The sequence below is a fragment of the uncultured Eudoraea sp. genome (assembly GCF_947260015.1).
Lineage (GTDB): Bacteria > Bacteroidota > Bacteroidia > Flavobacteriales > Flavobacteriaceae > Eudoraea.
On record NZ_CAMYOM010000004.1, the window covers coordinates 1 to 57671 of the forward strand.

Genomic DNA, 57671 nt, shown 5'->3' on the forward strand with positions numbered 1-57671 from the left:
GTTGCTCGGTTTTTAAAATTTGCAAATTTTAAAAAACACATAGTGAAAAAGTCCCCTTTTTATATTCCTTTTTGGGGAAGCAAAAAGGAATAAGAAAGATCATAATTTTATACTGCAATTACATTGATGACCATCGGAACATTAAGTCCAGGCTTAAACATCTTTAGTATGGAAAGCCAATTCGTGGAATTCATTTATTTAGTCTTGAAGTTAAATTACAAGCGGGAATTACCTCCTTCGTCGGTTTGTCTCGCCCGAACATCTTGAAAAAAGAAAAGTAAGCCTTTTAGGCTTACTTTGTTTGTTTCTCAATCCTTCGCCTAAGCAAGCTTGGCTCCTCTATCAAAACAAAAAAAGCCAGAGCTTGGCCCTGACTTTTCTTCTCATCTGTACTCGAGGCGGGACTTGAACCCGCACGGCCTAATGGCCATTGGATTTTAAGTCCAACGTGTCTACCAATTCCACCACTCGAGCCTAACTACCTAGATAGTGGCTGCCTGAACACGGGCAGCACGTGGTGTTTAATTTGAGCGAAAAACGGGATTCGAACCCGCGACCTCCACCTTGGCAAGGTGGCGCTCTACCAACTGAGCTATTTTCGCGTTTACGGAAAATAGCCAATAACAGGTCGAGTGCTAATTACCAGGGCAATGTGGCGCTCAACTCCCGATAACTATCGGGAAGCTATTTTCGCATGTTTTAAAGAACGTCGCATCCCAAAAATGGATGCGGACGCAAATTTAATACAATTCTATAAAAAGCAAAGAACTTTTATTTAAAAAGAATAGGTTAATGATCAATTGGGATGAATTTATTTTAAACTGGAAATTGGCAGCTCAGTAATGGACCTATAAGCACGTTTAAATCAGGAAGAAGCTTTTTTATTCTTGCTGAGCATCCGTTTAATTTCGTTGAGCTTCATCAAAGCTTCTACAGGGGTTAAGGTATTGATATCTAAATGCATTAGTTCTTCCTTAATTTGCTCCAGTAAGGGATCATCAAGGTTAAAAAAACTGAGTTGCATTTCATTCTGTACCGCCTGTAAATTATCTGTGAGCTCCTCACTGCTATGTGATTTCTCCAATTTTTTTAAGATCTTTTCGGCCTTGTGGATAACCTGTTGAGGCATCCCCGCCATTTTGGCCACATAAATCCCAAAACTGTGTTCGCTACCGCCCGGAACAAGTTTCCTTAAAAACAATACTGTATCCTTTAACTCTTTTACAGCTACATTATAATTCTTAATCCGTTCAAAGGTTGCAGCCATTTCATTGAGTTCATGATAGTGGGTAGCAAATAGCGTTTTAGCTCTGGCCGGGTGTTCATGCAGGTATTCAGAAATGGCCCATGCTATAGAAATACCGTCATAAGTGCTGGTGCCCCTTCCAATTTCATCCAGCAGTATCAAACTCCTTTCAGAAAGGTTGTTGAGGATGGACGCCGTTTCATTCATTTCCACCATAAAGGTAGATTCTCCCAAAGATATATTATCACTTGCACCAACCCGTGTAAAAATCTTGTCAACATAACCTATCTGGGCTGCTTCTGCAGGTACAAAGCTACCCATTTGTGCCAACAATACGATCAGCGCGGTTTGCCTTAGTATTGCCGATTTACCACTCATATTTGGCCCGGTAATCATGATAATTTGCTGTGATTCCCTGTTTAAAACCAAATCGTTGGGAATATAGGATTCGCCTAAAGGGAGTTGCTTTTCTATTACAGGATGCCGGCCATTTTTAATAGATATTTCAGTACTGTCGTTTAAAGATGGGGCCACATAGTTATTTTCTGTCGCTAATTGTGTAAAACCACAAAGGCAATCAAGTTTAGCAATCTCACGGGCATTGTTTTGAACAGGAGAAATATATTCCTGTAGCCATACAATCAATTGGGAGAACAATTGCTGTTCAAGGCTCAAAATACGCTCCTCAGCCCCCATTATCTTAGATTCGTATTCCTTAAGTTCTTCTGTAATGTAGCGTTCAGCGTTCACCAGGGTTTGCTTGCGTATCCAATCTTCAGGCACCTTATCCTTATGGGTATTACGCACTTCAATATAATATCCAAAAACATTATTTGAAGCAATTTTCAGAGAAGTAATCCCGGTTCGTTGTGTTTCCCTTTTCAGCATCTGATCCAGATGGTCCTTTCCGGTAAAAGCTAATGCCTTAAGTTCATCCAGCTCCTCAGAATATCCTTCTGCTATAACATTACCTTTGAGAACATTAACAGGGGCATCTTCCTGTAATAGCTTTTTTATTTTTTCACGCACGGTACCACAGGTATCTAACTGATCTCCTATTTGCCCTAAGGATTTGTTTTCACTTTGAGAAATTAATTGTTTGATGGGTACAATGGCTTCCAGAGAATTTTTTAATTGTACCGTTTCTCTGGGGTTCACTTTTCCGGTAGCAATTTTGGAAATCAGACGTTCCAGATCTGCAATATGTTTAATCCCATACTGCAGTTTTTCTAGTGTACCTTCATTTTCCTTCAGATAGGAAATTACTTCATGCCTACGCCTTATTCTTTCAATATTCTTAAGGGGAAGCGCTAGCCAACGTTTTAAAAGACGTCCTCCCATTGGAGAAATAGTCTTATCGATAACGTCTATAAGTGTGACAGCATTTTCATTGTGTGAATTATACAATTCCAGGTTTTTAATGGTAAACCTGTCCATCCAGATATACTCTTCTTCGGCAACTCTTTGTATCTTACTAATATGCTTCAATTGACTGTGTCTTGTATCAGATAGATAATGCATAATCACTCCTGAGGCAATAATCCCATACTTCAGCTGAGCTACACCAAAACCTTTTAAAGTAGCAGTTTTAAAATGGTTGGTAAGCGTCTCATGAGCGTAATCTTCCTGATAGATCCAGTCTTCCACAAAGAAGGTATGGAAACTCGTTCCAAAAGCTTCTGTAAAATCTGTCTTGTGCGATTTGGAAACCAATACCTCATTTGGAGCAAAATTCTGTAATAGTTTATCGATTTGTTCCAGGCTGCCTTCAGCAACAAGGAATTCACCTGTAGAAATATCCAGAAAGGAAACACCATGTATATTTTTTCCAAAATGGACCGCACAGAGAAAATTATTGGATTTAGCACTTAGGATATCATCATTTAATGCCACTCCGGGGGTAACCAATTCAGTAACCCCACGTTTAACAATGGTCTTGGTTAATTTAGGATCTTCCAATTGATCACAAATGGCAACACGCTGGCCTGCCTTAACCAGTTTAGGGAGATAGGTGTTAAGGGAATGGTGCGGAAAACCCGCCAGTTCTGTCTTTTCACCCCCATTATTTCTATGCGTAAGCACTATCCCTAAAATTCCTGCTGCTTTTATAGCATCTTCTCCAAAAGTTTCATAAAAATCACCCACCCTGAATAGTAGAAGTGCATCAGGATATTTTGTCTTGATGGTGTTATACTGCCTCATCAGAGGCGTTTCTTTCTTTATTTTACCGGAATTGGCCAAAGTTGTTTATTCTCCTATTTTTGTCAACCAGAGAGTAAACGAAAATACTATTTTTCCCAGGGATTGTCACTCCTTGTTGATATTTTCGGATAACTTAGTATAGCTTGGTTTAATTAAAGGCTTAATCATCATTAGAAAAACTTGATAGGTTTATGCGAAAACTAAAAAACAGTGAGTTAGATCGCTTGGATATTGATGAGTTCAAGAGTGCTTCAAAAACTCCTCTGGTTCTTGTTTTGGACAATATTAGGAGTTTGAACAATATTGGCTCAGTCTTCAGAACCGCAGATTCTTTCCTGATTGAAAAGATCTATTTATGTGGGATAACGGCTACTCCGCCACATAAGGATATTCACAAAACAGCTTTGGGAGCTACGGAGAGTGTGGCCTGGGAGTATAAAAAGAGCACCGTAGATTTAATTGCGGAACTTCAAAAAGACCATTTGTGCTTAGCGGTAGAACAAACAGAAAATGCCACTCCTCTTAATTACTTTATTCCTGAAACTTCAACTAAATACGTTCTGGTTTTTGGTAATGAAGTAAAAGGGGTTTCACAGGAAGTGGTAGATAGCTGCCAGGGTGTTTTGGAAATCCCTCAGTATGGAACTAAACATTCTTTAAATATATCTGTAAGTGCCGGAATAGTTATTTGGGACCTTTGGTCCAAACTTCAGCTTGTTTCAAAACAGAACTAAATTTCTTTGAGTATTTGAGCTTGTAACTGCCTGAAAATAAAAACCCTGACACTTTTGTCAGGGTTTTGGATATATAGTTTGAGTTAGTTAGTTTCTCAAAAATTGAAGTGCAATAAAGTAATTCCATTTCAACTACGCAAGAAAATTGCCAAATATGTGTTGAAAAAATTATTCTCCTCTTCTTAAAAAGAGGTCTTAAAGAAAGGCTTTAGTCTGCAAGTGCCTGCTCCAGAATTTTATCTATTATTAATTCGTAATCTGCTTTATTTTCAACAAAATCGAGATCATCGATATTTATGATTAAACTTTTTCGATGAGGAAAACCTTTTAAAAAATCAAAATAACCCCGATTAATTTTCTCCAGGTATTCCTTAGTTATTCCTTGTTCATAATCCCGACCTCTTTTTCTAATGTTCTCCAACAATCGTTCGGTTCTCTGGTAAAGAAAGATATAGATATCCGGTTTTTTTACTTCGTTATACATAAAATTGAACATTTTACGATATAGTTTAAATTCTTCTTTTTGAAGGGTTATTTGTGCAAAAATCAGCGATTTATAGATATCATAATCACTTACCATAAAATTCTTAAAAAGATCAAATTGGGTGGTATCATCTGTAAACTGCTGGTATCTGTCTGCCAAAAAAGACATTTCCAACGGAAAGGCATACCTGCTTTGATCGTTATAGAATTTAGGTAAAAACGGATTATCCGCGAATCGTTCCAATACTAGCTTTGCATTATGATCGCTAGCTATTTTCCTGGCAAGGGTCGTCTTACCTGCACCTATATTACCTTCAATTGCCACCAGATGCAGTTGTGAAAAGAGTAATTCCCTGCTGGCATATAATTTATGGGTAGTCTGCTTTAAGTTAGTCTTGTCCTTGCATTCTTGTAGCAAATTTCTGGTATCCTTATCAAATACGGGATGATAGAATTGAGGAGCTATATCTGCCAGGGGTCTCAGGACAAATCGCCTTAAATGCATTTGGGGGTGCGGCACAATAAGCTCATCTGTTTCAATTATTTCGGAACCATAATACAACAGATCTATATCAATATTTCTTGATTGATATCCCTCGCCCGAAACACGTTTCCTGCCCAATTCCCGTTCAACTTTCAGAATAACACGCAATACTTCCTTAGCTATTTTTTGAGTTTCAATTGACAAACATGCATTCAGGAAGTCTTCTCCCTCAAATCCCCAAGAAGGACTCTTATATACCCCGGATATTTCAAGAATAATTCCCAGCTCTTTTTGTAAAAGGAGAACGGCCCGCTGCAAATTGAAAAATTTGTTTCCAAGGTTGCTTCCCAGCGAAAGATATATAGTTTTAGCTTCCTTCATATTATGTAAACAAAGGTAAGCCAGATGATAACTAAATTACAATAAAGACATTCTATTTATAATTGCTTAGTCCTTCTTTCACTTAGATTAAATTATGTTTTGGTAAATAATAAGTAGATTGCATCATCCTAAGTTTGGTTATCTTTGGGGTGTAATAATTAAAATATTGTATGAAATTTTTAAGAAACCTTTTGGCCGCAATCATTGGCACTTTGATAGCATTCGGTATCATGTTCTTTATGTTTGTCTTTTTTGTGAGTCTTGTAAACACAGAAGAAAGTGTAACTGTTAAGAAAAATTCCGTTTTGGAATTACAAATGAAATATCCAATTAATGACTTCACTGGGAATAATGAAGGGGAACCTTTTGATATTCTTTTTGAAAAGGCACAGGGTTTAGATCAAATACTCCATGCAATAAAGGTGGCAAAAGAGGATGATAATATTAAGGGCATTAGTATTAATAACAATTATATTTCTGCTGGAATCTCCACTACTCAGGCAATAAGGAAAGCCTTGTCGGATTTTAAGGAAAGTGGAAAATTCATATATGCATTCGGGGATTATTATTTTCAAAAGGATTATTATATGGCCAGTGTTGCAGATAGTATATTTCTAAACCCTGTAGGAGCACTAGATTTCAAAGGACTTTCCGCGGAAGTTCTTTATTTTAAGGATTTTCAGGATAAGACCGGGGTAAAAATGGAAGTAATAAGACATGGTAAATACAAGAGTGCAGTAGAGCCTTTTTTATCTAATGAAATGAGTGAAGACAACAGAACTCAAATCAAGGAACTTATGAGTTCAATTTGGAATTCAATTGTTTCTGAAATTTCAGCAGATAGATCAATTAGCGAGCAGGACATAAATATAATAGCAGATACGCTGGGTGGCAGAAAACCTGAATATGCTAAAGCTTCAGGATTACTTGATGACATTGTTTACTTCGATGAATATGAAAACCGTTTAAAACAGGCTGTAGGCATTAGCAGGGAAGATAAACTCAATTCTATTTCACTTGAGGATTATATGAAGATGTCCCGCAAAAAGAAATTGCATAGCGGTAAAGATAAAATTGCAGTCATTTTTGCACAGGGGAATATACTCTATGGTGAAGGAGGTCCGGATATGATAGGGCAGGGTATTATGAATAAGGCCATTATTAAAGCCAGAGATGATAAGACCGTTAAAGCAATAGTATTAAGAGTTAATTCTCCGGGCGGCAGTGCGCTTACTTCTGACATTATTTGGCGTGAACTTGAAATTGCAAAAGGGAAAAAACCACTTGTCGTCTCCATGGGTGATATTGCTGCTTCCGGAGGCTATTATATTTCGGCTGGTGCAGATAAAATTTATGCCGAACCTACAACTATTACTGGATCTATTGGAGTCTTTGGAACTATTCCAAATATTAATGAGCTGGCGACTAATATAGGAATCAATGCGGAGCAGGTGGGGACCAATAAGAATTCAGTTGATTATTCTTTCTTTGAACCCATGAGTGAAGAATTTAGAGGGTTTGTAAAAGAAGGGATAGAAACAACATACCAGACTTTTCTAATTAAAGTAGCTGATGGCCGGAATATTTCAATTTCCCAGGCGGATAGCGTTGCCCAGGGGCGCGTTTGGAGTGGAACCGAAGCTAAAGAATTGGGACTGGTAGATGAATTGGGAGGTCTTGATGACGCAATAGAAGCCGCCGCCTTATTGGCCGATGTGGATTCTTATTCCGTCAAGAAATATCCGAAATATAAATCGAGTTTTGAACGATTGATGGAAGATTTTGGTGGGGCAAGTATTTTTAGTAGAGAACAACTGATCCGGGAAGAAATTGGTGCTGAAGTTTACGGTGTTTATAAGGAAGTCAAGTCTGCAATGGATCAAAAAGGAATTCAGGCGCGCTTGCCGTTTACCTTAACCATTAAATAACTTAATGACTCCCGAAAGTAGGAAGCAAGCATATCGCATATATATATACCTGGGGGCACTTTTTATTACTTCCCTTGTGGTTTCCAATTTAATTTTCCAAAAATTCTTTTTTTGGTATCCTTTTGGAGATGTAACTGTTTTTGGAGCACCTTTATTTGAAATTTCCGTTGGGGTATTGCCATATCCTATTACCTTTTTAATAACGGACCTTATATCAGAAATATTTGGAAGGAAAAAAGCGAATCAGGTCGTTACGACCGGAATTTTTGCTTCCTTTTTTTCCATGGGAATCATATTGATTTCCAATTGGGCCCCGGCAATTCCTTCCTCACCTGTGGATGATGAAGTTTTTAGTAATGTTTTCGCTCTGTCACCCTTAGCTGTGTTGGCTTCAATGCTGGCCTACCTCTGCGCACAATATGTAGATATTGCTATCTATCATTTTTGGAAACGTTTAACAAAAGGCAAATATTTATGGCTTCGTAACAATTTTTCTACTTTCTTATCACAGATTATTGACACCACAACAGTGGTGGGACTACTGTGCATTTTTGGGGTAATTCCCTGGGAGATGTTCCAGGGTTTGGTTATTAGTGGTGTTATTTTTAAGATTTTCATCGCATTTCTCGACACCCCTTTCCTTTATTTGTTCGTTCATATCTTCAGAAGGCGATTTAAACTTGCCGTGGGTGAAGAAATAGAGCTGGATGCTTAGGCCCAATTTGCAGCGCTTTCTATAGGGATAATAACATCAATTGAATTCCTTTTTTATTTTTAAAGTTTTCGATAAAAGGTATACTAATACCCATTTTTTTAAGTTCTAATCGGACTGAGCACCAAATATTATGAAAAAGAAAATATTAAAAATTACCGGCCTGCTTCTATTACTCGTTCTGGGTGTCCTTATTGCTGTACCTTTTTTCCTGGAGGCTAAGATTGGCGACCTTATTAAAAACAATGTTAATAAGAACATTAACGCGACTTTGGATTTCTCCGAAGTTAATCTAAGTCTGTTGCGGAGCTTCCCCATGGCCGAACTTCGAATTCAGGATTTGTATTTGTTAACTAAAGGTCCGTTTGAAGGTGATACTCTGTTTAAGTCCAAATCTATCTCTTTAGAAATGGGGATTAAAGAACTATTAAAAGGGACAGAGGAACCAATAACCATAAATAGCCTGATCTTTGACAAAGCAATTTTGAAGCTCAAAACAGATAAGCAGCAAAATGCAAATTACGAGATAGCCAAAGAGGAGGGAACAAACTCCAAAACTGAAACTGTATCCAGTGGTTTTACTTTTGGTCTGGAATCTTTTCAGTTAATGAATTCTGAAGTAATCTACGAAGACCTAAATTCCGGAGTACTCCTTAAAGTGAAAGATATTGAACACAACGGCAATGGAGACCTTTCTTTGGAAATAAGTGAATTAGATACGAAAACCAGCGCAATGGTGTCATTTGAATTAGACAGCACCCGCTATCTGGATAATACAATTGTTAAGCTGGAAGCATTAATAGGGGTTGATCTTAAAACTAATACATATTCCTTTTTAAAGAATGAGGGCTTTATAAACAAGCTTCCTTTGGTGTTTGAGGGATTTGTAAGGATTTTTGAAGAAAAACAGGAAGTGGCCATTAAATTTAAAACTCCTTCATCCGAGTTTGCTAATTTTTTAGCAGTCATTCCCCAAGTATATGCAAAAAATATAGAGGAAGTCCAAACTACGGGAAATTTCAATATAGCAGGCGAGATTGCTGGTATTATAGATGATGAATATATCCCGGAATTTAATATTCAGATTAATGCAAGGGATGCTTCAGTCAAGTATCCGGATTTGCCGAAGGCCATAAAGAACATCAATATGGACCTGAGTATTAAAAATACTTCAGGTCTGGCAGAGGACACTTATATTGATATAGACAAGGCGTCCTTTGCGATAGAAAATGACATCTTTGAATTAAGCTCAAAGCTTACAGAATTATTGGGCAATACCAAAGTACGTTCGCATATAGTATGCAACATGGATCTCAGTAATATTTCCGAGGCTTACCCTATGCCCGAGGCGATAGATTTGAAAGGTCTGCTCGATGCCGATATAAATACCTCTTTTGATATGGAATCCATTGAAAAAAAGCGGTATGAAAATACAGCCTTAAATGGTCATTTGAAGGTAAATGAACTAAGATACAATTCTGATAATTTATCTGCCCCTCTCACAATTCATGATGCAAGTATGGAATTTTTCCCTGCAAAGGTGCTACTCAACAATATGAATGGTCAGCTTGGAAAAACGGACTTCAAAATTGACGGAACCATTAAAAACCTATTAGGATTTTTGTTCAATGATGAAAAAGTGACGGGTAATTTTAAAATGAATTCCGTCAATTTTGATCTGGGTGATTTTATGTCAAAGGAAAATATTGCGGAACAGGGAAAAGATAAAACTGTATTAAACCAGAAAAGTAAGGAACTTAAAACAGAAAAAATACAAATCCCTGCGTTTCTTGATTGTATCATAGACGCCCAGGCAAATACCGTGGTTTATGACAACCTGATTTTAAAAAATGTAAAAGGGCAATTAAAAATTGTTGATCAAGAGGCAATCCTTTCCAATTTCCAGTCATCATTATATAATGGTAAGCTTAATTTAAATGGGTATACAAGTACAAAAGGAGAAATACCTAGTTTCTCAATGCAACTGGACATGAGTAGTTTAAATTTAGAAGATACTTTTAGAAACGTAGAGCTTTTTAGAGTATTGGCGCCAATGGCTGCGGCACTTAAAGGATATCTAAACTCGGCAATAAAGATTTCAGGTAACCTTAATGATGATTTTACTCCGGATCTGAAAACAATCTCGGGGAATGTATTAGCAGAAGTATCATCGATGGAGTTAAATCCTGAAAAGGCTAAAATTTTAAACACCCTGAATTCACGTTTAAATTTTATTGAGGCGGAAAAATTTAATTTAAAGACTATAAAAACAATTCTTTCATTCCAAGATGGGGTAGTAAATGTTAAGCCATTTACAGTAAAATATGAGGACATCGGCATTACTGTAGATGGTAGTCATTCATTTGATAAAAAGTTAAATTATAATTTAAATATTGAGGTCCCCAGAAAGTATTTAGGCAATAAGCTTAATTCACTTATCGCACAGATTGATGAGAAGGAACTGGATAATTTAACGCTCCCGGTAAAAGCAAATATTGGTGGTTTTTACGATGCGCCGGAAATTAATACTGACCTAACAGCAGGTATAAAGGATTTAACTTCAAGATTAGTTGCCGTTCAGAAACAAAAAATGATCAATAAAGGTTCTGAGAAGGCCGGAGAATTACTTGGAGACATTTTATCGGCAAAAAACAATGAAAAAGACTCATTGAACGGGGAGAGCACAAAAAATGTACAATTAAATGATGTACTGGGTGGTGTGCTTACAGACCAGACAACCAAGAAAGATACAACCACCTTATCTAAGGACTCGTTGGTAAAAGAAGATCCCCTGACAAAAACGGCAAAAGGAATTCTTGGCGGAATTTTGGGAGGTAAGAAAAAAAGTTCAGGTAATTCAGAGAAAGAGAAAGATACAATTAATTAACCCTGAGCGAAACATACAAACCTTCATTACCCCTAATATTGAAGACCGTATTATCTTCAAAAATTAAATACTGGCCCTTTATTCCTTTTAACACACCATTAAACTCTCTTGTTTTTTGGAGATTAAGGCTTTTCACTTTAACCGGATATTGTAAAACCGGAAACTCCATATGGCTTTCCTGATTATTTTCGATATAATAGTTAGCCGCTTCTTCGGGTATGTATTTGCTTAACTTATTTCGCCATTCAACCAAATCTACATCTTCAATCGTATTTGTAAGCATTTTACGCCAATTGGTCTTATCGCTGACATGTTCCTTTAAGGCAAGTTCTGTTATACCGGCCAAATAACGGTTGGGAACCTCAACAATTTCGATGGCCTCATGTGCTCCCTGATCGATCCATCTTGTGGGGATTTGTGTTTTCCGTGTAACACCCACCTTTACATTACTGGAATTTGCCAGGTATACAATATGAGGTTGTAATTGCACTTTTTTTTCATATTCTAAATCTCGGTCTTCTTTATTTAAATGTGCCAAACTAAGTTCTGGCCTCATTATCCAGTCACCTGCGGCAGGAGTTTCAAAAAAACAATTTTGACAATAACCTTGCCTGAAAATAGGCCTGTCCTCATTACAATTCAGGCACTGATATTTTATAAAATTAAACTGTAATCTTTTGTCCAACACCTGATTGACGTTTAAAAAGTCATCATTAAATATCAAATAATACTGAATAGGTTGGCCTATTTCAGATTGCATCTTGCGCAATACGCCTTCATAACGCATGAATGGTAATTTTTGTTAAAAATTCATTTGAAAATACTAACTTTAGCAGTTAGATTTAGATCGCTAAAGATACCCAAAAATGCCTATACCTTTATTTAATTCTATAGCTTCATGGCTTTTAAAAAAACGCTATCACCAGATAGAACTTTTTCTTAAGTACCCTGGCGAAGTACAGGAGGAAGTATTGTTTCAATTATTGGGAATTGCTGAAGATACAAAGATTGGCAGGAAGCATGAATTTGGTTCAATTGCAAGCTATAAGACTTTTGCTGAACGTATACCTATTGTTTCCTATGAGGAAATAGAACCTTTAATAGAGCGCACCAGAAGAGGAGAACAAAACATCTTTTGGCCAACTAACATTAAGTGGTTTGCAAAAAGTAGCGGGACAACTAATGCAAAAAGTAAATTTATTCCCGTAAGTGCTGAGGCATTGGAAGATTGTCATTATAAATCAGGAAAGGACTTATTATGCCTTTATTTAAACAATAATGAGAATTCTCAGTTATTTACAGGTAAAAGCCTTCGCTTAGGAGGTAGCAAGGAGTTATACGAAGATAACGGTACATTTTTTGGCGATCTTTCGGCTATTTTAATAGATAATATGCCATTTTGGGCAGAATTGAGTAGTACCCCAAGTAGTAGAGTTTCTCTGATGGGCGAATGGGAATCTAAAATGAATGCTATTATACAGGAAAGCATCCATGAAAATGTTACCAGTTTGGTTGGTGTTCCATCCTGGATGTTAGTTCTGTTAAATAAAGTATTGGAAGAAACGGGTAAGAAGGACTTGTTGGAGATATGGCAAAACCTGGAAGTATATTTCCATGGCGGAGTGAGTTTTAATCCATATCTGGAACAATACAATAATCTACTCCCAAAGAAAAGTTTTAACTATTATGAAATTTACAATGCGTCTGAAGGGTTTTTTGCCATTCAGGACAGGAATAATGCAGATGATTTATTATTAATGCTTGATTATGGGATTTTTTACGAGTTCATTCCGATGGAGGCCTATGGTCTTCCAGATCAAAAAGTGATTCCATTATGGGAGGTGAAGGAGAATAAGAATTATGCCATTATAATTACTACCAATTCCGGACTTTGGCGTTATAAAATAGGGGATACAGTTCGTTTTACATCTACCAATCCTTACAGGATAAAGATTACGGGCAGAACCAAACACTATATAAATGCTTTCGGGGAGGAACTAATTATTGAAAATGCTGAAGAGGCACTTAAAAATAGTTGTCAAAAAACCGGTGCCGAAATTATGGATTATACTGCAGCTCCCGTTTTTATGTCTCAGAAAGAAAAAGGGGCGCACGAATGGATAATAGAATTCCGAAAGGCTCCGGAAGAAATTCAATACTTCACAGAGGTACTGGACAATGCGCTAAAATCACTAAACTCTGATTATGAGGCCAAGAGATACAATAGTATGACCTTAAAAATGCCTAAAGTTCATATGGCCAGAAAAAACCTTTTCTATGACTGGTTAAAGTCTAAAGGAAAATTGGGCGGCCAACATAAGATTCCCCGATTGTCCAATGAGAGGATCTATGTAGATGAATTATTAGATATGAACAGATAGAAAACACAGATCAATCTACTGCCTCTTAATTCAGACTATTATTGATTACGCTAGTATATCGATGAAATGCACCAACTGAACAAAAAAATTGTTGAATTAGGCAATAAATGATCATTTTGCAACTCGAAACTTAACCCGTTTATTAATAAACATTACTTTTATGGCAGAGCGATTAGTTGTTTTATCCGACATGTGGGGTGCGAAAAAAGGACTTTGGATTACTTCGTATCTAGGCTATTTACAACAATATTTTGATATTGTTTTTTATGATAGCCTCCAACTTTCCGATATAAATCTTAAAAGTTATACAGCTGAAAATGTAAAAGAAGCATTTTGCAATGGAGGTATGAATACAGCATTGGCTCAACTTTTAATAAAAGAAAGAGAAGAAAGCCATTACCTTACTTTTTGTGCAGGTGGTACTATTGCCTGGAATGCTGCTTTATGTGGGTTACCAATAAAGTCACTAACGGCAATTTCTCCCATGAATCTCCATTTACAAACAGAAAAACCTAATTGTAATATTAATTTACTTTATGGTGAATATCAGGAAGATAAACCCAGCCCAGAATGGGCGTCCGATATGGATGTGAATATGGAAATTATCCCAAAATTCGGCAGGGAATTATATAGTGATGACAAAATAATCCAAAAGGTAAGTCTGAATTTACTACAAGCCTTATTAAAAAATACGCTTAGTACTATGAAACGGCCTTTAGTTTCTTAATAGTTTCATAGGACAATTTATTCTCTGCATAAGGTTTAGTTACCTTAAATTCGGTTTCATCGCTACTTGGAAGTTCAAACATTGCATCTGTAAAAACAGCTTCGCATAATGATCTTAAACCTCTGGCTCCTAGCTTATACTCAACCGCCTTTTCAACGATATATTCCAATGCTTGTTCAGTAATCTTAAAACTAATGCCATCCATGGCAAATAATTTTTCGTACTGTTTTATAATAGCATTTTTGGGTTCAGTTAATATAGCTCTTAAGGTTTTTTCATCCAGAGGATTCATATGTGTAAGCACAGGTAGCCTTCCAATTATTTCAGGAATAAGCCCAAATTCTTTTAGATCTTTTGGTATTATATATTGAAGTACATTGGTATTATCCAAACTTTCTTCAATTTTTGCAGCACTATAACCAATTGCTTGCATATTCAAACGTTTGGTTATAATCCGCTCTATTCCGTCAAAAGCACCACCTGCGATAAACAGGATATTTTCTGTATTAACTTCTATAAATTTTTGATCGGGATGTTTTCTTCCGCCTTTAGGTGGCACATTTACCATAGTTCCCTCCAATAATTTAAGTAACCCTTGTTGAACACCTTCCCCGGAAACGTCACGAGTAATAGAAGGATTATCACTTTTACGGGCTATTTTGTCAAGCTCGTCAATGAAAACAATTCCTCTCTCCGCTTTTTCCAGATTGTAATCTGCAGCCTGTAAAAGCCGGGTTAGGATACTTTCCACATCTTCACCTACATATCCTGCCTCAGTTAATACTGTGGCGTCCACTATAGCTAGTGGCACGTTAAGCATTCTGGCAATGGTTTTGGCCATTAATGTTTTACCGGTACCCGTTTGGCCTACCATCACAATATTACTTTTTTGTATCTCTACATCGTCATCTTTGGAATGAGGCTGTAAAAGCCTTTTATAGTGATTATAAACTGCCACGGATAATACCTTCTTTGTGCGTTCCTGACCAATGACGTAGGTGTCCAGGAAGCTTTTTATTTCCTTAGGTTTTTTTAAGATAAGATCTGTAGACAGGTCGTCATTCTTTGATTGCTTAGATTCTTCGGCAACAATACCGTGCGCCTGTTCTATACATCTATCACAAATATGTGCATCCAAACCTGCAATCAATAGATTGGTCTCAGGTTTTTTTCTTCCACAAAAAGAACATTCCAGGTTTTCCTTAGCCATAACTTTAACTAGATTTCTAAACAATAACGAAGCAAAAGCAATTTTGGTTCATTAAAATAAGCCCATAACACCATAAATATGGGTATTTCGTCGAAATTAATCCTTATCCCTTTCTAAAATTTCGTCAATCATACCATAATCTTTAGCTTCTTGAGCTTTCATCCAATAATCCCGATCGCTATCTTCATATACCTTATCAAATTTTTGTCCAGAGTGTTTAGATATAATATGGTATAATTCATCCTTAATTTTTACTACTTCAATGGCAGCAATCTCTATATCACTTGCTTGTCCCTGGGCTCCGGACATCGGTTGGTGTATCATTACCCGTGAATGTGTCAAACCGCTGCGTTTACCTTTTTCTCCTGCGCAAAGAAGAACGGCAGCCATAGACGCAGCCATTCCAGTACATATAGTTGCCACATCCGGTTTAATAAATTGCATGGTATCATAGATCCCAAGCCCGGCATAGACACTACCTCCCGGAGAGTTTATATAAATCTGAATATCTTTTGATGAATCTGCACTGGCCAGAAAAAGTAGTTGCGCCTGCACAATATTGGCTACCTGGTCATTAATTCCTGTCCCTAAAAAAATGATACGGTCCATCATGAGCCTCGAGAAAACGTCCATTGCTATTGCATTCAATTGCCTTTCCTCAATAATATTTGGTGTCATGTTAACCGGATACATACTGCTTATTATACGCTCGTAGTACATGCTGTTTATACCTTGGTCCTTGATGGCATAATTTTGAAATTCTTTTCCGAAATCCATATTTAATTTGATATTTTTAAATAAAAAAAAGGTGCCGAAATTACTGCTTTCGGCACCGTAAAGATACTTAATTTATTTTTTAAAATTAACCGTAAACCTCTTTCACGAAATTATCATAGGTAACTTCTTTTTTCTTCAAATTGGCCTTCTCTTTATAAAGTGAAATTAGTTTTTGGCTCATTAGCTGCTCAGATAGTCTTTTTACTTCATCCTGATTACTCAAAACTCTGGTAGCGATATTGTCTAATTCATCTTCCTGCGGATTTAACTGGCCGTATTGCGCCATTTGAGATTTAATAAAGCCTTTAGCAAACTCTTTTAATTCGTCAAATTGGATTTCAATGCCGTTATCTTTAATGATTTTCCCTTCAATTAATTGATAACGTAGTCCTTTTTCAGACTTCTCATATTCATCATTGGCCTCTTCCTCGGATAGTGATTTTTCCCCCGTGGTCTGGATCCATTTTTTAAGGAATCCGGATGGAAGATCAAATTTTATGGTATCAATAAGCCGCTCTGTAACATCATTCAATAGTTTCTGATCTGCCTGTTGTTCAAATTGTTTCTCCGAATCTTCTTTTATTCTTTCTCTGAGCGCTTTTTCTGAAGTAATGGTATCTTTTCCAAAAAGTTTATCAAACAATTCCTGATCTAAATTCGCAGACTCCCTTTCATTGATTTCCTCTATAGTAAAACTTACTTCTATATTCAATTTGTCTACCTTTTCCTTTGGAATTCCCAAAGCTCCTGATAATAAATAGTCTTCTTTAAAAAGGCCTTTGGTTTTCAAAATAACAGTATCACCAACTTTTTTCCCGCGAAGACCATCTATGGCCTTTTTGCTTTTCACTTTAGACATTTCAAGGTTAGACTTGTGTTCTATTTCCTCTTCTTCATTTTTAAAAGTACCAGTAATTTCATCGTTCTTGCCAACTTCAGATTTACTAATCAGTTTTCCGTATTGTTTTCTTATACGATCAACCTGCTCATCAATCATTTTCTTGTCAGCTACAATTTTATAATGAGTAATCGGTTTTTTTGTCTTTAGTGCTACTTCAAAATTGGGAGCGAGGCCCAATTCAAATTCAAAAGAAAAATCTTCTGCCTCCCAATTAAAATTATCCTGTTGTTTTGGAAGTGGATTTCCAAGGACATCTAGTTTTTCTTCCGTGAGATATTTATTAAGATTATCCTGTAAAAGTTTATTTACTTCGTCAACCAATACGGCTTTACCATATTGTTTCTTGATTAATCCCATAGGAACCTGACCTTTCCTGAACCCCGGAATATTCGCCTGTTTTTTATAATCCTTTAGGATTTTATCTACCTTGTCACTATAGTCATCTTTGGTTATTGCTACTTTTACAATGGCGTTTAACTCGTCTATCTGCTCTTTCTGAATATTCATCGATATCTCTGATTTGCTTTCTAAAATGGGATGCAAAAATAGGATATTTTATAAACAGGAACAAGTTTTTAAATAGCTGATTATCAAATCCTGAATCAGGGAATTTTATCCTCTTTTAAAAATGAGAAAAAAATAGATTCAAGGAAGGTTAATAGAAGGCTGAACAATAACGCCCACCAGATAGAATCTACGGTAAACCCGGTGACAAACTTATCTGCCAGCAATATAATCAGGGCGTTAATAATAAGTAAGAATAAGCCTAATGTTAGTATGGTTATGGGCAAGGTAAGTATTACCATAATAGGTTTAACAATAAAATTTAAAAGGCCTAATACAACGGCCACTATGATCGCCGTAGTATAGGAGTCTACTCCAACACCAGGCAGGATATTTGCCAGTATAACTACAGCAAGGGCACTCAACAAAATTCGTATAATAAGTTTCATATGTTTAGGTCTCTAGGATTAGTAAAAAGGGCACCATATTTATTGACACCTTTAAAAGTAGTAATATTTTTTATTATTTAATGTAGAGACCAGTTTAATCTAAGGGATCAATGCCAGGCCGGTGAGGCCCTTGTATTTTACAAATTCAGAAAGACCATAGATTTTTCAATAAATTGTTGCGGGTTTTCGGCATGTAACCAATGCCCTGCATCATCGATGGTTTCGAGCTGGGCTTTCGGAAAATATTGCTTAATTTCAGACAGGTCTTCAGTGGAAATGTACTCTGATCTGCTGCCTCTTAAAAATAGGGTAGGGCCCGTAAAGGATTCTGTATGGCCAAGGGATTCCCCAATTTCTTCCATTTTTTGCGACAGGACATCGAGGTTAAAACGAAAGGCTAATTTTCCTTTTTCTATCCAATGAAGGTTTTTTAATAAAAACTGCCTTATTCCCCAATCATGAAGATGTTCCGCAAGAAGAAAATCGGCCTGACTTCGAGAGGAAATTTCTTCCATTCGCAAGGTTTTTAAGGCATCAATAATATATTGATGATGAGGGGGATAAAATTTTGGAGAAATATCGGCAATTATTAATTTATCAACTAAATCTTGATGCTGACAAGCAAAGGTCATTGCCGTTTTACCACCCATAGAATGACCCAGGATACAAGCACTTGAAAACTTGTAATAGTTAAAATAGTGATTTAAATCTTCAGCGAGAATTGTATAATTAAACTCCTCTGACCAGAAGCTCTTTCCATGATTTCGTTGATCTATAAGATGAACTTCATAACCACGTTGTGCATATTGGGTACCCAGCGTTTTCCAATTATCGGACATACCTAAAAAGCCGTGCAATATCACCAGGGGTTTGCCTTTGCCTATAATATTTGAATGAAGTAAAGTCATTATTTCAATCGGTGTAAATACATATTAATTACATTTTCTAGCCCCAGATAAAGCGATTCACAAATTAGCGCATGCCCAATAGAGACCTCAAGAAGATGAGGAATTTTTTCCCTGAAATATTTTATATTATTCAGGCTTAAATCATGTCCGGCATTAATACCCAGGCCTAATTTATGAGCAGCATTTGCGGCATCAACGAAAGGTTGAATCCCAAGCTTTTTACCCGTTTCATAGCTCTTCGCATATTGTTCGGTATAGAGCTCAATTCTGTCGGCACCAGTATTGGCAGCACCGGTAACCATACTTATTACGGGATCTACAAATATGGAGGTTCGAATATTTTTTTCTTTAAAAATTCCAATGACTTCTTTTAAAAAGTCTTTGTGAGTAATTGGATTCCCCTCAATATTCAATTCAGTAGTTACTACTTCCCTGAGTTTAAGAGCGTCCTCGTATTTAATATGTCTTTCATCCGGTCGGGGATGAATAGTGATTCCCTGAGCACCAAAATCTTCTATATCGGCAACTACTTTTAAGAGATTTGGGACATTTCCACCTCGTGAATTTCTTAAAGTAGCTATTTTGTTAACATTAACACTAAGTTTTGTCATTTTACGATATTTATATTTTCCAGGACTCAAAAATACAAATTAGGCATACCTTTTGATATTTAAAATTAGTATTTTGCGTAAGATTTTAAGGACATGCAGATTCAATCCCATATTATTACTACAATTCCAGTTTTTAATCTGGAAGGATCACTTAATGAGGTTATTCATTTTTTTAAGCATACCACCTATTCACATGTGGCAATAGTTGAGAATAAAAACTTTTTGGGAGTTCTCTCGGAAAATGATCTTGAAACCTTTGAGAGTGACAAAAAAATAGAAGACTACAAATATAATCTTGAGTCGTTTTTTGTATTAAAAAGTACTTCATGGCTCGATGCTCTTGAAAAATTTGCCAGGAATGAATGCAATTTGTTACCGGTTTTGGATGATGAAAATCAGGTAATTGGTTATTATGACCTTAATGATATTGTTGGTGTTTTCATAGATACGCCATTCTTTACAGAACCGGGAGGAATACTGGTATTGGCAAAAGGCGTAAAAGATTATTCTTTTAGTGAAATATCTCAGATAGTTGAAAGTAATAATGCCAAGTTACTCGGGGCATTTATTACTGATATTCGAAATGATGTTATTAATATTACTATAAAAATCAGCACTGGTAATTTTAGTGAAGTGGTCCAAACTTTCCGGCGATACAATTACAATATACTCTTTGGTAACAAGGACGATCAGTTTATTGAGAATTTAAAAGAAAGATCGGATTATCTTGATAAATATCTTAATGTTTAAATTCTATGTGGGGAAGTGCTCTGAAAAAGTTGATTTTGCCCTTATTGTCCTACCCAATTAAAGGCTAATTACGTAAACCATTCTAATATGAAAATTGCAATATATGCTCAGATCTACGAGGGTGAGGCCTTAGATTATGTTGTGGAGTTACTGGATGAATGTAAAAATGTTGGGGCAGAAGTATATATTGAGTCGGACTTTTACGCTGAATTGTCTGCATCAAGACAAATAACAAGTTACAACACTTTCGATCGTGAAGTAGGTTTGGATCCGTCTTTTGAAATGTTTGTTAGCTTTGGAGGGGATGGAACTATTTTAAGAGCTATTACATATATTCGTGATTTGGGAATTCCCATAGTTGGAGTAAATACGGGAAGACTTGGTTTTCTATCCACTTTAAAAAAGGAAGAAGTCAGAAGAGTTGTTACCGAATTTGTATCGGGGGCGTATTCGATAGTCGAACGTAGTTTGGTAGAGGTGCATGCCGATTTTGATATCCCAGAATTCAGGGATATGAATTATGCATTGAATGAAGTATCTGTAAGCAGGAAGGATACTACTTCAATGGTAACTGTGGAAACACATCTTAATAATGCATATTTAACTTCTTATTGGGCAGATGGGCTTATAGTAGCAACGCCAACAGGATCTACAGGCTATTCTTTGAGTTGTGGAGGCCCCGTAATAATGCCGGGAGTACAATCACTGGTAATTACCCCAATTGCCCCCCATAATTTAAATGCAAGACCCCTGGTTATCTCAGACGACACTATCATCAGATTAAAAGTTTCGGGACGCGAAGAAAATCATCTTGTTTCATTAGATTCTCGAATCGCCACTATAGAAAATGGTAGAGAAATTACCGTTAAAAAAGCCGCATTTACAATAAAAATGATTACCTACACTTCTGAGAGCTTTTTGGAAACCATTAGAAACAAATTGCTATGGGGTCAGGATAAGCGGAATTAGATACTTCCTTAAAACAATAAAAAACTGCAAATACTGTTTATCAAAGGTAAATAGGGGTATTTAAGATATTAGTTGTAAAATACTATATTAATTATATTTGCAAACTTTTGAATTTAATGAGAGCGTTTATTGTTGTTTTTCTTTTACTTGGATTTGGCTTGATAAATGCCCAAACTTATGAAATTGGCGTTTATGCGGGGGGTACCAATAATATTGGAGATGTTGGCAGAACAAACTATATAGCACCTTCGGGTCCGGCATTTGGCGGTATTTTTAAGTGGAATAAAAGTAAACGTTATGCTTGGAGAGCTAGCGTAATTTATGGAGAGTTTACAGCCGATGATTCAAAATCAAGTATTTCTTCCAGACGCCAAAGGGCCTATAAGATGGATAATTCTGTATTAGAGGCTTCTGCAGGACTAGAATTTAATTTTGTTGAATATAATTTACATAAATTGGGACCTGCATTTACCCCATATTTGTATACCGGTATTACGTATTTCCGATATGGGTATAAATATTTTGATGCGGGGCAGGTGCAGGATTTAGATCAAAAAGATGGTGCTTTTGCTATTCCAATGACTGTTGGTATGAAGGCAAGGTTGTCGCAGTTTTTGATTATAGGTGCAGAAATTGGCGCACGATTGACTTTTACTGACAATTTAGATGGCAGTAATCCGGAAGGATCTAATTTTGAACAGTTTGCATTTGGAAATATTTTTAGTGATGATTGGTACGTTTTCTCAGGAATTACATTAACTTATACCTTTGGTAGAAAACCATGTTCCGATTGTTTTGAGTAACACTTATGATGAATACTAATGATGATTTAAAAAACGGGAAACTTCCAAAACATCTGGCTATTATAATGGATGGTAATGGCAGATGGGCAAAACAAAAAGGGCGATTACGTGTTTTTGGTCATGAGCATGGTGTTAAAGCAGTTCGTGATGTAGCTGTAAACTGTTCTAAGATTGGAATTAAGTACCTTACTCTATATGCCTTTTCTACAGAAAACTGGAAACGACCTAAAATAGAAGTTGATACCTTAATGAAATTATTGGTATCATCCTTAAAAAAAGAACTTCCTACTCTTAATGAGAATGATATTAAACTAAATGCCATTGGCAATATTGAATCTCTTCCCTCCAGGGCGCTCGCAGAACTTAATGAAGTAATGGCCAAGACAAGTCAGAATTCAACAATGACTCTGACTCTTGCTCTAAGTTATGGTTCGAGAGAAGAGATTAAAAATGCTATTCAAAGCATTAGTGTCAAAGTTAAAAATAATATAATTTCTCCCGAAAATATTGATGAAACCATTATTAATAACCATCTTTACACGCGAAATTTACCAGATGTAGACTTGCTAATCCGGACCAGTGGTGAACACAGGATTAGCAATTTTTTACTTTGGCAGATTGCGTATGCTGAATTATATTTTATTGATGTATTTTGGCCCGATTTTAAAGAGCATCATTTGTTAGAGGCTATAAAAAATTACCAGCACAGAGAACGAAGATTTGGAAAAACTAGCGAACAACTCAACTAGCGATATGAATAAGTTCATATCACTTGAACTTCTGATTTTATTTTTACTACTCATTTTTACTACTTTCAGTTCTGCTCAGGAAACTACCTATGGAAATGGTAAAAAGTATATACTTGGGGGACTTGAAGTTAAAGGATTGCAAAGTTATAATGAGCAGACGGTCAAAACATTTACCGGACTTAGGGAGGGCCAGCCGATTACGGTTCCTGGTGATCAAATTAGTGCGGTAATTAAAAAGCTATGGGATCTTGAATTGTTTAGTGATATTAAATTCTATATCTCAAATATTGACGGAGATAAGGTTTTCCTGGAACTTGATATAGTGGAAAGGCCAACTTTATCTAAGGTTACGGTTTATGGGATTAAGAAGAAAAAAATTGATGAGATAATTAAAGAAACAGACCTTAAAAAAGGAAAAAAGGTAACGGAGAGTTTTATTTCCAATACCAGAAACTATATTGAGAATAAATATAAAAAAGATGGCTATCTAAATGCCAAGGTTACAATTGCTACGGCTGTAGATACATCAGACACCAATGCCGAAAGCATGGTGGTTAATATCAAAATAGGGGATAAGGTTAAGATTAAAAATATTACTATTGAGGGTAATAAAATGCTCTCTGACAAACAGCTTCGCAAAGCACTGAAGAATACTAAGAAAGCTCAATTTGGCAGGGTTTGGAAAAAATCAAAATTTATTGAAGCTGACTATAAGGAAGATCTCGCAGCAATGGTCGATAAATTTGCTGAGAAAGGTTACAGGGATGCAAGAGTGATTGAAGATTCAATTTCCATAGTCAATGCCAAGAAAATAAATATAGATATTAAAGTTGAGGAGGGGAATAAATACTATTTTGGGAAAATAGATTTTGTAGGAAATTCAGTTTATACTGATCGTCAGCTAAATAGGGTTCTGGGTATTAAAAAAGGAGAAACATACAATGGCGTACTTCTGAGAGAACGCATTGCGGATGAAAGTAAACCTGATGCTGAAGATATCACCAACCTCTATCAGAATAATGGCTATTTGTTCTCACAAATAAATCCGGTTGAAGTATCCGCACAGAACGATACTATTAATTTTGAGATCAGGATTATTGAAGGGAAGGAGACTTTTTTAAATCATGTCTATATTGAAGGGAATGACAAAACCAATGATCATGTCATTTATAGAGAATTAAGAACTCGTCCCGGACAGAAATACAGTAAAGACAACATTGTTCGAAGTGTTAGGGAATTGGGGCAACTCGGCTTTTTTGATGCCGAGCAAATAAAACCCGATATTTTAAACCCGGATCCCAATGCGGGGACGGTTGATTTGAAGTATAGCCTTGTGGAATCCGGATCGAGCCAGATAGAGTTACAAGGAGGTTATGGCGGCGGCGGATTTATTGGCACCCTTGGCTTGTCTTTTAATAACTTTTCTATAAAAAACATATTTAATCCGAAAGCCTATAAACCGGTTCCTATGGGTGATGGGCAAACATTTGCTTTGCGTTTGCAAGCCAGTAGGACATTCAGAGTATATAGTCTTAACTTTTCAGAACCCTGGCTTGGAGGTAAAAAACCAGTGAGGTTTAATATGTCGTTTTCCAGGACTCAGCAGTTCTTAGCATCTTTTGACAGCTCTGGAAGGGTTCAGGTAAATAAAGATCAGCAATTTTCCATTACGGGCATTTCCGTTGGACTTGCGAAGAGATTGCAATGGCCAGATGATTTTTTTACAATATCTCATTCATTGGGATATCAATTATATGATTTTCAAAACTACAATTCCGGCCTCTTTCAGTTTGGTAATGGGAAATCTAATTCCCTTGCCTATACTTTAGGTATATCCAGAAGTTCGGCGGGACCTGGACGAATATTTCCGTTATCAGGGTCTATTTTTGAAGTGACCGCCAAGTTAACACCACCTTATTCTCTTTTTAGCAATAAAGACTTTAGAGCATTGCAGGACCGAAGTATTGAGTTGAGTGTGTTAGGTCAGGAACGCCCTTTAACTCAGGAAGAAATTAATGAACAGGAGACAATAGAGCAGCAGAGATTTAAGTGGTTAGAGTATTTTAAGATTAAATTTAAAGGAGATTGGTATACGCGAATAGTTGGTAAGTTAGTATTGCGTACAAATATTGAGTTTGGTTTTCTGGGAAGTTATAACAGTGCTGTGGGAGAAGTACCTTTTGAACGATTCTTTATGGGAGGAGATGGTCTTGGAGGTAATTTTACTTTAGATGGCAGAGAGACTATTCAATTAAGAGGATACGAGAATAATTCCATAACACCAGTTGATCCTGTCACAGGGCAACAGGATGGTGGAATTGTATTTAATAAGTATTCCCTGGAACTTCGATATCCATTAACTTTAAAGCCTTCTGCATCTATATATGCCTTAACTTTTTTAGAAGCAGGAAATAATTTCAACAATTTTCAGGAATATAATCCGTTTCTTTTAAAACGATCGGCCGGAGTGGGTGTCCGCATATTTATGCCGGCCTTTGGTCTATTGGGAATTGACTTTGGTTATGGTTTTGATGAAGATGACCGTATACAGTCCGTAGGCACTGGTCCAAGCGGATGGCAAACACACTTTATTATAGGGCAACAGTTCTAACCTCGAAATATTTTCCAATAAAACTTTAGTGTAATCCACTCATTTTAAAATAATTAGTATTTTTGGCACGATATTTTCTATGTAATAAAACGAATTAAATGATGAAGACAAAAGTTCTTTTAGTAGCTGTAGGTTTATTGCTTTGGTCTAACACATTTTCGCAACGGGGTGTAAGAATAGGTTATGTAGACATGGAGTATATTCTTGAAAATGTAGAAGAATACAGAGATGCAAGCGAGCAGTTGGAAAATAAAGTCCAACGATGGAAAATAGAAATTGAGCAGAAGCAAAGCGAAGTTGATCAAATGAAGAAGGATTTGATGGCGGAAAAAGTGTTGTTGACAAATGAACTTATCCTTGAACGAGAGGAAGAAATTCAAATTCTGGAAAAGGAAATGCTTGAATACCAGCAAAATCGATTTGGACCTAATGGCGATTTGGTCCTGCAAAAGAAAAGGTTAATTCAGCCTATACAGGATCAGGTTTTTAATGAAGTACAAAAAATTGGAACCAATAAAAAGTACGATTTTATTTTTGATAAATCGGCGGATGTTGTAATGTTGTACTCCCAAAAAAGACATGACATAAGTGAATTGGTGCTGAGGGGAATAGCGCGGACCAGGAAGGTTAGTGCACCAAAAGCAAAGGCGAAGACGAAAAGCCAGTTAGAAACCTTTGAAGGCGATCCTGAAGAAGAGGAAATAAGTGATGCCCTTCTCGAGAGACAGACAATGGCAAAGCAGGCGGAAGAAACAAGAATTAAAACTGCCGACGAGCGGAGGGAAGAACAACTTAGAATAAGAGAAGAGCGTAAAAAAGCTTATGAAGAAAGAAGAAATAAATTATTAGAAGAACGGGAAGCTAAGAGGAAAGAAAAAGAAGAAGAAAGAAAACAAGTAATTAAAAAGAACGAAGACACTAAAAACTAAACTCGAAATTAATTAAATTAACATTCAAATAGTAAATTCAGAAATCATGAAACAGTTTAAAAAAGTAGCAATAGCCATAGTTTTATTAGTAGCCGCTACTAGTTTTGTAAATGCACAAAACAAAATCGCTCATATCAATGTAACAGAATTATTGGGTGAGATGCCAGAAATGAAGGCCGCGCAGGCAGAGCTACAAAAACTACAGGAAACATACAGGGCAGATATTGAAAGTTCTATGACAGAGTTAAAGAATAAATATACTCAGTACTCCAATGAAGCTACTACAAAATCTGAAGAAGAGAATCAAAAAAGAGCTCAGGAACTTCAGGGTTTTGAAAAAAATATTGGGGACGCGCAACAAGCGGCACAACAGGAATTAGCTAAAAAGCAAGCAGAATTATTTGAGCCCATTTCTATAAAGGCAAAAGCAGCCATAGAAAAAGTAGCTGCTGCTCAAGGATATGATTATGTGATAGATGCTACCCAGGGTGGTGGTTTAATTGTTGCAAAAGGAAAGGATCTTTTAGCCGAAGTAAAACAGGAATTAGGATTTTAATTTTTACTTTGTATAACTTAACATTAAAACTGTCCTTTTAAGGGCAGTTTTTTTGTTTAATTTTTTTTAAAGAGAAGTAAACTTCAAATCTTTTATGATCAACAGGCAATCTAGTACTAATAGAGTAACTGGGAGAAGGTTGTTTTATAATATCTTATTAGGTACTGAATGCTTGTTTTAGGAATGTATAACTTTGTTAGCGAAAATTATTTATAGTAAACCGCATTTTACATGAATGCAAAACCCATAGGTATTTTTGATTCTGGAGTAGGAGGTACTTCCATATGGAAGGAAATACATGCTCTATTGCCTTATGAGAATACTATTTATCTCGCAGATAGTAAGAATGCACCTTATGGTCAAAAAACCAGAGAAGAAATAATTGCTTTAAGCGTTAAGAACACTGAACTTTTGCTAGCAAGGGGTTGTAAACTCATTGTTGTTGCCTGCAATACAGCTACCACTAATGCAATATCACATTTACGAGAAAATTACAAGGTCCCTTTTATAGGTATTGAGCCAGCTATTAAACCGGCGGCTCTTAATTCCGGAACAGGAACGGTGGGAGTATTGGCAACAAAAGGAACTCTAAGCAGCAGTCTCTTTTTAAAAACCTCAAAGGATCATGCTGGCGAAATAACCATTGTTGAGAAAGAAGGTATTGGCCTTGTTCCATTAATTGAAGCTGGAAAAATAAATACTACTGAGACCAAAGAATTATTGATTAGCTACATTAAGCCTATGCTCGAAGCAAATATCGATCATATTGTTTTGGGGTGTACACATTATCCCTATTTAATTCCAGTTTTAAGGGAATTATTACCACCTCATGTGAACATAATTGATTGTGGCGCCGCTGTGGCAAAGCAAACTATGGCGGTACTAAATAAAGAAAATCTCCAAAATCCTAAAAAAACCCCTGGCAATATTCAGTTTTATACCAATAAGGATACAGAGATCTTAACTTCTTTTCTGAAAGATGTTGATGAAATTAAGCAAATTACATATCTAAATTTTTGAAGCTACTGTCGGCAAAATAAACTTTATCCCTGGCAATTAATATGGTTTATACGAAGGTTGAAATTGGAAATTTTAAATTTTCCCTATAGTATCCGTCTTCGGTATGTTAGATACGTAAAGTTGTAATTATGTCTTTCATCACTTGGGTGAAATTCCTCCCTGGTTCGTTTCCATATTTTTTCATCTATTTCCGGAAAATAGGTATCAGCTTCAAAAGTTTCATGGACTCTGGTGATTTCCAGGATATCGGCATGAGGCATCCCCAAATCATAGATTTCTCCACCACCTATAATATATGATATGTTATCATTATGAACCAGTTTCAAAGCTTCATCCATAGAATGAACCACAATACATGAGGGCAAATCCAGACTGTAATTGCTGTCTCGTGTAATAATTATATGCGTCCGATTTGGAAGTGGTTTTGGAAAACTTTCAAATGTCTTCCTGCCCATAATAATTTTATGACCAGTTGTTAATTGCTTAAAACGTTTAAAATCGTTTGGAAGGTGCCAGAGAAGATCATTATCCTTTCCCAAAGCATTATTCATCCCAATGGCGGCTATCATAACAATTTTACCCACTAATCTTTTTTTTTATAATTAGTCATTGGAAAATCGGTTTCAATTTCGTTTTGAAGTTCCTTAATACGCTGCCTTTGTTTTGCGATTAATTTTTCACGCTGTTCACGTTCCCAGTCAATCCCCATAAATTTTTCGGTGACATAGACATTTACTATATGGACAACAAACAAGAAAGCCCAAAAAGTAATAGCCCATATAAACCAGTTATATTCCTCACCGTATTTTAATATTTTGTTGATTAAAATAAGAAATACACTCCCTATAAGAAATAGTACAAAATGAACGTATAGATTTTTTTTTTGCTTAATTCGTTTATGCGCATACTCTAGCTGTTCATGCTGTTCTCTATCTATAGTGGCCTCACTTTTATTTTTGGAAAACATTCTAATAGCTATCTTTAGACACAAAGATACAGTAAATCAAAAATTACAATAACTATCAATGATTCTAAATAATAGAAAATCGTATCCTGTCCTTAACCATTGTATTTACGTAAATACTGCCGCATATGGTCTTTTGAGCGACGAGCTTTTGGAGTGGCGTCAAAATCACGATTTGGATTATCTAATTGGTGGTAGTTCTTTGAAAATTGAGAGTTTAGGCTTAATAAGCGAAGCAAGAGAAATGGTTGGAAAGTTTTTTAACTGTAAGAGGGATCTGGTGGCCTTGGTTCCAAATTTTTCCTTAGGGCTGAATATACTTCTGGAAGGCTTAGATAGTGGAGAACATATATTGCTACTTAAAAATGACTACCCTTCTGTTAATTGGCCTTTTGAAAGTCGGGGTTTTGAAATTTCTTATGCTAAAATAGATGAAAAGTTAGAAAATAATATTTTAGAAAAAGTCAGGACTAATGCCATAACGGTATTGGCTCTTAGCTTAGTTCAATGGATAAACGGCATACGTGTGGACCTGGGTTTCCTAAAATCATTAAAAAAAGAGTTCCCACAGCTTCTTATCATTGCAGACGGCACTCAATTTTGCGGTGCTTTTGCAATGGACTTTGAAAATTCGGGGATCGATATATTAGGGGCGAGTGGGTATAAATGGCTGTTGGCAGGAACGGGTAATGGATTTATGTTATTTAAAGATTCAGCCAAAAGAAGATTCACAATTAAAACCACTGGATTTAATTCCGCTAATGCCGTTCTCACCGCTAAGAGTGCTATACCCTTTAATAAACACTTTGAGCCAGGACATCTGGATAGTCTAAATTTTGGAAGCCTGAAATGTGCATTGGGAATACTGAACGATATGGGGATGAAAGAAATTACAGCTCATAACGAGAACTTAAGTAAAAAGGCTAGTAAGGGTTTTGACGAATTAGGTCTATTAAATAAAGATGTTAGCCATAGAAATCAGCATAGTACCATTTTTAACATTAAAGGCAGTAATGTCTTATTCAACCATTTAATCAAAGAAAATGTAGTCTGCTCCAGACGTGGAGAAGGCATCCGACTTAGTTTTCATTACTATAATACAGATAAAGACATAGATTCCATTTTAGAGATCATTAGAAAAATGTAGTAGTAATTACCTACTTGAAAAAAGAACCACTCCATTTTTACTAAAATGAACTAAAATGCTATAATATTATAAGAAATTAATAAATATGATATTAATCATTGGCAATGAGGGATTTAATGTATTATTTTTGCAGCGTAATAACAAAAATTAAAAAATTATGTCAATCGCAAAACAATATTTAAAAACAAAGCCGATATGCAAAGTTACTTTTACAGTACCTGCTGAGGATGCAAAAAAAGTTGCTGTAGTTGGAGATTTCAATAATTGGAATCCTAAAGGAAGCATGTTGAAAAAACTTAAAAACGGAACTTTTAAAGGAACTTTTGATTTTCCGAAGGAAAATACTTACGAGTTTAGATACCTCGTAGATGGAAATTATGTTAATGAAACAGAAGCAGACCGTTACCAGTGGAATGAATTCGCTGGTTCAGAAAATGCTGTATTAGATCTGTAATTAACAATTAGCATTAAAGAAACCGGGATGTTCTATTAACATCCCGGTTTTTTTATTCAACAATTTCTACGCCTTTCCAAAAAGCTACTGACCCCTTTATTTGTTTTGCCAGTTCACTGATCTCAGGGTAATACCAAGCCGCATCTTTGTTTTCCGCTCCATTAACTTCCAGGGTATAATATGATGCTACACCTTTCCACGGGCATGTGCTATTTGTTGTACTCGGTTTAAAAAATTCTTTTTTAATGCTTTCAGCCGGAAAGTAATGATTATTCTCAACCACAATTGTATCGTTACTTTCAGCAATAATTGTATTATTCCATATGGCTTTCATAATTATTTTTTTAAAATATAGTTTTTATAAAATTTATTCTCATCACTAAAAATTCTGCTTATCTGCATTCCAGCTTTATCAGCTAACCATGCGACTATATTGTCGTCATATTTTTGCGAAATTTCTGCATGTATAGTTTCCCATGCATTAAAAGTTACAGTAAGATCAAGCCCGTTAATATGAATTGTCTGATTTTCCTTGGATACCAAATAACTTTTAGCAGTCCCTGTTTCCGGATCATATACTTCCCAATGTTTGAACTTATCGAGATCAAAGTTGGCACCCAACTCACTGTTTATTCTGGCCAGCAAATTTTTATTAAATCTTTCGGTAACCCCTGCATTATCATTATATGCATTTAAGATGGTCTGCGGATCTTTTTTTTGATCAAAGCCAATAAATAAAAGATCATCGTCATTCATTAATTTTTGAATACTCGTCAAAAATTCCACCGCCTGCGGATGAAGTAAATTACCAATATTTGAACCCAGAAACATAATAACCTTCCTCTTGTGTTCCATGGAACAGAGCTGTTCAAGGGTTTCAAAATAGGTTCCCTGTAAAGACTTTACATTTACCGATGGAAGTTCATTGCTTATGGATTCCTCAAGTTGATTCAGAGCATTCTCGCTAATATCTATGGGGACATACTGAAAGGGAACCCCCTCAGCCGCAAGTTGTCTCAACAGAATTTTGGTTTTCTTTCCATCTCCCGCGCCCAGTTCAATAAGGTCGAATTCCTTTGAATCTTTAAAAAATGCCCGGCATATTTCATCTTTAAACTTATCAAGAATTTGATACTCGCTATTTGTCAGATAGTATTCTGGCATGTCCATAATTTCCTGAAACAACTTATCTCCTTTTGCATCATAGAAATATTTTGATGATAAATGTTTAGGAAAATCAGTAAGTCCTTTATAGACATCTTTATGGAATTCAGATGTTGAAATCAATGTGGTTTTTTGTTGCATGATGCTTTTGTCGTAATTATTTGGCCAACCTTAACCCGGTATACTGCCATCTTAGATGGGGGTGAAAAAAATTACGGTACGTAGGGCGCGTATGATTAGACGGCGTGGCGAAAGATCCTCCACGAAGGACTTTCTGACTTACCATGAATTTACCATTATACTCACCCAATGCTCCCTCTTCTTTCTGATAACCAGGGTAAGGCAGGTATGTGCTTTCTGTCCATTCCCATCGGTCGCCCCATGGGAAATATTTTTGCGCTACTTCCCATTCAAATTCAGTTGGCAAGCGGTAACCCTTCCATTGTGCAAAGGCAAAGGCCTCATAATACGAAAGATGAGAAACTGGAGTATTTGGACTAATTTTTCGCAGTCCTTCAAGGGTATAGTTATGCCATTCTCTGTTAATATTATGCCAGTATAGGGGGGAAATAATCTGATTTTTGCAAACCCAATCCCATCCTTCGGCATGCCACAATTCAAAAGAATTATACCCGCCATCATTAATAAATTCCAAATATTCCTTATTGGTTATAAGTTTATTTGAAATTTCGTAAGCATGCAAATACACCTTATGTCTTCCTAATTCATTGTCAAAGCAAAAATTATCCAGGTCGTGGCCAATTTCATATATGCCGGCATCAATTGAAACCCAATCCTGTTGGTGACTTTCTTCCCTGTGTTCATTAATTGTATCTGTATAAGCTGGTAAAAGTGGATTATTACCGAGAATGTATTTTATATCCGTTAATAACAGTTCCTGATGCTGCTTTTCGTGGTGTATACCAATTTCTAAAAGTTGAAGAAGTTTCTCGTCTGGTTCAGTATCCAAAAGTGTTTTGATAGCATTAGTCACATAATTTCTATAATTATATACCTTTTGGACTGATGGTCTTGAAAGATTGCCACGGTCTGCGCGGATGACTCTTTTTCCCACAGTTTCATAATAGCTGTTGAATACAAATGAAAAGTCTTCATCGTAAACCTTATAATCCTTTAAATAAGGTTTTAACAGAAACTCTTCGAAGAACCAGGTCGAATGTCCAAGATGCCATTTAGGTGGGGAAACATCTTCTACGGGCTGAACCACATAGTCCTCAATTTCCAAAGGGGCACATATGGTTTCACTTTCTTTTCTGGTGATTAGGAATGTGTCCAGGAGTGTCTCGGTAACGAGCATAGCGCAATTTTTCTTTTAAATATAGGGATTTATGCGCGGAGATAAAATTATTTAATAATTACACAGCTACTGCTCCTTTGATATGCGGATACGGATCGTAATATAACAGCTTAAAATCTTCAAATTTAAAATCAAAGATATTTTCGACTTCAGGATTGAGGACCATTTTTGGCAATGGTCTGGGTTCTCTGCTAAGTTGCAGTTCTATTTGCTCTAAGTGATTGTTGTATATATGTGCATCGCCAAAAGTATGGATAAATTCACCAGGGGCATAACCACAAACCTGAGCCATCATAAGAGTAAAGAGGGCATAGGAAGCGATATTAAAAGGAACCCCTAAAAAAATGTCGGCACTTCTTTGGTATAACTGACAGGATAATTTTCCATCAGAAACATAAAACTGAAAAAAAGCGTGACAGGGGGGAAGTGCCGCTTTTCCGTTAGCAACATTTTCAGAAAAAGATTTTGAAGTATCTGGTAATACACTTGGGTTCCAAGCGGTGACAAGCATCCTGCGGCTATCAGGATTTTCTTTTAAGGTTTTAATGACCTCTGTAATCTGGTCTATATTCTCTCCATTCCAATCACGCCACTGATGACCATATACAGGTCCTAATTCCCCATTTTCATCTGCCCATTCGTTCCAGATCCGGACGCCATTTTCCTGCAGGTAATTAATATTGGTATCCCCTTTTAAAAACCATAGCAATTCATAAATGATCGATTTCAAATGCAGTTTTTTGGTGGTAACCATTGGAAAACCTTCACTGAGGTCAAAACGCATTTGGTAGCCAAAGACACTATAAGTGCCGGTTCCGGTCCTGTCAGATTTTTGAGCACCCGTTTTAAGAACGTGCTTTAGTAGATCGTGGTATTGTTTCATAAAAAGTAAACTTTCAAAGACGAATTTAATAAAAGATAAATTGGATTGGTTTTTGAGTTTTAAAAACTTATTAACCAGGCCGGATTTCCTACTGATTTTTAAAAAGGATCTAACCCAATATCATCCCTGCGATTGTAGCGGACAAGAGCGAAGCAAGAGTTCCCCCCAAAACTGCTCGCATACCAAATTCAGAGAGTGTTTTTCTCTGACCGGGCGCTAAGGAACCTATTCCACCTATTTGAATTCCAATTGAAGCGAAATTGGCAAAACCGCATAACATATAAGTGCCCATAATTATAGATTTATTATAAGCAAAATGTGCAGGGTTAAGGACATTTTTTAATTCTGCCAATTGTATATAACCTACAAATTCACTGGCTGCCAGTTTTATCCCCAATAATTGCCCCATTAGCATAATATCCTCAGTATTTACCCCAATAAGCCACATCAATGGTGCGAAGACTGCCCCCAAAATGGCTTCAAGTGAAAAGGAATCGTATACAGTGTTAGAAGAAATCCATTCATTAAGCGTAGTAAAGTCTCCTATCCAGCCCAAAATACCATTAATCATAGCAATAAAGGCTATAAAAACCAATAGCATTGCCCCAACATTTACAGCCAGCTTTAGCCCTTCGGTTGTTCCGTTAGCAATTGCATCAAGAAAATTGGAACCTATTTTTTCATTGGATACTTTGATCTCTTTGTTTACAGCTTCTGTTTGCGGATAAAGTATTTTAGATATAACTATGGCTCCCGGAGCGGCCATAACAGAAGCTGCCAATAAATGCCTTGCGAATTCTAATCGAAGTATTTCATCTGACCCTCCCAAAAAGCCAATATATGCGGCCAATACCCCTCCAGCAACAGTAGCCATTCCTCCAATCATGACCAATAGAATTTCTGACCGGTTCATTTTCTCTAAATATGCTTTAATAAGTAAAGGTGATTCCGTTTGTCCTAAAAATATATTACCGGCTACTGATAGGCTTTCAGCACCGGAGATACCCAACGTTTTTGTGAGTAACCAGGCTAAAGCTTTGACAACCTTTTGTATAATTCCTAAATAAAATAGCACAGAGGTAAGCGCAGAAAAGAAAATGATGGTGGGTAGAATCTGGAACGCAAAGACATATCCAATGTTTGGATTATCTACATTCAACAAGTTACCCAGCAGAAATTCGCTGCCGACAAGCGTATAATCAAGAATATTTACAAAAAATTGCCCGGCGACCCTAAAAATGTCCTGAATGAAGGGTACCTGCAAAATACCTATGGCTAGCAGGAGTTGAGCCACAACGCCTATACTTGTAGTTTTCCAATTAATTGCTTTTCGGTTTGCACTGAAGATATAGGATATTAAAATGAGCATAAACATCCCTAAAACACCTCTCCAAAGCGAGTTAATGGAGAATCCCTGATTAGGCGTTATAATGTCTATTGTCTGGGTGGAAATGTCATTTAAGGTAGTAGTATCAATTGTAATTGACAGAGAATCCGGAATAGTAGCTACCTGAGCTATTACAGGTAATGAAAAAATGAATAAAAATAAAAGAATCCAAAACCTGAGGTTCATAGAAGAGATACTAAATTATCAATTGCGTTTGGAAATTTCATCTCTCAATTTTGCAGCTTTTTCGTAATCTTCGCTTTTAACAGCCTTGTCTAATTCCTTGTTGAGTTCTTCGAGGCTTAATTCCTTATATGGAGTAGTTGTACCCGGATCTATTTCTACAGTTTCGCCTTCCTGCAGAATCTCATCAACCACAATACTGTCATCACCCTCTTCCTTGTCTTTCTCCTTTGAAGAAAACTTAAGGAAAATACCGGCTTTGTCCAAAATGGTTTTATAAGTAAAAATTGGTGCATTAAAGCGAAGAGCAAGAGCAATAGCATCACTCGTCCTGGCATCTATTATTTCTTCAATTTTATCACGCTCACAGATAATGCTGGAATAAAAAACACCATCCACCAGTTTATGGATGATTACCTGCTTTACGACTATATCAAACCGGTCAGAAAAATTTTTGAAAAGATCATGAGTAAGGGGTCTGGGCGGTTTAATCTCTTTTTCCAAGGCAATAGCAATTGATTGCGCCTCGAAAGCCCCAATAACAATGGGCAGTTTTCTGTCGCCATCCACTTCATTTAGAATAAGGGCATAAGCCCCGTTTTGTGTTTGGCTATAGGAAATTCCTTTTATTTTTAACCTTACTAAGCTCATATTTGTATGTAAACCTCCAATGGTTGTTTAAATAAAGGGTGTCCATATATTTTAACAGCCTTTTGGGGGCACAAATTAACAAAAATTAAGCGTTTTGGGCCTTAAATTCTTTTAATTTTTCAATGAGTATGGGTACTACTTCGAAGGCATCACCCACTACACCATAATCTGCAGCCTTAAAAAATGGTGCTTCCGGATCAGTATTAATTACAACTTTTACCTTAGAAGCATTGACTCCGGCCAGGTGTTGGATTGCTCCTGAGATTCCTATAGCAATATAAAGATTACTGGCCACAGGTTTCCCTGTTTGTCCAACATGTTCGCTATGTGATCGCCATCCCATATCCGAAACTGGTTTAGAGCAGGCAGTGGCAGCTCCAAGAACATCAGCTAATTCTTCAATCATGCCCCAATTTTCCGGACCTTTCAATCCTCTTCCTCCGGACACGACTATATCTGCATCGGCTATAGTCGCTTTACCGACTACTTTGTCAATATTCACTGATTGAACAGAGAAATCGGAATCATTTAAATCAGGTTCAAAGTTCTCGACCTTAGGGCTTACTTTATTTTCAAATATTCCATAGGCATTACTAGATACTCCAATAATATTTATATCGGTTTTAAACTGTGTATGGGCAAAACCTTTGTTGCTAAAAGCCGTTCTTTTTACAACCAGGGGATTAGTACTTAGTGGCGGAGCAACCACATTAGTGCAGTATCCCGCTTTTAGTGCCCCTGCGAGGATGGAAGCCATATATTTGGTATCGGTACTGGAACTAACAACAATAGTACTAGCTCCTTCATTTTCCACTGCCTGAGAAATAGCTGTTGCAAATGCCTTTGCGTTAAAAATGGAAAGTTTATCATTAGTAACTTTCAATATTTTTGAAACTCCATAATTTCCAATTACCTCAGAATCTGGGGCATTAATAGTTATTGCGGTAACTGAAGTGCCTAATTGTTCCGCTAACTTGTGCGCATATGAGGCAGCCTCGAATGCATTTTTTTTGAATTTACCGTTATCGGATTCCGTATAAACAAGTACTGACATAATTTTCTTTTATAGATTAATTTCAAAATTTCCGTGAACTTTGAAAGCTGATTTAATATTTATATGACCTTTGCTTCATTGTGCAACAGATCAATTAATTGGGAAATATTATCTGCTTCCACAAGTTTCACTGCACCTTTGGCTGCAGGTTTTTCGAATTTAATATCTTCTGTTCCATGGTTAGCTTCAACTGGTTCCAGGACATTTAGCTTTTTTTGACGAGCCGTCATAATCCCCCTCATATTTGGAATACGAAGGTCACTTTCTTCTACCAGACCTTTTTGTCCACCAATAATCAGGGGAAGCGTAGTAGAGATTTTTTCCTTACCTCCATCAATTTCCCGAATAGCTGTGGCAGTATTTCCTTCAATTTCTAGCCCTATACAGGTATTTATAAAATTAAAATTTAAAATGGCTGACATCATACCGGGAACCATACCCCCATTGTAGTCTATAGATTCTCTGCCCGCTATGATAAGATCATAAGCACCTGTTTTAATAACTTCACTGAGCTGCTGTGCAACAAACAAGCCATCAGTTGGTTCTGCATTTATACGAACAGCCTCATCTGCCCCAATTGCCAGAGCTTTTCTAATTGTTGGCTCAACTTCAGGACCTCCAACGGTTGCTACATGAATAGTTGCCCCCTGTTTTTCTTTAAACCACATGGCACGTGTTAAACCAAATTCATCATTTGGATTAATTACAAATTGTACGCCATTGGTATCAAATTTAGTATCTCCTTCAGTAAAATTGATTTTGGAAGTAGTGTCCGGCACGTTACTTATACAAACTAATATTTTCATGCTTATTTTGCGTTTTGTACATTAAAAAATGTGGCTGCTAAGATAGCTATTAATTTTCAAATTTACTATGCACGCATAGTAAATTTTACATCTTTTTTTAATACTCTGGCAGGGTTAATTGGTAGATATTTTCCTATTTTTGTTGGCATTTGAAAATGAATTTTTTAAAAGGGGGATCACAATAAGATGAAGACCATACAATTTAGGCAGGCAATCGCTGAAGCAATGACAGAAGAAATGCGAAGAGATGAATCCATTTATTTAATGGGTGAAGAGGTCGCAGAATATAATGGCGCCTATAAGGCATCAAAAGGAATGTTAGACGAATTTGGGCCTGATCGTGTTCTTGATACTCCAATTTCTGAATTAGGATTTGCAGGAATAGGTGTTGGATCTGCAATGAACGGTAACAGGCCTATTATTGAATTTATGACCTTTAATTTTGCTCTGGTGGGTATAGATCAGATAATAAATAACGCTGCAAAAATCAGACAGATGTCCGGCGGTCAGTTTAATTGCCCAATTGTTTTTCGTGGACCTACAGGCTCTGCAGGCCAATTGGGTGCGACACACTCACAGTCATTTGAAAGCTGGTTTGCCAATTGTCCGGGTTTAAAAGTGGTTATACCCTCTAATCCAAATGATGCTAAAGGTCTTTTGAAAATGGCAATTCGCGATGATGACCCGGTTATCTTTATGGAGTCTGAACAAATGTATGGAGATAAAGGTGAAGTTCCTGAGGGAGAATATACTATTCCTTTGGGAGTAGCAGAAATAAAAAGAGAAGGTAATGATGTTACCATTGTTTCTTTCGGAAAAATCATTAAAGAAGCTTATAAAGCAGCGGACGAATTGGAGAAGGAAGGTATTAGTTGTGAGATAATTGACCTGCGTACTGTAAAGCCAATGGATAGGGAAGCGATATTAAAATCTGTAAAGAAAACAAACAGATTAATTGTTCTGGAAGAGGCGTGGCCATTTGGAAACGTTGCAACGGAGATAACTTATTTGGTACAATCGGAAGCTTTTGATTATCTGGACGCACCTGTCATAAAAATAAATACAGCGGATACTCCTGCACCATACTCCCCTGTATTGTTGGAAGAATGGATCCCCAACTATAAAGATGTGATAAAGGCTGTTAAGAAAGTGTTATATAAATAAATTAAGTGATTTTGTAAAGGTATCTTAGCTTCGTCGACCAAGGTTGGACGAAGCTTTTTCATGAAAGGAATTCTATTCGAAGTCAATTTACCCTAAACCATAATTGCAAATTTTGCATTTTCGATTACTTTGGATCGAGAATTGCAATATTCTAAACTAATGAAAAGATTCCAGCTATTCTTTCTTTTTTTAGCGCCTTTATTTATCTGGTCTCAGACAAAAGCTGGTGGTATTGTAGTTGATGAGGAAGGTGTCCCTGTCGCATTTGCCAATGTTGTATTTAAAGGCTCTACCGAGGGGGCCATAACTAACGAAGATGGCTTATTCTATTTAGAATCCTCAAAAAAATACAATTCACTGATCATATCATTTATTGGCTATAAAACAGAGGAATTAGAATTGCCAAAACGTGTAAACTATAATCTCAAAGTTGTAATGTTTCATGGTGAACAATTAGATGAGGTTGTGGTCTATATGGGGAAACAATCTAAGAAGAATAATCCCGCAATAGATATACTAAAGAAAATATGGGCTAAAAAAAAGATCAATGGTCTTCGAATGTTTAATCAATATCAATATGATAAATATGAAAAGGTAGAATTTGACCTTAATTCTATTGATAGCGCTATGATGACGAGTAAACTTTTCAAAGGAATGGAATTTATATTTCAGGATCTGGATACTTCAAGAATTACCGGGAAAACCTATTTACCAATTTTTTTAAATGAAACCTCAAGTAAAGTATATGGTGATAATATTCTTACCCAGACCAAAGAGGATGTTTTAGGAAATAAAAATTCGGGATTTAGTAATAATCAGGCCATAATAGGATTTGTAAAGGATCTTTATTCGGAATATGATATTTATGATAAGTATTTAAAGTTTTTTGACAAGAGTTTCCCCAGTCCCGTTTCCGAAGCCGGAATTGATACCTATAATTACGTGCTTTCAGATAGTGCTTACATAGAAAATAAATGGTGCTATCATATTATTTATTACCCCAGGCGTAAAAATGAACTCACATTTAAAGGTGATTTTTGGGTAAATGATTCAACTTTCGCCATAAAGAAAATCAACCTGGAGGTTACAAAAAGTGCCAATATAAATTGGGTGAAAGAAATTTATATTGAGCAGGAATTCGAGGTAGTTAATGATTCGGTATTCTTGCTAAAAAGAGATTATATGCTTAGTGATTTTAGCTTCTTTAAAAAAGAAAAGTCAAAGGGGGTCTATGGAAAAAGAACTACAGTTTATGGGAATTATAAATTTAATGTTGAAAGGCCTAAACAGTTTTATAAAAATAAGACGGATCCTTTTAACCCAATAACTTTTGAAAGGGATAGCGTATTTTGGGAAAATAATCGATTGGAATCCCTTAATAAAGACGAACAGGGGATTTATTCTCTCTTAGATACCTTAAAGACTGTACCGCGTTTTAATACAGCTTATGACATTGTAAGTGTTTTGGCATCTGGTTATGTAGAAATTGATAAATGGAATATTGATCTTGGGAGTATTTATAGTGGTTTTGGGTATAACGAGGCCGAAGGAATTAGATTGAGAGGCGGGGCCAGAACCTATTTTGGACAAAATGACCCATGGCGTATAGAAGGGTATATGGCATATGGATTTAAGGATGAAAAATTTAAGTATGGTATTTCGGGCAAGTGGCTGCTGGATAAAAAGACCAGACTAATACTTTCCGGAGGTAACCGCCGGGACATAGAGCAATTGGGAATTAATCTTACCCAAACAACAGATGTGCTTGGCAGAAGTGTGGCCTCTTCCGCAATATTTACCGTTGGCGCCAATGACAGGCTTACCAATATTAACCTTACTACTTTCAATACAGATATTGAGCCTCTAACTAATTTGCGGATTCGCTTCGGGAGTTCTTATCGAACATTGAGCTCTGCCCTGCCGGATTCATTTAGTCTGGATTATATAGATCCCACATCTCCTACAGGAATATCTTCAGAGATAAAACAGTTTGAATTAAGTACAATACTATTATACACGCCGGGTAAAAGAACTATTGGCAGTGGAGTAGAGCGCAGAAATGTAAATGATAATTATAGCACACTTTTATTAAATTACACAAAAGGGTTAAAAGGTTTCTTTCAAAGTGATTTTGAATTTGAAAAAATTCAGTTTTCTTATACACAACCATGGCAGATTGGAGGTTTTGGAAGATTGTCAAGTACTGTTGAGGTTGGTAAGACGTTCGGATCTGTACCGCTTGGCCTATTGAGCGTAATACCTGGAAACCAAACATTATGGACGATTTATAATACATTTCCAAACTTGAATTTTTACGAGTTTGTAACAGATACCTATGCCACTATTCATTTGGAACATAATTTTAATGGCCGGATTTTTTCAAGGATACCTATTATTCGGAATTGGAATTTAAGAGAAATAGTAGGTTTAAGAGGAGCATGGGGTACTTTAACGGATGAAAATATTGCACTGAGCAGTCCGACAAATATTCCATTAATAGCCCCTTCCGATAAGATTTACTGGGAATACTCCTTTGGCATTGGTAATATCTTTAAGGTTTTTAGAATCGACTTCAATTTCAGAGGCAATTACCTGGAGAATCCGGATGCTCGTCCTTTTAGTATTAAGGGAACCTTTGGTTTTAGTTTTTAAATCTTAAGGGTAAACGATTTAAGCTTTTTTATTCTAATCCATTTTACTACTTTTGCACCCGTTTTAAATAGCAAATAACTAACTAATATGGAATTAATAGTAAACCTTTTACCAGCTTTTGGTGTTTTAGCACTGCTTTTTGTATTTATAAAAAATATTTGGGTTTCCAAACAAGAAGTAGGCAATGAAAAAATGGCAAGGATAGCCAAACATATTGCTGATGGAGCAATGTCCTTCTTAAAGGCAGAATACAAAATCTTATCAATCTTTGTTGTGGCTGTGGCCATTTTATTGTACTTCAAGGGGAATTATGAGGAAGGTTCAAATGGAATGGTGGCAGTTTCTTTTATTGTTGGTGCCATCTGCTCTGCCTTGGCCGGTTTTATAGGAATGCGCGTTGCTACTAAAGCAAACGTTAGAACAACACAAGCCGCAAGACAATCCTTAGGTAAGGCTTTGGAAGTAGCTTTTGCAGGTGGTTCTGTAATGGGATTAGGTGTTGTAGGTCTGGGTGTTCTTGGATTGAGTGGGTTGTTTATGATTTACCAGATAATTTGGCCCGGAGCTGAAAATATTCCGATGGTACTAAATGTACTTTCCGGATTTTCATTAGGAGCATCATCTATTGCATTATTTGCTCGTGTTGGCGGTGGTATTTATACCAAGGCAGCGGATGTTGGAGCGGATTTGGTTGGTAAAGTTGAAGCCGGTATTCCGGAAGATCATCCTTTAAACCCGGCAACCATTGCAGATAACGTTGGTGATAATGTTGGGGATGTTGCAGGTATGGGAGCCGATTTATTTGAATCGTTCGTTGGTTCTATAATTGGTACTATGGTTCTGGGAGCTTTTATTTTCACTCCTGAATTTGGAGGATTAGGAGCAGTGTATTTGCCATTGGTATTGGCTGCAGTTGGTATTGTAATGTCTATTATAGGTACGTTTTTTGTTAAGGTAAAAGATGGTGGAAGCCCGCATAAAGCATTAAACTTAGGCGAATTCGGGTCTGGAGGATTAATGATAATCGCTTCCTATTTTATAATAACAGGTATGTTGCCTGAAAGTATTGAAGGATTGCCCTCTGGAGCATTAGGTGTTTTCTTTGCAACCCTTGCCGGTTTAATTGCAGGTTTTGGTGTTGGTAAAATAACAGAGTATTATACAGGTACAGGAACAAAACCGGTTAAATCTATAGTAAGGCAATCCGATACAGGAGCCGCTACTAACATTATTGCGGGCCTGGGTGTTGGCATGATGTCTACAGCAGTCCCAATCTTGTTAATAGCTGCGGCTATTTTAATTTCACATCATTTTGCAGGTTTATATGGAATTGCAATTGCAGCGGTTGGAATGCTCGCAAACACGGGTATTCAACTGGCAGTTGATGCTTATGGTCCTATTTCTGATAATGCTGGCGGGATTGCCGAAATGGCCGAATTGCCTAAGGAAGTTCGGGAGCGTACAGATAAATTAGATGCAGTAGGGAATACGACAGCAGCTATAGGGAAGGGTTTTGCAATTGCCTCTGCAGCATTAACTGCATTGGCCTTGTTTGCAGCTTTTATGAAAGTAGCCAATGTTACTGCCATAGACGTTTCCAGACCTGATATTATGGCTGGTTTGTTAGTGGGGGGGATGCTTCCTTTTGTGTTCTCCGCTTTATCAATGAATGCAGTAGGTAGGGCCGCAATGGCAATGATAGAAGAAGTTCGCAGACAATTTAGAGATATACCACAATTACATGCTGCATTGAAAGTAATGCGAAAGTATGATTCAGATATGTCTAAGGCAACCGCTGAGGATAGAAAAATATTTGATGCTGCAGATGGGTATGCCGAATACGATAAGTGTGTAGATATATCAACAAAAGCTTCTATTAAGGAAATGGTATTTCCGGGAATATTGGCTATAGCAGTACCTGTGGCAGTTGGGTTTATCGGCGGCGCAGAAATGCTTGGAGGCCTTTTAGCAGGAGTAACTACTTGTGGTGTGCTTATGGCGATATTTCAATCTAATGCCGGCGGTGCATGGGATAATGCCAAAAAAATGATTGAGGCAGATGGCGGTAAGGGCACAGATGCTCATAAAGCGGCGGTAGTAGGAGATACCGTTGGAGATCCTTTCAAGGATACTTCAGGACCTTCATTGAACATCCTTTTAAAACTAATGTCAGTTGTTGCTTTGGTAATCGCACCGAGTATTGCGATATCTTCAGATACCTTAACCGCGTATACTGAACAAAAAGCTATTGTCGAGGTCAAAAAGGAAGTGCATGTTGAGATGAAAAAAAACGATGACGATCTTGTAAAGGCAGTTGTCACTATAACTACTATGGAAGACGGAACGGAAAATATTCGTGAGCTTATTTTTGAAGGTAGTGAGGAAGAAGTTAGTGCGCAGATAGAGTCACTTAATGAAACCGATAATAATGCGAAAATCCGCATAGAAAAGGTTGTAAAAAAAGTGACAGAAGAATAGGGAGCTATTTAATGTGTCATAAAAAAAATCCCTAAGCTCAGCTTGGGAATTTTTTTTAGTTATTAGGTCTAAAAAAGTCCGTGAATTTCGGCGTCTATCTTATTAATCACCTCGCCCAGATGTTCAGGATTATCAACAAAATTTAATTGATCCACATCAATTACTAATAAATTACCTTTTTCATAACCATGGGCCCATGCTTCATATCGCTCGTTTAACCGACTTAGATAATCAATAGATATGGAATTTTCGTAATCCCTGCCTCGTTGGTGAATCTGGTTCACCAAATTGGGAATTGAACTTCTTAGGTAAATTAGAAGATCAGGAGGCTCTACAAGGGTCTCCATAAGTTCGAAAAGGCTTGAGTAGTTACCAAAATCCCTGTTAGTCATTAAGCCCATAGCATGTAAATTAGGTGCAAAAATGTGGGCATCTTCGTAAATGGTTCTGTCCTGGATTATATTTTTCCCCGATTCCCGGATCTTTAGAATTTGTCTGTATCTGCTATTTAAGAAATAAATCTGCAGGTTAAAACTCCAGCGTTCCATCTGATTGTAAAAATCATCCAAATACGGATTGTCAACTACGTCTTCAAAATGTGCCTCCCATCTGTAATGTTTTGCTAAAAGCCTGGTGAGGGTAGTTTTTCCGGCTCCTATATTTCCAGCAACGGCAATATGCATATAGTGTTTGAATTTATGGTTGGTGTCTTAAATTTAAGAGAAACACAATATACAAAGTATCTTCTGGAAGAGAAAAAATAGTTGTTGAAATACAAGAGATAATTATATTTTATCAAAATTTTTATTTCAATGGCATTTATGTACTTTTGTCACCATTATATAAGAGGAGGGATTTGACTGATTGCAACCTCTTATGCAGACTCCAATTTTTGAATAGTTTAAATTACTATTTTAACCATCATTCAGGTTCTGCAAAAAAAAAATGCTAAAGCAGTTTCTACAGATCAATCTGAGTTGTAAACTTCTTTTCAAGCATCCGTCAAATCGATTTTAATTTTTAAAAAGTAACTATTTATGGCCTATTTGTTTACATCAGAATCTGTTAGCGAAGGACATCCGGATAAGATTGCAGATCAGATTAGTGATGCTTTATTAGATAACTTTTTAGCCTTTGACCCTGAAAGTAAGGTCGCTTGTGAAACCCTGGTAACTACAGGTCAGGTTATATTGGCCGGAGAAGTTAATAGTCACACCTATGTAGATCTGCAGCAAATAGCGCGTGATGTTATTAATAAGATTGGTTATACCAAAGGGGAGTATCAGTTTAGTGGTGATTCATGTGGAGTCATTTCATTGATACATGAACAGTCTGAAGAAATAAATCGGGGTGTTGATCGGGGAAAGAAGGAAGAACAGGGTGCAGGTGACCAGGGTATGATGTTCGGTTATGCGACCAACGAAAGTGAAAATTTTATGCCCATGGCATTGGATATTTCACATCGAATACTTAAGGAGCTATCACTTTTAAGAAAAGAAAATAAGGAGATTATTTATTTGAGGCCGGATGCAAAAGCACAGGTTACCATAGCATATACGGATGATAATACACCTGATAGGATTGATACTATCGTCATATCTACACAGCATGATGAGTTTGATAAAGATGATGCTAAAATGTTGTCAAAAATCAAAGAAGATCTTATCACTATTTTAATGCCCAGAGTGATTGCAAAGTTACCGCAGAACACCCAGGCCTTGTTTAATGATAAAATTACGTATCATATAAACCCTACCGGTAAATTTGTCATCGGAGGACCCCATGGTGATACCGGATTAACAGGAAGAAAAATTATTGTAGATACTTATGGAGGTAAAGGTGCACACGGAGGAGGTGCTTTCAGCGGGAAGGATCCTAGTAAGGTAGATCGCAGCGCCGCGTATGCCGCCAGACATGCTGCAAAAAACCTTGTTGCGGCCGGAGTTTCTGAAGAAATATTGGTGCAAGTAAGTTATGCCATTGGTGTTGTTGAGCCCACTTCTATTTATGTAGATACTTATGGAACTTCAAAAGTAGCTTTAAGTGATGGAGAAATAGCGCAGAAAGTAGCCGAACTCTTTGATATGAGGCCATTTGCGATAGAAGACCGACTTAAGCTGAGAAATCCGATTTATTTTGAAACAGCGGCTTATGGCCATATGGGGAAAGAGCCCAAAATGGTGTCTAAAGTATTTGAATCCCCATATAATGGTAGGGTTGAAAAAGAGGTAGAGTTATTCACCTGGGAGAAATTGGATATGATAGATAAGGTGAAATTGGCGTTCAATTTGTAATTTTTTGTACAAATAATAGGAATATCAGTTTTTCCATACCTATATTTGCTTTTACTAAGTTCAATCACTTGTTGAAAAGTTATCAAGAAAGGTGGAGGGAATAGACCCTTTGAAGCCTTAGCAACCCTTCGTGTCCAATGCGAAGAAGGTGCTAAATTCTATCACATGAAAATTGTGACAGATAACATAAAAGAATTACCTGAGGTAATTTGTCTTTCTTAATAACATTTTAATATTTCCCAACTGCTCAGTGTAGCAATTAGGTTTGGATTGTACTGAATTTTATATTTAATGACGATATAAAGATCGTTATGAAAACAATTATTATTAAGAACCGGTATTCATAGCGAATACACAGAAACAAACATCATGAGTGAACACAAATTTTCTACCAATGCATTGCACGCAGGACATGACACAACTATAAATGGGGGTACGCGGGCAGTCCCTATCTATCAAAGTACAGCCTATGTATTTAATGATTCTGAACATGCAGCTAATTTATTTTCTTTAGCGGAGTTCGGTAATATATACACCAGAATAAACAATCCTACGAATGATATTTTAGAACAACGGCTTGCTGCACTGGAAGGTGGTATTGCTTCAGTCGTTACTTCTTCGGGAACAGGAGCTATTAATACGGCCCTTTTAGTTCTCTTGAAATCAGGAGATCATATTGTGGCTTCCAATAGCCTATATGGGGGGACTTATAATTTATTGAGTGTTACCCTACCCCGGTTTGGAATTACTACAACATTTGTTGACCCTTCAGACACGTCAAATTTCGGGAAGGCTGTAAAGGAGAATACACGTGCAATTTTTGTAGAGTCACTGGGAAATCCAAAGCTGGATGTTCTTGATTTAAAAGCGATATCAGCAGAAGCAAAGGCTGCTAAAATTCCTTTCATTGTTGATAATACAGTGGCAACACCAGCCTTGTTAAACCCGATTGAGCATGGAGCCAATATTGTAATTCATTCTCTTACTAAATATATCAATGGTAATGGTACAGCACTTGGGGGTGCAGTAATAGATGCCGGAACCTTTGATTGGGCAAACGGAAAATTTCCTGAATTTACAGAACCTTCGGCAGGATATCACGGTTTAGTATATCATGATGCACTGGGGCCGGCTGCATTTATTGCTAAGGTTAGAATCGAAGGCTTAAGGGATCATGGTGCTTGTCTGAGCCCATTTAATGCCTTTCAAATAATCCAAGGTCTGGAAACTCTCGAAATACGCATGAAAAAGCATAGTGATAGTGCGCTAGAATTGGCTGAATGGCTCCAAGGACGCGATGAAGTTACCTGGGTCAATTATCCCGGCCTAAAAAGCAGTAAGTATTTCGCTGAGGCAGAAGCATATTTACCAAAAGGACAAAGTGGGCTAATAACATTTGGTGTTAAAGGGGGATATGATTCCGCAAAGAAAATAGCTGACGGAACACAAATTTTTTCCTTGTTGGCCAATATTGGCGATACTAAATCTTTAATAATTCATCCGGCTAGTACTACACATCAACAATTAGATGATGCAGCACAGGAATCAACAGGAGTGACTAAAGATTTAATACGTTTATCTGTTGGATTGGAAAATCTGGATGATCTTAAAGCCGATCTGAAACAGGCTTTTGCAACAATTGATAAATCTGTTCTGGCATAGTAGTTATCAAAACAATACTGACATAGGCTGAGTGGAGTGTATAACTCTTAATAGAAGCACATCTACTCAGCTTTAATTGACATCACTTGCATGAAAGACCTGAATACAACACTTAAAACAATAGAAATACCTAAGTATAAAACTTATGGTGGCATTGTGCAAGATATGGAGTTATCCTATCAATTGTTTGGTAAAGAATTGCACTCCGCACCTATTATAGTCGTAAATCATGCTCTTACAGGAAATTCAAATGTTGCAGGGCATGATGGTTGGTGGGCTTCATTGATTGGAGAAGGTAAATGTATTGACACAAAGAAATATACTGTGTTAGCCTTCAACATCCCCGGTAACGGGTATGACGGATTTGTGGTTGACAATTATAAAGATTTTGTGGCAGGTGATATTGCCAGAATATTTCTTCAAGGATTGAAAGAGCTCAATATAGATCGTATTTATGCTCTTATTGGGGGTTCATTAGGAGGCGGAATTGCCTGGGAAATGGCAGCGTTAAATCCATTATTAACAGAACACTTGATCCCTGTGGCTGCTGATTGGAAGTCAACAGATTGGCTTATTGCCAATTGTCAGATTCAGGAACAATTTCTTGTAAATTCCAAGCAACCAGTCCACGACGCCAGGATGCATGCTATGTTGTGTTACAGAACTCCCCAGTCTTTTAAAGCAAGGTTTCAAAGAAGCACCAATGAAGAACTACAGGTTTTTAATGTGGAAAGCTGGCTAACCCATCATGGAAAAAAATTAAATGAAAGGTTTCAGCTTTCGGCTTACAAATTAGCCAACCAATTATTAAAAACGATAGATATCACAAGAGATGGAGAAGATGCATTTATCAATCTTCAAAACAGTAAAACCAATATTCATATTATAGGGGTAGATTCTGATCTTTTTTTTACAGCAAATGAGAATAAGGATACTTTTAAACAGTTGGCTCAGGCTAAAAGCAATGTAACTTATGGTGAAATTCAATCGTTGCACGGTCATGATGCATTTCTCATTGAATTTGAACAGATGCAACAATTGCTCAAGGGAGTTTTTGATACCAATGGAAAATCTGAGAGAATAAAAATTTTAAAGTTTGGAGGGAAGTCACTTTCCAACGGAGAAGGCCTGGGAAGGGTATTGGATATAATAACCCATAAAGTCAAAAATGGAGAAAATATTGCAGTGGTTTTATCAGCTCGTGAAAAAGCAACAGATCAATTGGAAGCCATATTAAATAAAGCCGCAAAGGGATTAGATTATTGGGAAGATTTTGAAAATTTTGAAAGCTATCAGAAACATACTTTTAAAAATATAAATCTTTCAGAGGAATTCCTGGAATTGGTGAAATTATTTGAAGGAGTTACTTTACTTGGTGATTATAGTGCTAAAATAAAAGACCAGGTTCTGGCATATGGAGAGCTAATATCAGGTAAGTTGATCACAAAATTGCTTATTGGAGAAGGAATCAATGCAAAATTACTTGACAGCCGCCGACTGATAAAAACAGATGATTCTTATGGAGATGCCAAATTGCTGGAAGATGTATCCAGGGAAAATGTAATTCATGAATTTTCGAAATTAAAGCCAGATGAGGTGCCATTGATCACAGGTTTTATTGCTTCTACCGAGACAGATGAAACAACAACATTAGGTCGTAATGGCAGTAATTATACTGCTTCTCTTGTTGCAAACTTTTTGGACGCAGAAGAATTGCAAAATTATACTCATGTTGATGGTATTTTCACAGCAAACCCCGAATTTGTTTCTGAAGCACAAAGAATTGAGCAATTGTCATATAGTGAGGCGAATGAACTTGCAAATTTTGGAGCAACCATTTTACACGCGAAGACTATTATTCCCTTAATCGAAAAGAATATCCCATTGAGGATACTCAATACTTTTAATAATGATAATGAGGGTACGCTGATCAGTGCCAAATCTAGCAAAGAAGGAATAAAATCTTTATCCGCCATTGAAAATGAAGCTTTAATTAATCTCGAGGGAAGAGGTTTGTTAGGGAAAGTAGGAATTGATGCGCGAATTTTCAGAACTCTTAGCCAAAATAATATAAGTGTAAGTATCATCTCCCAGGGTTCTTCAGAGAGAGGAATTGGATTGGTAGTTAATTCGGAGAAGGCACACTTGGCAAAAAGGGTATTGGAAATGGAGTTTGAGAGCGATTTTCAATCGCGTGATATTAATACAATAACTATTGTTAGCGAAGTTTCAGTCATCTCTATTGTGGGTCAGGATCTAAGCACTTTTCACAAACCATATAATGCCTTAATCAAGAATCAAATAGTTCCCTTATTATTTAACAACACAATTTCAGGGAAGAATGTAAGCCTGGTAGTTAAGAAATCAGACCTTTACAAGGCACTTAATGTTATGCATGGTCAAATTTTCGGGATTAGTAAAAAGGTAAATCTGGCGATTTTTGGACATGGAAATGTAGGGGGTACTTTAGTTGATCAGATCTTAGATTCGGAAAAGGGAATTGAGGAAAGAAAAGGCATTAATCTAAATGTATTTGCCCTGGCAAATTCGAGAAAATTACTTTTGAACAAAGATGGTATTTCTAAAAAATGGGAGGAGGAAATTAATGAAAATGGCATTCCTTATACTATAAATCATATTTTTGATTATGCCAAAATACATCATCTGGAAAATTTAATTGCCATTGATAATACAGCAAGCGAGGATTTTGTGGCCAATTATTTTGATTTTATTGAAAGTGGATTTGATCTTGTGTCCTCAAATAAAATTGCTAATACTTTGGGATTTGACTACTACAGATTGATAAGGGATGAGTTGTCAAAAAAACAGAAACAATACCTATATGAAACTAATGTGGGTGCCGGCTTACCATTAATTGATACAATAAAACTTTTACATTTATCCGGTGAAAATATTACGCGAATTAAAGGTGTTTTTTCGGGGTCTTTAAGTTATATTTTTAATACTTTTTCTGAAGAGGACACTTCCTTTTCCACGATTTTGAAAAACGCCATTTCAAGTGGATTTACCGAGCCCGATCCAAGAGAGGATTTATCCGGTAACGATGTGGGTAGAAAGTTGCTGATACTAGCTCGTGAATTGGAACTCGAAAATGAATTTGATGATATTTCAATTCAAAATCTTATACCAATATCTCTCCGTAATGGAAGTGTGCAGGAATTCTTGAATGGATTTGAAGTCCTGGATGATTTTTTTAGTAAAATCAAGGACAACCAGGAGCCGAATCATGTACTCCGCTATGTTGGGGATTTGTATGGTGATTTACAGAAAGAGAAAGGAAATCTGGAAGTAAAACTGGTATCAGTCCCTAAGGAGAGTGCCCTGGGTCAGGTTAAAGGTTCTGATTCTATTATTGAGATATATACCGAGTCATATGGCGAACATCCATTGGTAATTCAGGGTGCAGGAGCCGGTGCTGCCGTAACTGCTCGAGGGGTTTTTGGGGATATTTTGCGTATTGCAGCAAAAATATGATTGTTTTTTGAATAATCCTGCAAATAGAAAAAGATGAAAAAGAAAAAATTTGAAACTGAGGCGATACGTACACAAATAGAACGTTCAAAGTTTTTGGAACATTCAAGTCCGATGTACCTTACATCCAGTTTTATTTTTGAGGATAGTGAAGATATGAGGGCTTCCTTTGCGGAAGAAAAAGAGCGAAATATATACTCGAGATATTCCAATCCTAATTCATCAGAGTTTATAGAAAAAGTATGTAAAATGGAAGGCGCAGAGGATGGATTTGCATTCTCCTCGGGGATGTCGGCTGTTTTTTCAACCTTTGCCGCTTTGTTAAACAGTGGCGATCATATTATATCGGCACGAAGTATTTTTGGTTCAACTCATAGCCTTTTCACTCAGGTTTTTCCAAAATGGAATATTAGCCACAGCTATTTTAAAATTGGGGAATTAGAAAATTTAGAAAAACTAATTACACCAAAAACCAAAATACTCTTTGCAGAATCCCCAACAAATCCAGGTGTTGATATTCTCGACCTTGAAGCACTTGGCAGGTTTTCAAAAAAGCACAAACTTATAATGATTGTCGATAATTGCTTTGCTTCTCCTTATTTGCAGCAGCCCATAGAATTTGGAGCGGATCTGATAATTCATTCCGGTACTAAACTCATGGATGGACAGGGTAGGGTATTGGCTGGTATTACAGTTGGTAAAAAAGAATTAATAGATCAAATTTACCGGTATTCAAGAATAACAGGCCCTGCATTATCTCCATTTAATGCATGGGTTCTATCCAAAAGTCTTGAAACTTTGGCGGTAAGAGTAGACAGACATTGTGCAAATGCACTAAAAGTGGCCGAATTTTTAGAAGGCAATAAAAGTGTTAATTGGGTAAAGTATCCATTTTTAAAAAGCCACCCTCAATTCAAACTTGCCAGAAGGCAGATGAAGGCCGGTGGATGCGTGGTCGCATTCGAGTTAAAAGGCGGGCAAGATGCAGGGAAGAGATTTTTTGATTCCATTGGCTTATTATCTTTATCTGCCAATTTGGGAGATACTCGAAGTATAGTTACGCATCCCGCATCTACTACACATAGCAAGTTGTCTGTAGAAGAAAGAATGGAATGTGGTATAACTGATGGCATGGTGCGAGTCTCTGTTGGCCTGGAGCACGTTGATGATATTATTGGTGATATAAAACAGGCGTTGGATAAGATATGAGACATAGGAATATTCCTATTTTAACTATCTTCGCATAATGCTTTCTAAAAAGACAAAATACGGATTAAAGGCCCTGACTTATTTGGCGTCTCAAAGTAAAAGAGAGCCAGTTCAGATTTCGCAAATTGCAAGGCATGAGAATATTTCTCAAAAATTTTTAGAAACTATTTTACTCACTTTACGTAAAACAGGATTTTTAGGATCAAAGAAGGGCAAAGGAGGAGGTTATTACCTAATAAAGGAACCAAGCGAAATTCTGATGACAACCGTTATTCGTGTATTGGAAGGGCCTATTGCCATGGTTCCTTGTGTAAGTCTTAATTTTTATGAAAAGTGCGACGATTGCCCGGATGAAAATAAATGTGCTGTCCACAAATTAATGCTTCAGGTACGTGACAGCGTTCTGGAAGTCTATAGAAATAATACCCTTGCTGATCTTATTTCGGAATAAAAAATTATCAAAATTTTTGGTATACCTATGAATCATTCGCAATAATAATATAGTTTTTTAAATAATCTACTAAAACTATAGGATTAAAGTAATATTTGAAAATAAATAACGTCTTACTTTGAAATATTATTCTATTTTTGAACACTCTATTAAATCGATAGGAATAAAATAATACAAATGATTGCAGACCAATTTATAATTAATAAGGAAGCAACGAGTAGCAGTTATAAAACAGATAGCACTTCGGATCAACCAAGACGAAGCATTGCCAAGTCTATTAGCTGGCGTGCTATCGGAACACTAGATACGATAATAATATCATGGATTATTACGGGTACTCTTTCTCTGGCATTTTCTATTGGATTGGTAGAATTGGTAACAAAGATGGTCTTGTATTTTTTACATGAACGATTGTGGAATACTATTAAGTGGGGGAGGTAATTTTAACATTAAAAAATAAGATATGAGTTTGTCAACGCAGGATATAGAACATTTAAATAATCACTTTAGGGGAATACCTCCCGCAGAGATAATTTCATGGGCAATTCTTTATGGTTCCAAATCTGTAGTTACTACCAATTTCAGGCCATATGAAGTAGCCATATTAAATGCCGTTGCTGAGGTTAAATCGGATATTCCTGTTATCTGGTGCGATACCGGATATAATACACCCAATACCTACAAACATGCGGAGGAATTGATCTCTGGATTGAATTTAAATATTAAATTGTTTGTTCCCAGACAGACCACCGCACATAGAGATGCGGTAATGGGAATTCCCGATATTGATGACCCCAGGCATAAAAAATTTACAGAACAGGTGAAACTGGAACCTTTCCGACGAGCGATGGCCGAGCACAAACCAGACGTATGGTTTACAAACCTTAGAAAAGGCCAGACTGCTTTAAGAGATACATTAAACATTTTAAGCTTAAGTGAAGAAGGAGTCCTTAAGGTAAGTCCGTTTTACCATTGGAATGATACGCGTCTGGATGCCTATTTGAATACAAGAGGGCTACCCAATGAACACAACTATTTTGACCCTACCAAGGTTTTAGAAAACCGGGAGTGTGGTTTACACACTTAAACACAATAACGAAAAAGCTTACTACTGGTCTACAGAATAATTCCAACATTTTATTAGCGATCATTTATTTTAATATAACCTATTAAATATATAGGAATAATAGGAAAAAATATTATGCAAAGTTTTAGAACCGAAATAGAAAATCCCATTGTAGAAAAGGACATCATTGAGCTTGAGAAAAAAATCAGGGAGTTCAAAGGAGGTTCTATTGACGAGGAAAAATTCCGAAGTCTGCGCCTGGCCCGAGGGGTATACGGACAAAGACAACCCGGAGTACAAATGATACGTATTAAATTACCCTATGGTAAAGTAAGCTCTAGGCAATTACGCGGGATTTCAGATGTTGCAGATGAGTATTCTACAGGAAGACTACACATTACAACCCGGCAGGACATTCAGATTCATTATGTAGATCTTGAACGCACCCCTGAACTTTGGACACAACTGGAGAAGGATTCAGTAACGCTTAGAGAAGCTTGTGGAAATACTGTAAGGAATGTCACGGCAAGTGAAACAGCCGGAATAGACAGAGATGAACCATTTGATGTTTCACCCTATGCTCAGGCTATTTTCGAATATTTTTTAAGAAATCCCATAGGTCAGGAAATGGGCCGTAAGTTTAAGGTTTCCTTTTCTTCCAGTGATACAGATACCGGACTTTCGTATATGCACGACCTTGGTTTTATTGCCAAAATACGGGATGGTGTCAAGGGTTTTAAAGTAATGTTAGGAGGGGGGCTGGGTTCGCAACCTCGTCATGCAGATGAGCTGTTTACATTTCTTGCTGCCAATGAAATAATTCCTATGATGGAAACTGTTGTTCGAGTTTTTGACAGATATGGAGAAAGAAAGAGCAGGGCCAAAGCAAGATTAAAGTTTCTTTTAAAAGATTTGGGCCTTAAAGCCTTTAAAGAATTATTAATTACGGAAAAGAAGGCGGTCCCTTTTAAAAAGTACCCTATTGATATTAGTACTTATCCCAAGGTGGTTATTTCAAATGAGGAGGCTCAGGATGTAATTATAGAAGATATTGAAGCTTTTGAACAATGGAAAACAACCAATCTGGTTTTGCAAAAACAATACGGATATGTAGCTGTTGGGATAAAGGTAATGTTAGGAGATTTTTATACAGAAAAAGCCAGATTACTTGCCAATTTAATTGAAAAGTATGCGGCCGGTGAAATTCGCTTAACATTAAGACAGAATATATTAATTCCCTATGTAAGGGAATCCCTGATTCCATTTTTCTATACCGAACTTAAGAAAATGGGATTTGCAGACCCCGGCTATAATAAGGCATTAGACATTACTGCTTGTCCGGGTACCGATACCTGTAACCTAGGAATTGCAAGCAGTACGGGAATTGCTTCGGAATTGGAACGCGTTATCAAGGAAGAATACCCACATTATGTGAATAATGCAGATGTGGTCATAAAAATTAGTGGCTGTATGAATGCATGTGGTCAGCATTCCATGGCTAATATTGGCTTTCAGGGGATGTCTATCCGTACTAATGAGAAACTCGTGGCGCCAGCTTTGCAAGTGTTACTTGGAGGAGGGAATATGGGAGAAGGCCGGGGTTTATTTGCGGATAAGGTTATTAAGATTCCGAGTAAACGAGGGCCTGAGGCTCTCAGACAAATACTCAATGATTTTGAGGCCAATGGCAAAGGTGCCTCTTATGAATCTTATTATGCGGAAAAGGGGGAGTATTATTTTTATGAACTTCTTAAGCCACTTGCAGATATAGAAAATTTATCTCCGGACGACTATCTGGACTGGGGAAGCAATAAACGGTATCAAAAAGCGATAGGAATAGGAGAGTGTGCAGGGGTGGTGATAGATTTGATCGCCACATTATTGTTTGAAAGTGATGAAAAGATAAAAAATGCGAAAGAAGCCATTAACGAACAAAAATGGGCTGCAAGTATTTATTATTCTTATTCTTCTATGGTAAATACGGCCAAAGCACTTTTAACTGCGGAAAAAACCAAAACAAATACGCATAACAGTATAATAAAAGACTTTAACGCCTATTTTATTGCAAACGGTAGAATAACTCTGAACTCCTCGTTCGAAGATTTGGTATTGCAATTAAATAAAAATGAACCTAATGAGACCTTCTCTAAAAGTTACCTGGCTGATGCCGAGGAATTTTTGAATAAAGTAGAATCCTTCAGAAAACGTGAACTTACTAATGCATAAAAAAGCAAAATTAACGGTCGTAGGTGCAGGTCCGGGAGATTTGGAACTCATAACCATAAAAGCAATTAAAGCATTGCAGAATGCTAATGTGGTTCTTTATGATGCTCTTGTGGATAAAGCCTTATTAGAATATGCCTCTAAAGCAGAGCATATTTTTGTAGGCAAGCGAAAAGGTTGTTATGCCTTTCAGCAAGATCAGATAAATGAATTAATAGTGCAAAGAGCACAAAGCCGTGGACATGTGGTGCGATTAAAAGGAGGAGATCCTTTTGTTTTTGGCCGTGGGTCAGAGGAATTGGCCTATGCGGCTGAATATGGTCTGGAAGTGGCGATGGTTCCTGGAATATCTTCGTGCATTGCAGTTCCCGCATCTCAAAATATTCCGGTTACGAAACGAGGCTCGGCAGAGAGTTTTTGGGTGATTACAGGAACTACCAAAGAACATAAACTCTCGGGAGATATACACCTCGCTGCTAAATCAAATGCAACAGTGGTCATTTTAATGGGCATGTCAAAACTCTCGGCTATAGTAGAATTATTTACCAAAGAGAACAAATCAGATACTCCGGTTGCAATTATTCAGAATGGCACTAAAGAAGAAGAACAAGTTGGCATTGGAACAATTAATACTATAGAAAGCATAGTCCAAAAACAAAAATTAACCAACCCGGCAATTATAGTCATTGGCGAAGTGGTAAAAAATCGAAACCAAATAATTCAAATAAGCCAACAACATCAACTTCAAATCACAGCATAATGGAAAGGAATAATTTATATCCTATTTTTCTGAAGACGAGATCTCTCCATATTTTAATTGTAGGAGGGGGTAATGTAGCAGAAGAAAAATTGTCCTTTTTAACTAAGTCCAGTCCTGATGCCAAAATCACTATGGTATCCCCTATGTTTCGAGAAAATACCTTAAAGTTAGCGGCAAATTATGACGTGAAACTTATTAGATCCACTTACAATACTGAATTTCTCTCTGGAAAACATTTCGTAATTGCTACCACAGATAATCCTGATATAAACTTACAGGTTTATGATGACTGCAGAA

General features: G+C 36.8%; 49 protein-coding genes, 2 tRNA genes and 1 riboswitch (1 of these 52 running past the window's edge). Of the genes, 29 read left to right on the top strand and 22 right to left on the bottom strand.

The genetic code is table 11. The annotated features are described in order from the left end of the window. Window positions 1–390 precede the first annotated feature (390 nt). The 3 genes from Q0X66_RS03280 to mutS all read right to left on the bottom strand — a co-directional run bounded on the left by Q0X66_RS03280 (window position 391) and on the right by mutS (window position 3448). Window positions 391–474 (bottom strand) — tRNA-Leu (locus Q0X66_RS03280). 55 nt (window positions 475–529) lie between these two features. Further along, window positions 530–602: transfer RNA gene (locus tag Q0X66_RS03285), tRNA-Gly, on the bottom strand. A gap of 263 nt (window positions 603–865) precedes the next feature. Beyond that, entirely contained in the window at window positions 866–3448 is a 2583-nt protein-coding gene (gene mutS / locus Q0X66_RS03290) for a DNA mismatch repair protein MutS (protein ID WP_297703142.1), read from the bottom strand. Between the two features lie 191 nt (window positions 3449–3639). Here mutS and Q0X66_RS03295 point away from each other — a divergent pair, with 191 nt between their 5' ends. Next, a complete protein-coding gene (locus Q0X66_RS03295; RefSeq protein WP_297703144.1) occupies window positions 3640–4182 on the top strand; it encodes an RNA methyltransferase in 543 nt (180 codons plus the stop codon). Window positions 4183–4390: 208 nt separating this feature from the next. On the opposite strand, the gene folK is transcribed toward Q0X66_RS03295, so the two are convergent. Continuing rightward, window positions 4391–5530 carry a 2-amino-4-hydroxy-6-hydroxymethyldihydropteridine diphosphokinase gene (gene folK, locus Q0X66_RS03300; RefSeq protein ID WP_297703146.1) on the bottom strand — a complete coding sequence of 380 codons (1140 nt, stop codon included), beginning with the start codon at window positions 5528–5530 and terminating at the stop codon, window positions 4391–4393. Window positions 5531–5700: 170 nt separating this feature from the next. Here folK and sppA point away from each other — a divergent pair, with 170 nt between their 5' ends. The 3 genes from sppA (at window position 5701) to Q0X66_RS03315 (ending at window position 11057) form a co-directional block, all read left to right on the top strand. Further along, on the top strand, window positions 5701–7458 hold the full coding sequence (gene sppA / locus Q0X66_RS03305) for a signal peptide peptidase SppA (protein WP_297703148.1): 1758 nt from the start codon (window positions 5701–5703) through the stop codon (window positions 7456–7458). Window positions 7459–7462: 4 nt separating this feature from the next. Beyond that, on the top strand, window positions 7463–8173 hold the full coding sequence (locus tag Q0X66_RS03310) for a queuosine precursor transporter (RefSeq protein ID WP_297703150.1): 711 nt from the start codon (window positions 7463–7465) through the stop codon (window positions 8171–8173). A gap of 130 nt (window positions 8174–8303) precedes the next feature. Beyond that, window positions 8304–11057: an AsmA-like C-terminal region-containing protein gene (locus tag Q0X66_RS03315; protein ID WP_297703152.1), complete on the top strand. Its 2754-nt coding sequence runs from the start codon at window positions 8304–8306 to the stop codon at window positions 11055–11057. Here the strand turns inward: Q0X66_RS03315 and Q0X66_RS03320 are convergent. Continuing rightward, a complete protein-coding gene (locus tag Q0X66_RS03320) occupies window positions 11050–11844 on the bottom strand; it encodes a DUF2797 domain-containing protein (protein WP_297703154.1) in 795 nt (264 codons plus the stop codon). The two genes, Q0X66_RS03315 and Q0X66_RS03320, sit on opposite strands and share 8 nt — an antisense overlap. Window positions 11845–11923: 79 nt before the next feature. Here Q0X66_RS03320 and Q0X66_RS03325 point away from each other — a divergent pair, with 79 nt between their 5' ends. Next, window positions 11924–13438: a GH3 auxin-responsive promoter family protein gene (locus Q0X66_RS03325; protein ID WP_297703156.1), complete on the top strand. Its 1515-nt coding sequence runs from the start codon at window positions 11924–11926 to the stop codon at window positions 13436–13438. A 160-nt stretch (window positions 13439–13598) separates the two neighbouring features. After that, on the top strand, window positions 13599–14165 hold the full coding sequence (locus Q0X66_RS03330; RefSeq protein WP_297703157.1) for a hypothetical protein: 567 nt from the start codon (window positions 13599–13601) through the stop codon (window positions 14163–14165). Here Q0X66_RS03330 and clpX read toward each other — a convergent pair. The 6 genes from clpX to Q0X66_RS03360 form a co-directional block, all read right to left on the bottom strand. Then, complete coding sequence (gene clpX / locus Q0X66_RS03335; protein ID WP_297703159.1) at window positions 14140–15375, bottom strand: ATP-dependent Clp protease ATP-binding subunit ClpX; 1236 nt, start codon at window positions 15373–15375, stop codon at window positions 14140–14142. The genes Q0X66_RS03330 and clpX overlap by 26 nt on opposite strands. 96 nt (window positions 15376–15471) lie before the next feature. Continuing rightward, window positions 15472–16152: an ATP-dependent Clp endopeptidase proteolytic subunit ClpP gene (clpP, locus tag Q0X66_RS03340; RefSeq protein ID WP_297703161.1), complete on the bottom strand. Its 681-nt coding sequence runs from the start codon at window positions 16150–16152 to the stop codon at window positions 15472–15474. Between the two features lie 85 nt (window positions 16153–16237). Next, window positions 16238–17560: a trigger factor gene (gene tig / locus Q0X66_RS03345; protein WP_297703163.1), complete on the bottom strand. Its 1323-nt coding sequence runs from the start codon at window positions 17558–17560 to the stop codon at window positions 16238–16240. A 95-nt stretch (window positions 17561–17655) separates the two neighbouring features. Beyond that, window positions 17656–18006: a phage holin family protein gene (locus tag Q0X66_RS03350; RefSeq protein WP_297703165.1), complete on the bottom strand. Its 351-nt coding sequence runs from the start codon at window positions 18004–18006 to the stop codon at window positions 17656–17658. Window positions 18007–18143: 137 nt separating this feature from the next. Continuing rightward, window positions 18144–18914 (bottom strand): alpha/beta fold hydrolase, encoded by a 771-nt coding sequence (locus Q0X66_RS03355; protein ID WP_297703167.1) that lies wholly within the window; start codon window positions 18912–18914, stop codon window positions 18144–18146. Further along, on the bottom strand, window positions 18914–19525 hold the full coding sequence (locus Q0X66_RS03360; RefSeq protein ID WP_297703169.1) for a pyridoxine 5'-phosphate synthase: 612 nt from the start codon (window positions 19523–19525) through the stop codon (window positions 18914–18916). The genes Q0X66_RS03355 and Q0X66_RS03360 overlap by 1 nt, the downstream gene beginning before the upstream one ends. Before the next feature lie 93 nt (window positions 19526–19618). Between Q0X66_RS03360 and Q0X66_RS03365 the strand changes: the two genes are divergently transcribed. The 8 genes from Q0X66_RS03365 to murI all read left to right on the top strand — a co-directional run bounded on the left by Q0X66_RS03365 (window position 19619) and on the right by murI (window position 27912). Continuing rightward, complete coding sequence (locus Q0X66_RS03365; protein ID WP_297703171.1) at window positions 19619–20275, top strand: CBS domain-containing protein; 657 nt, start codon at window positions 19619–19621, stop codon at window positions 20273–20275. Window positions 20276–20362: 87 nt separating this feature from the next. Beyond that, a complete protein-coding gene (locus tag Q0X66_RS03370; RefSeq protein ID WP_297703173.1) occupies window positions 20363–21244 on the top strand; it encodes an NAD kinase in 882 nt (293 codons plus the stop codon). 116 nt (window positions 21245–21360) lie between these two features. After that, complete coding sequence (locus Q0X66_RS03375) at window positions 21361–22047, top strand: DUF6089 family protein (protein ID WP_297703175.1); 687 nt, start codon at window positions 21361–21363, stop codon at window positions 22045–22047. An 8-nt stretch (window positions 22048–22055) separates the two neighbouring features. After that, window positions 22056–22796: an isoprenyl transferase gene (locus Q0X66_RS03380; protein WP_297703330.1), complete on the top strand. Its 741-nt coding sequence runs from the start codon at window positions 22056–22058 to the stop codon at window positions 22794–22796. 4 nt (window positions 22797–22800) lie between these two features. Further along, window positions 22801–25407 (top strand): POTRA domain-containing protein, encoded by a 2607-nt coding sequence (locus tag Q0X66_RS03385; RefSeq protein ID WP_297703177.1) that lies wholly within the window; start codon window positions 22801–22803, stop codon window positions 25405–25407. Between the two features lie 101 nt (window positions 25408–25508). After that, on the top strand, window positions 25509–26336 hold the full coding sequence (locus Q0X66_RS03390) for an OmpH family outer membrane protein (protein ID WP_297703332.1): 828 nt from the start codon (window positions 25509–25511) through the stop codon (window positions 26334–26336). 46 nt (window positions 26337–26382) lie between these two features. Then, window positions 26383–26892, top strand: coding sequence for an OmpH family outer membrane protein (locus tag Q0X66_RS03395; RefSeq protein WP_297703179.1), 510 nt, complete (start codon window positions 26383–26385; stop codon window positions 26890–26892). Window positions 26893–27123: 231 nt separating this feature from the next. Continuing rightward, window positions 27124–27912 (top strand): glutamate racemase, encoded by a 789-nt coding sequence (gene murI / locus Q0X66_RS03400; protein WP_297703181.1) that lies wholly within the window; start codon window positions 27124–27126, stop codon window positions 27910–27912. Between the two features lie 83 nt (window positions 27913–27995). Here the strand turns inward: murI and Q0X66_RS03405 are convergent, their stop codons facing one another. Then, window positions 27996–28496, bottom strand: a complete 501-nt coding sequence (locus tag Q0X66_RS03405; RefSeq protein ID WP_297703183.1) for a dihydrofolate reductase — start codon at window positions 28494–28496, stop codon at window positions 27996–27998. Beyond that, the gene (locus Q0X66_RS03410; protein WP_297703185.1) at window positions 28496–28879 is read right to left on the bottom strand and encodes a 2TM domain-containing protein; all 384 of its coding nucleotides are present in this window, start codon (window positions 28877–28879) and stop codon (window positions 28496–28498) included. The genes Q0X66_RS03405 and Q0X66_RS03410 overlap by 1 nt, the downstream gene beginning before the upstream one ends. A gap of 58 nt (window positions 28880–28937) precedes the next feature. Here Q0X66_RS03410 and Q0X66_RS03415 point away from each other — a divergent pair, with 58 nt between their 5' ends. Both Q0X66_RS03415 and Q0X66_RS03420 read left to right on the top strand, forming a co-directional pair. Then, window positions 28938–30023: an aminotransferase class V-fold PLP-dependent enzyme gene (locus tag Q0X66_RS03415; protein WP_297703187.1), complete on the top strand. Its 1086-nt coding sequence runs from the start codon at window positions 28938–28940 to the stop codon at window positions 30021–30023. 157 nt (window positions 30024–30180) lie between these two features. Further along, the gene (locus Q0X66_RS03420) at window positions 30181–30477 is read left to right on the top strand and encodes an isoamylase early set domain-containing protein (protein WP_297703189.1); all 297 of its coding nucleotides are present in this window, start codon (window positions 30181–30183) and stop codon (window positions 30475–30477) included. Between the two features lie 52 nt (window positions 30478–30529). Here the strand turns inward: Q0X66_RS03420 and Q0X66_RS03425 are convergent, their stop codons facing one another. The 8 genes from Q0X66_RS03425 to Q0X66_RS03460 all read right to left on the bottom strand — a co-directional run bounded on the left by Q0X66_RS03425 (window position 30530) and on the right by Q0X66_RS03460 (window position 37923). Next, window positions 30530–30811: a DUF427 domain-containing protein gene (locus Q0X66_RS03425; protein WP_297703191.1), complete on the bottom strand. Its 282-nt coding sequence runs from the start codon at window positions 30809–30811 to the stop codon at window positions 30530–30532. A 2-nt stretch (window positions 30812–30813) separates the two neighbouring features. Continuing rightward, complete coding sequence (gene egtD / locus Q0X66_RS03430) at window positions 30814–31782, bottom strand: L-histidine N(alpha)-methyltransferase (protein ID WP_297703194.1); 969 nt, start codon at window positions 31780–31782, stop codon at window positions 30814–30816. 16 nt (window positions 31783–31798) lie between these two features. Beyond that, window positions 31799–32959: an ergothioneine biosynthesis protein EgtB gene (egtB, locus tag Q0X66_RS03435; RefSeq protein ID WP_297703196.1), complete on the bottom strand. Its 1161-nt coding sequence runs from the start codon at window positions 32957–32959 to the stop codon at window positions 31799–31801. A gap of 58 nt (window positions 32960–33017) precedes the next feature. Next, window positions 33018–33842, bottom strand: coding sequence for a thymidylate synthase (locus tag Q0X66_RS03440; RefSeq protein WP_297703198.1), 825 nt, complete (start codon window positions 33840–33842; stop codon window positions 33018–33020). Window positions 33843–33951: 109 nt separating this feature from the next. Further along, window positions 33952–35415: a nucleoside transporter C-terminal domain-containing protein gene (locus tag Q0X66_RS03445; RefSeq protein ID WP_297703200.1), complete on the bottom strand. Its 1464-nt coding sequence runs from the start codon at window positions 35413–35415 to the stop codon at window positions 33952–33954. An 18-nt stretch (window positions 35416–35433) separates the two neighbouring features. Further along, window positions 35434–36063 carry a bifunctional nuclease family protein gene (locus Q0X66_RS03450; RefSeq protein ID WP_297703202.1) on the bottom strand — a complete coding sequence of 210 codons (630 nt, stop codon included), beginning with the start codon at window positions 36061–36063 and terminating at the stop codon, window positions 35434–35436. Window positions 36064–36148: 85 nt separating this feature from the next. Continuing rightward, the gene (locus tag Q0X66_RS03455) at window positions 36149–37117 is read right to left on the bottom strand and encodes an electron transfer flavoprotein subunit alpha/FixB family protein (protein WP_297703204.1); all 969 of its coding nucleotides are present in this window, start codon (window positions 37115–37117) and stop codon (window positions 36149–36151) included. Between the two features lie 59 nt (window positions 37118–37176). Further along, window positions 37177–37923 (bottom strand): electron transfer flavoprotein subunit beta/FixA family protein, encoded by a 747-nt coding sequence (locus Q0X66_RS03460; protein ID WP_297703206.1) that lies wholly within the window; start codon window positions 37921–37923, stop codon window positions 37177–37179. A gap of 186 nt (window positions 37924–38109) precedes the next feature. Between Q0X66_RS03460 and Q0X66_RS03465 the strand changes: the two genes are divergently transcribed. The 3 genes from Q0X66_RS03465 (at window position 38110) to Q0X66_RS03475 (ending at window position 44217) form a co-directional block, all read left to right on the top strand. After that, window positions 38110–39087, top strand: coding sequence for a pyruvate dehydrogenase complex E1 component subunit beta (locus Q0X66_RS03465; RefSeq protein WP_297703208.1), 978 nt, complete (start codon window positions 38110–38112; stop codon window positions 39085–39087). A gap of 159 nt (window positions 39088–39246) precedes the next feature. Beyond that, window positions 39247–41739: a DUF5686 family protein gene (locus tag Q0X66_RS03470; protein WP_297703210.1), complete on the top strand. Its 2493-nt coding sequence runs from the start codon at window positions 39247–39249 to the stop codon at window positions 41737–41739. Window positions 41740–41826: 87 nt separating this feature from the next. Continuing rightward, complete coding sequence (locus Q0X66_RS03475; RefSeq protein ID WP_297703212.1) at window positions 41827–44217, top strand: sodium-translocating pyrophosphatase; 2391 nt, start codon at window positions 41827–41829, stop codon at window positions 44215–44217. 68 nt (window positions 44218–44285) lie between these two features. Here Q0X66_RS03475 and Q0X66_RS03480 read toward each other — a convergent pair whose 3' ends face one another. Next, window positions 44286–44900, bottom strand: a complete 615-nt coding sequence (locus Q0X66_RS03480; RefSeq protein ID WP_297703214.1) for a deoxynucleoside kinase — start codon at window positions 44898–44900, stop codon at window positions 44286–44288. A gap of 354 nt (window positions 44901–45254) precedes the next feature. Here Q0X66_RS03480 and metK point away from each other — a divergent pair, with 354 nt between their 5' ends. From metK to Q0X66_RS03530, 10 genes are all read left to right on the top strand, one after another. Next, window positions 45255–46511 (top strand): methionine adenosyltransferase, encoded by a 1257-nt coding sequence (gene metK, locus Q0X66_RS03485; RefSeq protein WP_297703216.1) that lies wholly within the window; start codon window positions 45255–45257, stop codon window positions 46509–46511. A 76-nt stretch (window positions 46512–46587) separates the two neighbouring features. Continuing rightward, a riboswitch (SAM riboswitch) is annotated at window positions 46588–46699 on the top strand. A 181-nt stretch (window positions 46700–46880) separates the two neighbouring features. Continuing rightward, window positions 46881–48173 carry an O-acetylhomoserine aminocarboxypropyltransferase/cysteine synthase family protein gene (locus tag Q0X66_RS03490; RefSeq protein WP_297703218.1) on the top strand — a complete coding sequence of 431 codons (1293 nt, stop codon included), beginning with the start codon at window positions 46881–46883 and terminating at the stop codon, window positions 48171–48173. 90 nt (window positions 48174–48263) lie between these two features. After that, window positions 48264–51668: a bifunctional aspartate kinase/homoserine dehydrogenase I gene (thrA, locus tag Q0X66_RS03495; RefSeq protein ID WP_297703220.1), complete on the top strand. Its 3405-nt coding sequence runs from the start codon at window positions 48264–48266 to the stop codon at window positions 51666–51668. 33 nt (window positions 51669–51701) lie between these two features. Continuing rightward, the gene (locus Q0X66_RS03500; RefSeq protein WP_297703222.1) at window positions 51702–52874 is read left to right on the top strand and encodes an aminotransferase class I/II-fold pyridoxal phosphate-dependent enzyme; all 1173 of its coding nucleotides are present in this window, start codon (window positions 51702–51704) and stop codon (window positions 52872–52874) included. Between the two features lie 37 nt (window positions 52875–52911). After that, window positions 52912–53325: an Rrf2 family transcriptional regulator gene (locus tag Q0X66_RS03505; RefSeq protein WP_297703224.1), complete on the top strand. Its 414-nt coding sequence runs from the start codon at window positions 52912–52914 to the stop codon at window positions 53323–53325. 177 nt (window positions 53326–53502) lie between these two features. After that, window positions 53503–53766, top strand: coding sequence for a DUF2061 domain-containing protein (locus tag Q0X66_RS03510; RefSeq protein WP_297703226.1), 264 nt, complete (start codon window positions 53503–53505; stop codon window positions 53764–53766). Window positions 53767–53788: 22 nt separating this feature from the next. Then, window positions 53789–54412: a phosphoadenosine phosphosulfate reductase family protein gene (locus Q0X66_RS03515; RefSeq protein WP_297703228.1), complete on the top strand. Its 624-nt coding sequence runs from the start codon at window positions 53789–53791 to the stop codon at window positions 54410–54412. A gap of 114 nt (window positions 54413–54526) precedes the next feature. Then, window positions 54527–56617, top strand: coding sequence for a nitrite/sulfite reductase (locus tag Q0X66_RS03520; protein WP_297703230.1), 2091 nt, complete (start codon window positions 54527–54529; stop codon window positions 56615–56617). Then, window positions 56610–57374, top strand: coding sequence for a uroporphyrinogen-III C-methyltransferase (cobA, locus tag Q0X66_RS03525; RefSeq protein WP_297703232.1), 765 nt, complete (start codon window positions 56610–56612; stop codon window positions 57372–57374). Before Q0X66_RS03520 ends, cobA begins: the two co-directional genes overlap by 8 nt. Continuing rightward, a protein-coding gene (locus Q0X66_RS03530) for a bifunctional precorrin-2 dehydrogenase/sirohydrochlorin ferrochelatase (protein WP_297703234.1) crosses the window boundary here: on the top strand, window positions 57374–57671 show its 5' portion. The gene runs 287 nt beyond the window's last position; the window shows 298 of its 585 coding nt (coding positions 1–298); the start codon lies at window positions 57374–57376; its stop codon lies off the right edge, out of view. The genes cobA and Q0X66_RS03530 overlap by 1 nt, the downstream gene beginning before the upstream one ends.

Coding starts and splice junctions, on each gene's coding strand:
- Q0X66_RS03410 (WP_297703185.1), bottom strand. CDS start 28,879: ATGTTTTCCAAAAATAAAAGTGAGGCCACTATAGATAGAGAACAGCAT.
- Q0X66_RS03295 (WP_297703144.1), top strand. CDS start 3,640: ATGCGAAAACTAAAAAACAGTGAGTTAGATCGCTTGGATATTGATGAG.
- Q0X66_RS03355 (WP_297703167.1), bottom strand. CDS start 18,914: ATGACTTTACTTCATTCAAATATTATAGGCAAAGGCAAACCCCTGGTG.
- Q0X66_RS03325 (WP_297703156.1), top strand. CDS start 11,924: ATGCCTATACCTTTATTTAATTCTATAGCTTCATGGCTTTTAAAAAAA.
- tig (WP_297703163.1), bottom strand. CDS start 17,560: ATGAATATTCAGAAAGAGCAGATAGACGAGTTAAACGCCATTGTAAAA.
- Q0X66_RS03440 (WP_297703198.1), bottom strand. CDS start 33,842: ATGAAACAATACCACGATCTACTAAAGCACGTTCTTAAAACGGGTGCT.
- clpP (WP_297703161.1), bottom strand. CDS start 16,152: ATGGATTTCGGAAAAGAATTTCAAAATTATGCCATCAAGGACCAAGGT.
- Q0X66_RS03320 (WP_297703154.1), bottom strand. CDS start 11,844: ATGCGTTATGAAGGCGTATTGCGCAAGATGCAATCTGAAATAGGCCAA.
- Q0X66_RS03455 (WP_297703204.1), bottom strand. CDS start 37,117: ATGTCAGTACTTGTTTATACGGAATCCGATAACGGTAAATTCAAAAAA.
- Q0X66_RS03330 (WP_297703157.1), top strand. CDS start 13,599: ATGGCAGAGCGATTAGTTGTTTTATCCGACATGTGGGGTGCGAAAAAA.
- Q0X66_RS03515 (WP_297703228.1), top strand. CDS start 53,789: ATGAGTTTGTCAACGCAGGATATAGAACATTTAAATAATCACTTTAGG.
- Q0X66_RS03450 (WP_297703202.1), bottom strand. CDS start 36,063: ATGAGCTTAGTAAGGTTAAAAATAAAAGGAATTTCCTATAGCCAAACA.
- murI (WP_297703181.1), top strand. CDS start 27,124: ATGAATGCAAAACCCATAGGTATTTTTGATTCTGGAGTAGGAGGTACT.
- Q0X66_RS03360 (WP_297703169.1), bottom strand. CDS start 19,525: ATGACAAAACTTAGTGTTAATGTTAACAAAATAGCTACTTTAAGAAAT.
- thrA (WP_297703220.1), top strand. CDS start 48,264: ATGAAAGACCTGAATACAACACTTAAAACAATAGAAATACCTAAGTAT.
- clpX (WP_297703159.1), bottom strand. CDS start 15,375: ATGGCTAAGGAAAACCTGGAATGTTCTTTTTGTGGAAGAAAAAAACCT.
- Q0X66_RS03505 (WP_297703224.1), top strand. CDS start 52,912: ATGCTTTCTAAAAAGACAAAATACGGATTAAAGGCCCTGACTTATTTG.
- folK (WP_297703146.1), bottom strand. CDS start 5,530: ATGAAGGAAGCTAAAACTATATATCTTTCGCTGGGAAGCAACCTTGGA.
- Q0X66_RS03385 (WP_297703177.1), top strand. CDS start 22,801: ATGAATAAGTTCATATCACTTGAACTTCTGATTTTATTTTTACTACTC.
- Q0X66_RS03370 (WP_297703173.1), top strand. CDS start 20,363: ATGAAAATTGCAATATATGCTCAGATCTACGAGGGTGAGGCCTTAGAT.
- Q0X66_RS03470 (WP_297703210.1), top strand. CDS start 39,247: ATGAAAAGATTCCAGCTATTCTTTCTTTTTTTAGCGCCTTTATTTATC.
- Q0X66_RS03465 (WP_297703208.1), top strand. CDS start 38,110: ATGAAGACCATACAATTTAGGCAGGCAATCGCTGAAGCAATGACAGAA.
- Q0X66_RS03420 (WP_297703189.1), top strand. CDS start 30,181: ATGTCAATCGCAAAACAATATTTAAAAACAAAGCCGATATGCAAAGTT.
- Q0X66_RS03315 (WP_297703152.1), top strand. CDS start 8,304: ATGAAAAAGAAAATATTAAAAATTACCGGCCTGCTTCTATTACTCGTT.
- Q0X66_RS03375 (WP_297703175.1), top strand. CDS start 21,361: ATGAGAGCGTTTATTGTTGTTTTTCTTTTACTTGGATTTGGCTTGATA.
- Q0X66_RS03350 (WP_297703165.1), bottom strand. CDS start 18,006: ATGAAACTTATTATACGAATTTTGTTGAGTGCCCTTGCTGTAGTTATA.
- Q0X66_RS03500 (WP_297703222.1), top strand. CDS start 51,702: ATGAAAAAGAAAAAATTTGAAACTGAGGCGATACGTACACAAATAGAA.
- Q0X66_RS03310 (WP_297703150.1), top strand. CDS start 7,463: ATGACTCCCGAAAGTAGGAAGCAAGCATATCGCATATATATATACCTG.
- cobA (WP_297703232.1), top strand. CDS start 56,610: ATGCATAAAAAAGCAAAATTAACGGTCGTAGGTGCAGGTCCGGGAGAT.
- Q0X66_RS03395 (WP_297703179.1), top strand. CDS start 26,383: ATGAAACAGTTTAAAAAAGTAGCAATAGCCATAGTTTTATTAGTAGCC.
- Q0X66_RS03520 (WP_297703230.1), top strand. CDS start 54,527: ATGCAAAGTTTTAGAACCGAAATAGAAAATCCCATTGTAGAAAAGGAC.
- Q0X66_RS03365 (WP_297703171.1), top strand. CDS start 19,619: ATGCAGATTCAATCCCATATTATTACTACAATTCCAGTTTTTAATCTG.
- Q0X66_RS03380 (WP_297703330.1), top strand. CDS start 22,056: ATGAATACTAATGATGATTTAAAAAACGGGAAACTTCCAAAACATCTG.
- Q0X66_RS03510 (WP_297703226.1), top strand. CDS start 53,503: ATGATTGCAGACCAATTTATAATTAATAAGGAAGCAACGAGTAGCAGT.
- sppA (WP_297703148.1), top strand. CDS start 5,701: ATGAAATTTTTAAGAAACCTTTTGGCCGCAATCATTGGCACTTTGATA.
- Q0X66_RS03415 (WP_297703187.1), top strand. CDS start 28,938: ATGATTCTAAATAATAGAAAATCGTATCCTGTCCTTAACCATTGTATT.
- Q0X66_RS03490 (WP_297703218.1), top strand. CDS start 46,881: ATGAGTGAACACAAATTTTCTACCAATGCATTGCACGCAGGACATGAC.
- mutS (WP_297703142.1), bottom strand. CDS start 3,448: ATGAGGCAGTATAACACCATCAAGACAAAATATCCTGATGCACTTCTA.
- Q0X66_RS03475 (WP_297703212.1), top strand. CDS start 41,827: ATGGAATTAATAGTAAACCTTTTACCAGCTTTTGGTGTTTTAGCACTG.
- Q0X66_RS03390 (WP_297703332.1), top strand. CDS start 25,509: ATGAAGACAAAAGTTCTTTTAGTAGCTGTAGGTTTATTGCTTTGGTCT.
- Q0X66_RS03445 (WP_297703200.1), bottom strand. CDS start 35,415: ATGAACCTCAGGTTTTGGATTCTTTTATTTTTATTCATTTTTTCATTA.
- Q0X66_RS03480 (WP_297703214.1), bottom strand. CDS start 44,900: ATGCATATTGCCGTTGCTGGAAATATAGGAGCCGGAAAAACTACCCTC.
- metK (WP_297703216.1), top strand. CDS start 45,255: ATGGCCTATTTGTTTACATCAGAATCTGTTAGCGAAGGACATCCGGAT.
- Q0X66_RS03425 (WP_297703191.1), bottom strand. CDS start 30,811: ATGAAAGCCATATGGAATAATACAATTATTGCTGAAAGTAACGATACA.
- egtB (WP_297703196.1), bottom strand. CDS start 32,959: ATGCTCGTTACCGAGACACTCCTGGACACATTCCTAATCACCAGAAAA.
- Q0X66_RS03460 (WP_297703206.1), bottom strand. CDS start 37,923: ATGAAAATATTAGTTTGTATAAGTAACGTGCCGGACACTACTTCCAAA.
- egtD (WP_297703194.1), bottom strand. CDS start 31,782: ATGCAACAAAAAACCACATTGATTTCAACATCTGAATTCCATAAAGAT.